Source organism: Shewanella aestuarii, assembly GCF_014647215.1.
In the GTDB taxonomy this organism is placed as follows: Bacteria; Pseudomonadota; Gammaproteobacteria; order Enterobacterales; family Shewanellaceae; genus Shewanella; species Shewanella aestuarii.
The window spans coordinates 1-57,671 of sequence record NZ_BMOT01000013.1 but is presented as its reverse complement, the minus strand read 5'-3'; the positions used below and the strand labels follow the sequence as shown (position 1 = coordinate 57,671).

The following is a 57,671-nucleotide window of genomic DNA, read 5'->3' as shown; positions in this document are numbered from 1 at the left end:
TCTGCTCATGATTATCCATTAGCGGTTCAACACTTATTAGGTGAATTAATGGCAGCCACGTCATTACTGACCGCAACCATCAAATTTACCGGAGATATTAGCGTGCAGCTACAAGGTGATGGCCCGGTATCACTTGCCGTAATCAACGGTAACAACAAGCAAGTTATGCGCGGCGTTTCACGTTGGGATGGTGCAATTGCTGACGATGCCAGTTTGCAACAAATGCTAGGTAAAGGTTACATGGTGATCACGCTAACACCTGATGAAGGTGAACGTTACCAAGGTATTGTGTCATTAGACCACCCAAATCTTGCTGCCTGTTTAGAAGAGTATTTCAATCAATCTGAGCAGTTACCTACGCAAATTCAACTATTTGCTAACGGAAAACAAGCTGCAGGCATGTTATTACAAGTTTTACCGTCGAAATCTGCAAAAAATGAAGATTACGAGCATTTATCTACCCTAACTGCCACGATTAAAGCTGAAGAGTTATATACCTTAGACGCTGAGCAAGTTCTGCATCGCCTGTATCACCAAGAGCAAGTACGGTTATTTGATCCTGTTGACGTCACCTTTAAGTGCAGTTGTTCACGCGAACGCAGTGCCGCGGCTATCCGCACCATTTCACAAGCAGAAGTGGAACAAATTTTGGCGGAAGAAGGTAAAATTGAAATGGGCTGCGAATATTGCTCTGTCATGTACACCTTCGATGGCATCGACATCGCCTCCATTTATGCGATTAGTCCAAGCAACGATACCGCTCAATAATCTTACAACGTTACACAACCCTGTAAGGGTTTCATGAAAAAAGGCGCTTTAAGCGCCTTTTTTGTCTTTGTTCGCAACAAAAAACAGATAAACCCGAAAAACTTTCAAAAAAATTACCAAACTGTTCGTTACCCAGCCCCTAACATAAGTTACAATCGAGTTACTGAACGACATACAGGCTTGGCCAATAATAATAGTCTTTCAGAAAACCTCTTTTTGAAGCTTTAGAGCGAAAACGACCTATAAACTTGGAGATTTACACTATGGCGGATGTATCAAACCGCGTTCACCTTAATCCGACAACAGCTCAACTTGTAGAAATTGCGCTTCTTCGTGGAGAAGGTCAACTTACCGCAAACGGTGCATTAGTGGCAAAAACGGGCGAAAGAACAGGACGTTCCCCGAATGATCGTTTTATTGTTAAAGAATCAGGTTCCGAAAGCGAAATCGAATGGGGTAATGTAAACCGCCCATTTGATGCTGGAAAATTTGATGCATTATGGGGACGTGTAGAAGCTTACTTAGCAGACAAAGAGTTATTTATGTCTGAATTAGAAGTTGGCGCAGATGATGACCATTATTTACCGATTAAAGTCACCACTGAATATGCATGGCACCAAATTTTTGCACGTAACTTATTTATTACTCCAGAAACCTTCAACCGTGGCAACAAAGATGTTTGGCAAATAATTAATGCGCCGGGTTTTGTTTGTGTACCTGAGCGTGATGGTACCAATTCTGAAGCTACGGTAATTCTGAATTTTGCAGAACGTAAAGTATTGTTAGCGGGCCTTAAATACGCAGGCGAAATGAAAAAGTCGATGTTCTCAGTGCAGAACTTCCTTTTACCTGCCAAAGGCGTGTTACCAATGCATTGCTCTGCAAACGTAGGACATGATGGTGATACAACGTTATTCTTCGGTTTATCAGGTACAGGTAAAACAACCTTATCAGCCGATCCAAAGCGTTTCTTAATTGGCGATGACGAACATGGCTGGGCACCAGGCGGTGTATTTAACATCGAAGGCGGCTGCTACGCTAAATGTATCGATCTAAGCCAAAAGAACGAACCTGTAATTTGGGATGCGATTCGTTTCGGTACTGTGCTTGAAAACGTCGTGCTAGATGCTCAACGTTTACCTGATTATACCGACACAAGCCTAACCGAAAACAGCCGCGCAGCTTACCCACTTGAGCATATCGCCCAGCGTAAAGAAGAAAACCGCGGTGCAGAACCAAACTCTGTGGTGTTTTTAACCTGTGACGTTTCAGGTGTATTGCCACCGGTTTCGATACTTAATAAAGAACAGGCTGCATACCATTTCTTATCTGGTTATACCGCTAAAGTAGGTTCGACTGAAATGGGCTCAACTGCCGCAATTCAATCTACCTTCTCAACCTGTTTTGGTGCACCATTCTTCCCTCGCCCAGCTGGCGTGTACGCTGAATTATTAATGAAGCGTATTGAGTCTTTTGGCAGCCGTGTTTACCTAGTTAACACTGGCTGGACTGGCGGCCCTCACGGTGTGGGTAAGCGTTTTGACATTCCCACAACTCGCGCAATCGTTGATGCTATTGTGAGTGGCGAATTAAAAGACGTTGAAACTGTGCATATTGATAAGTTGAACTTAGATGTCCCTGTTGCAGTGACTGGCGTTGACAGCAAATTACTTAACCCAGTAAACACGTGGGCTGATAAAGCTGAATACAACAAGTACGCTCAGCAAATTGCACAAGAATTTGCGGCAAACTTTGTCAAGTATGATGTTTCAGACGCGATTAAAAATGCAGGCCCTAAAGCTTAACTCCCCTTGCTTTAAGGCAACATTTTAACCGTTTATAAGCCCTAACTCTGTTAGGGCTTTTTTTATGCAATCGATCTCTACCAGTTTAATAGGCTGCAACACTTAACACTTTACATTAAAAACATTAACTAAAGCCCTAGTTTGTAACAAGTCTTTAAATCCGCTTCTTTCGATGCAAAACATTGCTATTATGAGTCGTTCATTACCTCTTTCAAATCAACCTAATAATAATAATATTAAGAGAGCCATCATGCGCCTAATTGCTTTATCTACTTGTATTACTTCAATAATACTTTCTTCTGCCAGTTTCGCTCAAACACCAACAAACCATCAATTTATCAACGACGCAATTTTGCCACCCATCCATGTCTGGCAAGGTAAAAGTGAAGCGCTGTTAGTGGGCCATGATCACCCGTGGGTGACGCCATTTGAGCAACAAGAATATGTCACCAGTCCTGATTACACTCAAACCACCCAATGGTTAGATAAACTAGTGAGCAAAAGTGCAAACTTGCAGAAAGTAAGCATTGGCAAGAGCCCGCAAGGTCGAGACATCTGGATGATTATCGCCTCAAAAGAGGGTGCCGCATCAGCGCAACAACTCAGTAAAAATAACAAAGCAACAGTGCTGGTTCAGGCAGGGATCCATTCTGGTGAAATCGACGGTAAAGATGCTGGCATGATGTTATTACGGGATATGGCTTTCGGGGCAAAACAGGCATTACTCGATAACGTAAACTTACTGTTTATCCCAATCTTGTCGGTCGATGCACATGAGCGTAGCAATCAATATAACCGTGTGAATCAACGTGGCCCGGTCAATATGGGGTGGCGCACCACGGCAACCAACCTTAATTTAAACCGTGATTATGCCAAAGCCGATGCTGCAGAAATGCAGCACCTTTTAAAAGCCATCAACCAGTGGCAACCAGACTTATATATTGACGTGCATGTTACTGATGGCATTGATTACCAATACGACGTCACCTTTGGCTATAACGTAAAACAAGGTTACAGCCCAAGCATTTTTAATTGGCTAGAGGAAACCTATCGCCCAGAAGTGGAATCGGCACTAACGGCTCATGATCATATTCCTGGCAAACTGATTTTTGCCAACAACAATGCCGATATGAGCCAAGGTGTCTCGTATTGGAACCCAAGTCCTCGTTTTTCAAACGGTTATGGTGATGCGCGCCATTTACCGACAATTTTGATCGAGAATCACAGTTTGAAACCCTTCAAACAACGTGTTTTAGGGACTTATGTCATGCTAGAACAAACACTAAAAACGGTTGCAAACCATGCCGAATCATTAACAGCAGCGATCAAACAAGATCAGCAACGTCATTCCCCGCAAATAACCTTGACTTGGCAAAACGAGTCTCAACCTGATTGGGATTTTAAAGGCATTGATTATCGTATAGAGAAAAGTGCTATTAGCGGCGCAGATGTGGTTCGTTGGAATGGTCAGCCTAAACTATATGCCGCGCTACCCGTTATCGGTAACACCAAAGCGGATATTCAGGTTAAACGTCCAACGGCTTATTACATTCCCGCTCAATGGAAAGCGGTGATCGATAAATTAGCTTTACATGGTATTGAAGTCAGTACCTTAAACGCACCTGTGAATATTCGTGCCGAGCAATATCGATTTGAACAACCTCAATTTGGTCAAGCCGATTATGAAAGTCGCCAAACCGTGAGCGCTAAACTGATTTCAACTCAAATTGACACCACAATAGCCGCGGGAACCATTAAAGTCAGTACTGCACAACCTTTAGGTGATTTAGCGGTATTGTTACTTGAACCACAAGCTGAAGACTCTTTATTTTATTGGGGATTCTTCAATACTATTTTCACACTTACCGAGTACATAGAAGATTATGCCGTTGAACCATTAGCGGTAAAAATGCTGGCCGAAAATTCCAGCCTAAAAGCGGAATTTGAATTAGCATTACTAGACAAAAATTTTGCACAAGATAGCAAAGCAAGGTTGCGTTGGTTTTATGAACGCAGCCCATACTATGACGCACAATATCAAGTTTATCCTGTACTTAGAGGAATAGATTAACCTTATACTTTCTAATACAGACCGTTCGGAACGGCTGCAAATATTCGGTAAAATGAGTTATTGAGTTTTAGCGTCACTGTCAGCAACAGGAATACGCCACCATAGTTGAGCATTATTGGTTGGCGTAGTTGCTGGCAACTGAGGGTTAACTAAGTCGAATATGCGCGTATGGCTGAAACGCTCAAGTGGAAAAATATCTTTGGTAATCGGATGCTGTTGTAAGAAGAGCGCAAACTGACCACTCGCGATGAATTGAGTTAATCCGCGATGAATTCGTATTTGTAGTTGAGTGTTTTCTTTCTTTACAAAAAAATACATGGGAAGAGGATAACGCAGTAATACCTGTTCAAATGCTATAAACTCAGCATTTGTTGGCGCACCGAGTTCTGCATAAACTTCATTCAAGCCCCGAGGGAAGTAATCACAACGTTCTTGTTTGAGCATTGAATACATCAAGTTAAAACTAATCACGCGCTCCACAGCATAGCCATTAAACTCTAAAATATCTGAATCAGGCCATTGCGAACCTTGGCATGCTTTCAGTTTTTTGAGTTGTTCTTGAGTCGTAATCGCTTCAAATAATGCTAAATTTTTCTTTTTGATCACAGGCACACGAATACCCAATAACCCAGCGGTTAATGGTATGGCTATCGCGCCGTAACTTTGCTCTCTTTCAATACTTGTTCCAGCCCAAAAAACATCAAGAACATTTGAGTTGAGTAACTGCAAGCCTCGCGCTTGCGATACATTCATATCAAGATTAACAATGTTAACACTGCCATCACTCTCTTCGGTTTGCGCCATAATTTCAGCCAGTAAATCCTGATAAAAAGAATGACTAACATTGTCAGCAGACTGTGAAGATTCAATACGAATGACATTCTGTGCTTGGACGCTAAACGTCAAAATTGATAACCAAAATGCAATCATTAGCCTAGAAAATATCATATGTGGCGATGCCTTTAACAAGTATGGGTGTAATGCACTTATTATAATTTATACCTATATTACAGAGTTTTATTGGGATGAGTTGTTTTTGAGACAGGCGTTTGCTCATAAATATCAACAGCCTGTTGCAATCAAACTTATCTTTTTATCCCTTGAAAGTTTTTTTACTGCCATTTCACGTTTGGTTGCTGAGCTACGACAAGGTAGTGACTCCTGATAAACAAGCAACAGTGGCCCCTTACCTTTAAGAAATTTGGCTGCTTTGACACCGCTATTTTGATGTTCAGAAAAGCGTCGAGCAACATCTGTGGTGATCCCTGTATAAAAATGACCATTGGCACATTGAATTATGTACAAAAACCATGGCTTTGCTGATTTATTTTGTGGCATAGGTTATAAAAATCTTAAGTTGGATCATAAAACGCAGTGATTATCATGGCATACTAACCCACAATTTTTACCGTTTCACCTTAAGGTGGAAACCACTGGCTTATAAAGGAATATCTGATGGTATCAACTCAAGACCCTTGTGCTCAACCAACGTTATTGCATCCCGATGACGCCATAATTCAATTACTTGCCCAAGTTGATGCTACAAATGATTCAGAGGTCGTTGATTTACCTCATGCTATTGGTCGTGTACTGGCTGAAGACCTGACTTCGGGTATCGACCTGCCGCCCTTTGATAATTCAGCAATGGATGGTTATGCATTTCGATTTGAAGATTTAGAGACTCAAACACAAGAGACTAGATTAACGTTAGTAGGAAGCTCGTTTGCTGGGCACCCGTTTAGTGGTGAAGCCAAAAAGAATAGCTGCATTCGCATTATGACAGGCGCTCCTTTACTTGCGGGATATGACACAGTGCAAATGCAAGAAAAGTGCACCGCTAATGGCGAGCAGATTAATATTGCCCACCCAGCAAAAAAAGGCGCCAATGTCCGCGGCCGAGGTGAAGAATTAATCGCAGGCACAAAAGTCTTATTCAAAGGCACTCAAATTAGAGCGGCTGAAATGGGCGTTATCGCCACCATAGGTCTCAGTCAAGTCAGAGTGTCACGTATTATAAAGGTTGCTTTTTTCTCTACCGGTGATGAGCTTCGTCCCGTCGGCACCGAGCTGGCGCCAGGTCAAATTTACGATTCAAACCGCTACTCTATTCAAGGTCTAATGGCCAAGGCTAATGTCGAATGGATTGATCTTGGCGTGATCAAGGATGATAAAGAAGCCATCCGCGCAGCATTTAAAGAAGCGGCAGCTCAAGCCGACATGGTGCTCACTTCTGGTGGGGTATCTGTAGGTGATGCTGACTACACTAAACAAATTTTATCTGAAGAAGGCCAAATTACCTTCTGGAAACTGGCAATCAAGCCCGGTAAGCCGTTTGCTTTCGGTAAACTAGGCAAGGCGGTATTTTGTGGCTTACCAGGCAATCCTGTATCGTCAATGGTGACATTCTATAAGTTAGTGTGGCCTATTCTTAACAAGATGCAGGGCTTGCCTAATAAAGCCGCTGTAACCTATCAGGCAAAACTAACAACCGCTATTCGTAAGCAGCCCGGTCGTGTGGAATACCAACGTGGCGTGCTAACACAAAACGCACAAGGTGAACTTGAAGTGGCAGTGACAGGAGGGCAAGGTTCAGGCATGTTAACCTCTATGAGTATCGCTAATTGCTTTATCAATCTTGCGCAATTCCAAGCCGATGTTGAGGTTGGTACCCTAGTGAATGTTGAACCCTTTAACAGCGTTTTAAGCTAGGAGCCTGTATGAGTCAAGTAACTGATGTTCAACCGGACGAGCTACTTACAGATAATGAAATGCTGCGTTATAGCCGTCAGATATCAATTAAAGCCATGGATATTGACGGACAAGAAAAGTTGAAACTGGCCAAAGTATTGATCATCGGTGCTGGAGGATTAGGCTGTGCCGCCAGTCAGTATCTAGCCGTAGCGGGTGTTGGAGAGATGACACTGGTTGATTTTGATACCGTGGAATTGTCCAATTTGCAGCGCCAAGTCTTGCATCAGGATGCCAATATTGGTCAGGCCAAAGTTGACTCAGCGAAACAGACACTCAATCAACTTAATCCTTTAATTACCATCAATACCTGCAATGCGCTGCTTGATGAACAGCAACTTGAAGAGTTGGTCGTGCAACACTCTTTAGTGTTGGATTGCACCGATAATGTGTTAGTTCGTGAGCAGCTAAACCTCAGCTGCTTAAAGCATCACAAACCCTTTATTTCCGCCGCCGCAATTAGAATGGAAGGTACGGTTACGGTATTTGATTACCAAGCCAACAGCCCTTGTTACCATTGTTATAGTCAACTGTTCGGAGAACAACACTTAACCTGTGTTGAGTCAGGCATTCTGGCGCCTGTGGTTGGGCTGATAGGCTGCATTCAAGCCACAGAAGCCATAAAAGTGATTGCGGGGATGGGGCAAAGCCTCTCTGGGCGCATTCTGATGATTGATGCAATGACCATGGAGTTTCGACAAATGAAACTCACAAAACAGCCTAAATGTTCAGTCTGTAGTCCAGCAAATTAATCGGCTTTCGTTGATGGGCTTGGCTCGCTAGATAGACTGCTAGAAACTAAAGCTTCTACCTCTGTGCCAGCAAGTAAGGCACGTTCCGCTTTAGAAATATATTGAGGCTTATTGCCAGTGAGTAACTTTTTATTGGCTTTTTTAGCTTTTGCTTTCAGCGTTTGGTTAATCTTCTTTTTACGATTCATATTCGGTCAGTTCAAAGAGCAGTGACACATTATAGCACTTGAACACTTAATCTTTCATCAAGGTTACTGCTTGAACTATAAACTTAAACAAGTTCAAGCAGTCAAATACACCATTTCTATTCTTGTAGCACAACCCATATTGCATGGATTAACCCTGGAACAAAAAAGAAAATGCACAATAAAATATTGATCAGTAGGTCTTTACCGGCACCTTTTTTCAGAAACACCGCCACAGGGGGGAGTAAGATTGCAATAATGACTAATAATAATTTGTTTGTGTCCATGTTATGTCACATCCTAATTTAACAAATTGATACAAGTCATCAGCTTACACACGAAAATCAGGATTATCCACTACAAAAAGCTATCTTATATCCTCAAAGCCTACTATTCTAAAAAAACTATAATAAAAATAGATACACCTTTATAAGCTGATGCCAAACGAGATTAGTTTTATTTATATACAGTTTTTTGGCGTTATTGCCATTATTGGAGCATTTGCTTGGGGACTAATGACGTCTCCACTGCGCATAGCCCCTAAAGCCAGTCGTCTATTCTCCTTAGCTAATTTATGTATGTTTTTCGGCATGGTTTTATATTTTTACCGCTCTGACACCGTCAGTTATTTGCATTGGTATTTTACCGATATGCTATTCACCTTCGGTTTTTGTTTGTTACGCTGGGGGGGATTACATTTATTCAAGCAAAAGCTGACCTATCAAACTGACCTGACCATTTTCAGTCTGACAATTTTATTAATGTTACTCATTCCCCCTCAGGTAGCTTACGCGTCTTACTTAATGATCATTGCCAGCTTTGGGTCAAGTTTACTGTTTTTCTTTATCTCTAGAGATAATTATCAAGCCATTCGAAAAAGCTTATCCATTTTTTATTCATTGATGCTGACTTTGCCCTTTATTCTGGCCACGCTATTTTTTATAAGTCGATTTGCATTGTTACTTATCTTTACTGAACACCAGCCTATTATTGAAACATTAACCACGTTAAAGTCACCCGTTGTTTTATGGGCTTATATTGGTTTTATTTTAAGTATTAATTGTGTTTTATTTGGCAACGCGCTGACACGTTTAGTATACAAAATCCATAAACTAGCCAAGAAAGATCAACTGACAGGTTTATGGAATCGTCATGCATTAATGACCAGGCTAGATTTAGTCGATGCACTTTGGCACAGAGAACATCAAGCTTACAGTTTATTATTATTAGATTTAGACCATTTTAAACGAATCAACGATACCTATGGTCACTTATGTGGGGATGCTGCATTGCAGCATGTCGCGACTATTTTAAAAAGATCACTTCGAAAAGTGGACTTCATCTGTCGTTTCGGTGGAGAAGAGTTTTTGATCATCTTGCCAGCAACCGATGCAGAAAAAGCCTATTTTGTGGCTGAAAAATTACAGGCACAAATAAACCAAAATAATTGTAAATGGCAACAACATACCATCGAGGTTCAAGTGAGTATCGGCTATGCCACTATTGACCAAAGCCTCTCGGTTGAGCAATTGTTGCAGCTAGCCGATGAAGGGATGTATTGTGCTAAGCAACAAGGAAGAAATACTATCAGTACATTAACGCCACCGCAGAATACGACAACGTAATAACCTCGGCATATGCAATCTAGCTATGTAACGGTAAATCTTATCTATCAAATTAGAGGCGATTGATTATCAAAATTTACGGCTTTTGCGGCCAATCTAATTGAGCTGGCACAGACCAGCTATCTTGAATAAACTGCTGCATGCCCTCGTCTAGAAAATAACTACCTTCATCGGGTAATTGAATAAACTGATATTCTTGTCCTAAGTAACAAAAACTCAATTGATATGCATGTAAATAACAGCGATCACTTGTCTGTTTACCATATAAATTATCGCCTAATATCGGCACCCCAATACTGGCTAGTGCCACTCTTAATTGATGGGTTTTACCGCTAAAGGGTTTCAACAAATAAGCCCTGATCCCCGAGGCTATAGAGTGTGAAAAAAAATGGGTTATTGCAGGGTTTTCCTTACTACGCAGCAATTTATACATGCTGCGACGTGACTTTGCCATATCACCAATAATCCACCCCTGTTTTTTTTTCGGTTTGCCCATGGCAATGGCTAAATAATATTTCTGCACCTGATGGGCGGTAAACAGCTGCGTAAAACGATTAGCAGCAGCGGATGTTTTGGCCAGAATAAGTAGCCCAGATGTCGGTGTATCAAGTCGATGCACAGCAAATAACTTAATCCCGAGATCGGTTTCTACCTGGGCAACCACACCTGCGGTCCCATCTTGGCTATGAAAATGCACATTGGCGGCTTTATTAATAATAATAAAGTCATCCTGGTGACTGACGATTTGGTAGGGACTGATCAATGTAATATTTCGCTTATTTGAAGTGAATGCTCACAAGCAAACCAGGATGATTATCCGTTAATTCTATACTGGCTTGATGACGCGATAAAATGGCTTTCACCATAGAAAGTCCTAATCCAGTACCTTTATAGTGTCGACTTGGATCTAGGCGAACCAAACGCTCAAACACTCTTTCTTTGTCTTCATCGGCAATACCTGGACCATTATCGGCAATATTAATACATTTATTGTTTTGCTCGATATGGATTTTCGCACCTTCTGGCGAATATTTAATGGCGTTATCCACTAAGTTGAACAGTGCTTGAAACAGGAGATATTTATCACCTTGGATAATAGCATCTTGTTTTAAATCAATGGTAAATGTTTGATTTTTAGCTTCAGCAATCACATCAGCCATTTCGTACAAATCCTGGCAAATATCTTGCAAATTAATAGGTTGTAAATCCAGTAACTGCTGACCTTCTTCAATGCGCGTTAATGACAACATGGCATCAAAGGTTGCCAAACAATCATCCAGCTCTTCCAATAACTCAGCACGTGCATTTTCTAGTTCTGCTTGAGGCTTTGCTGATAACTGTTCAATACCAATCCGTAAATGTGACAATGGCGTTCGTAAATCATGGGCAATATTGTCGGTCACGCCTCGAACGGCACGTAAATTTTGCTCCAAGGTATCAAGAACACGGTTAAATTGCTGCGCCAACATATCAAATTCATCTTGCTGACGAGTCACAGGTAACCGAGTGTTGTAATGTCCAGCCTCAATTTGCTCACTTAATTGGTTGTACTGCACTAAACGGCGCAAAATGGCTTTAGAAAAAATGTATCCCAAGGCTAAGGTTAACCCCAGCGTAAATGCTACCGCCCAAAATGCGGCATTGACAAACTTTTCAATTAACAGGGCCAGCTGATCCGTTCGAGTGGCAATCAACACAGGGCCGTAATTGGTCATGGCTAATCCGCCAGTCAAAATATGCAACTTATCTGGACCGCCAGTAAAGATGGGAAACTCTCTTGTTTCAGGCAAAAGCGGCATATTGTCAGGCAAGAAAGTTAATGCCCCAACCATATCGACACTGTTTTTCCAAGCGATTAAGGCGGTTTTAGGATCTGATGCCTGTATTTGTGCGGCAAAACTACGGCGATTAACCGTTAACGCAAGCTGCTGATAGCGTTGCATTTCAGCTGACAAGTGCGCATCTACCTGATTCTCTTGCTCAATAATCAGTTGTCTATACAAGCTAGAAATGAGCATGACAATCAAAATCGTCACTAGAGTAGAGAAGATTAACGTGATGCGCCAAGCACTGCTTTGGTAAGGCTTAATGCCCTTTGCAAAGACGATATCCAGCACCCCTTACGGTTTCAATTAGCTCGCCATGGCCTAGTTCTTCAAACTTACGACGCAACTTTGCAATATGGACATCAATCACATTGGTACGTGGATCGAAATGATAATCCCACACGGCTTCAAACAATAATGTTCTACTAATGACCTGGTTTGGATGCTCCATTAAAAACTTAAGCAACTGAAACTCTTTAGGCTGTAACATCAGTTCTTTACCGTCTAAGGTCACATTACGCGTTAGCAGTTCCATCTTCAGTCCACCCACTTCAATATCTGTGGTGGCTGGTTCTACAACATTTCGTTGAGCCAGTTTCTCTGCCCGTACGAGTAACTCAGCAAACGCAAAAGGTTTGGTCATGTAATCATCACCACCAGCACGTAAGCCTTTCACTCTTTCATCTACATGGCTTAATGCCGATAAAATCAATACTGGCGTTTTATTTCCGCTCGTTCGCAGTGCAGAAAGCAAGGTTAAGCCATCAAGTTTTGGTAACATACGGTCTAATACAATCAAGTCATATTGATTGTGTTTAGCCAGCGTTAGTCCTTCTTGGCCATCGGTTGCACTATCAACACTATACTGCTGCGCGGTAAACCCTTCCGCCACATATTTCAGCGTTGTGGCGTCATCTTCAACAATCAAAATACGCATAGTCATAGTCGCAATTAATCCCATTTAAGTAGTGGTAATGGACGGAGATTCTCAATATCAAAAGCAATCACTTTTTTAGCTTCATTATTGAGTATTTGAAGTTCGAGATAACTTATTGATAAGTCGTGGTCTAAGTCTGCTTGAAGTAAAAATCCATTCTGATTTTGAATCGCAAGACTAACTAAAGATGAAAATGAAATATTTTTCTCACGCATCAGGCTTATGGCATGAAGCTGTTCAATGCTATTGCTTTCATAGGGCTGACTACTCTTGTCGAGTAACGCACCATCTAGCGCGTTGTATTCAAATTGATAAACTCGTTTTGAATCAGGATTAATGGCTGAAAGTAAGTACACTAATTGCTCGTTGTCGATATCGAGGCCAAAACCACACAGGGTACCCTGTTCTTGTTGTTCCCAATTTTCCATAACAGAAATTGGCGTTAATAAGCCTTCCTGGGATACTAATGATTGGATCGATGGAGCAGCCAAAGATACCAATGGAAACAAGCACAGTGCGACAAGCAACCGAACCATTTTAAGCCTCAAATTTAAAAGAATGCGTACTGGTATACTTTACCTAAGTCCCACTCAAGACCCAAGAAATCTAAGATTAATAATTGATCATGCAATCTTATAAACCGCAGATTATTAGGGCACTCATAGGCAATAAACTTGTACTACGAAGTGAAGTGGAGAATTAAGGTTAAGCCTGTAAAATATGAATTTGGTCAGACTTCAATGCCAAGGTTGTTTTTTGGCCTTGTGTTAAAGCTAATTTATGACAAAGATGAAGCGGAATATCGGCATTAATCACCTGTTCAACTCCTGCGATTCGAGCAATCACTCGCACCATTTCCCCCATCACTAACAAAGATTCAATTTCAACATCAAGCTTATTGATGCTTTTGCATAATCGACCACTGGTAATAGCGTTAAAGCGGATCCCCTGATTAGGGATAACCCAGCGGATCTGTTGCCCAACAGACATCTTAGGCGCATTTTCGGTAGCAATTTGATTATGTCCAAATGTCAGCCAAGTCATTTCCCGTCCCTCTTCTTGGGAGACAACCGTGGCATCAAAAATATTACGTAGCCCCATTTGTCTGGCAACAGCCTCATTGCGAGGATGCGACATCACCTCAAATGGTCGACCTTGTTGCAGCATTTGTCCCTGACTGATTAAAATCATCCGGTCAGCTAATAACTGTGCCTCATGAATATCATGGGTGACCATGATCACCGGGATCGCTAACTGCGATTTCAATCTCGCCAACTCAATGTATAACCGTTCGCGGGTTTCTCTGTCTACCGCAGAGAAAGGCTCATCAAGCAATAACACCGAAGGTTCGCGCGCCAATGCCCTGGCTAAAGCCACTCGTTGCCTTTGTCCCCCCGACAGGTTCGCAGGCAGCCTATCAGGCAAGCCATCAAGATTTACTCTTTCAAGCCACGCTAAGGCACGCTGTTTACGCTGCGATTTTGGCACATGATCTAATCCCGCCATCACATTTTGCATCGCGGTTAAATGTGGGAATAAGCCAAAATGTTGCGGCACGTAACCAATATGGCGCTGCTGTGGGGTTTGGTGAATTTGTTGCTGACTATCAAACCAGACATTGTCACCGTAAGTAACGTTTCCTGATTGGGGCTGACTTAACCCGGCAATCATTCTCAGTAATGTGGTTTTACCGCCGCCAGAGGGACCGACAACCGCGAGCATTTCACCGGCTTTACAATGAAAATGTGCTTCTAAAGGTATCGGCGATTGCTGTGATATATCACATTTTAGATCAGCGACTTGAGTGACCAAGGTGGCCTCCTAATCGCCTAGAAAGGCTAGTGGTCAGTGCCAATGCACTGATCGCAAACAATAACAGCACGAATGACATAGTCCCTGCACCGTCAAAATCAAATGCTTGCACGCTGTCGTAAATAGCAATCGAGATTGTTTTAGTTTCGCCTGCAATATTGCCACCTAACATCAACACCACGCCAAACTCACCCAACACATGAGAAAAACACAAAACTAATGCCGTTAATACTCCAGGCCAAACCATAGGCAGTTCAACTTTAAAAAACAGGGTCAGCCGGCTCATGCCACAACATGCCGCGGCATCGCGTACATCTTTAGGAATGGTTTCAAAGGCCCGTTGAATAGGCTGCACCGCAAAAGGAATATTAACCAAAATAGACGCAATAACTAAACCTGAAAAGTGAAACACCAGTTGCTGCCCAGTTAGTCGCTCGACCCATTGCCCTAGCCAGCTTTGATTACCCATACCCACCAACAGGTAATAACCTACCACCGTAGGCGGCAGCACTAGTGGCACCATAATCAGCGCTTCAACCCAAGACTTGCCTTTAAACTGGTGGTAAGCCAATGCCCTACCAACAATCAGTGCCAGCGGGATCAGTAACAACACCGTCACGCTACTGAGTTTTACAGATAACCACATTGCCTGCCAATCCATACTATTTATTCCCCGTTGGCGCAGATAATGTGTGATGTATTACAGAGGTTTTTGTGGCTGCTGGCACATGAAAACCGTACTTAATTAAAATGGTTTGTGCCTCTGGAGTTTGCATGTAGCGATAAAAATCGACCGCCGTTGTCGAGGCCTGTTTCATTAACACCATTCGTTGTTTTATTGGCTGATAAAGCGCGTCATCAATGGCTGCATATTGGCCAATTCGCGCAAAGTTTGGTGTTAACACCAGTGACAAGGGCACGATACCGCCCTGAGTAGAGCCACTTACCGCAAACTGCGCTGCTTGTGAGGCGTTTTCACCCAGAATGATATGAGGCTCAATCGCCTGCCACAAACCTTGTGTAGCTAATACCTGTTGCGCTCGCTCGCCATAGGGCGCATGGGCTGGATTAGCAATAGCAAAGCGTTTTAATTTTCCCAATCCAATTAATTCTTTTACCCCAAGCAACTGACCGTCCAATGCTAGTGGTGAACTTTTCGCAGCCGCAATAGCTAAACGCCCCATCGCATAAATCAGCCCTTCGTCTTGGGTGAATCCTGCTTTAACTAATTGATTAGGGTAAAACTCATCAGCACTCAATAATAACTCAAATGGGGCGCCATGCTGAATTTGCGAAACAAAATTGCCCGATGAACCATAACTCAACCGCACCGACATTCCCGTATCTTGGGTAAACTGGGCGGCAATTTCATCCATAGCAAACTTAACGTTGGCCGCAACGGCAATAGGCGGATTTGAAGAGGAAAAAGCAAAGTTAGGCTGCATCAAACAACCTACCAGCATCAATAATAGGGCAAGTTTTGGATTTACTCGGATTGACCATTTCGCATAGGCTAGTTTTCGTGGCCAAAAACCATAAACCATATCAAATAAGGTCATCATACAAGGTTACGGTTGCCACATTTTGGCGGCTTGTTCATCACTGTCACGGGCATCAACCCAGTGACTACCGCTATCGCCCGCTTCTAACTTCCAAAAAGGCGCTTTGGTTTTCAAAAAATCGATCAAAAACTCACATGCTGCAAATGCGGCTTTGCGATGCGCACTCGTCACACCGATAAACACAATTTGCTCACCTAAAGCCATAGTGCCAACACGGTGAATAATGGTGACATAATTTAATGGCCAGCGAGCATGCGCTTGCTCGGTAATTTGTTGCAATACCGCTTCAGTCATTCCAGGGTAGTGCTCTAAGGTTAAATCGCTGACTGGGTTACCATCATTAAAGTCACGCACTTTACCCACAAAATTCACCACAGCGCCGTCGCTGTTATCACTTGCCAATAAAGCGTATTCTTCAGCGACATTAAAATCTGCCGTTTGGACACGGATGTTTGCTGTTTTCATTACCATTAACCTCCAGTTACCGGAGGGAAAAATGCGACTTCATCACCATCAGCCACTTCAGTATCCCAATGACTCATGGTTTGATTAACCGCCACCAATAACTTGTCAGATGACATAACCTTAGCCCATTTGTCGTCTTGTGCTGCTAATGCGGCTCTTAAGGATTCAGTGGTGGTGATGTCATCGGCACAAAACGCTAAGTTGGCGGTGCCCAATAACTCACGAACCTGAGCAAAAAATAATACTTGGATCATAGGGTTTCTCTTCACTGTATATAACTGATTGAATACAATATGGTCGAGCGTGTAATCACAACCTAACCTTAGCATTACACTTTGAAATGACCAGACTTACCGCCCCGCTTTTCCAGTAATCTAACCTGTGAAATTAGCATATCTTTTTGCACGGCTTTACACATGTCATAAATCGTCAGCGCGGCAACTGAAGCGGCGGTTAACGCCTCCATTTCAACACCGGTTTTACCTGATAACTTACATAAGCTGTTAATGCGGACACGGTTAAACTCAGGTTCAGCCACCAAATCAACTTCTACTTTGGTTAACATTAATGGATGACAAAGAGGAATAAGATCCGAAGTCTTTTTAGCCGCTTGAATACCCGCAATGCGAGCAGTAGCAAAAACATCACCTTTGTGATGGCTGCCACTCATGATCATTTCAAGGGTTGCTGGTGCCATTTCAATAAATGCTTCCGCGCGTGCTTCACGCTCGGTAACCGCTTTTTCAGTGACATCGACCATATGGGCATTGCCATCAGCATTAATGTGGGTAAATACATTGCTCATGAATTAAAGCCTTTATCTTTGAGAGGGAAATAAAACTAACCACCAATAGATGCAAGGTGCTGAGTCACACCTGTGATCCCTTGATGTAAATAATGGGTTTGTTCTTTTTGCGCCAGTTGACCGTGCAAACGTGCAATAAGCTCAGGACGTTGATCAGCATGTTGCAATAAATCACGCAAATCTAAACCGTTTTCAGTAAACAAACATAAATGCAGTTTACCTTTAGCGGAAACACGTAGGCGATTACAGCTGGCGCAAAAGTCTTTTGCGTAAGGCATAATCAGGCCGATACGGCCTTGGTAATCTGGTCGACTAAAATTTTGTGCAGGACCGTCATCAACACTTGGCCTATCATGCAACCAACCTTCAGCTATCAAACGCGCTTTAATATCAGCACCGGCTAAGTGGTGAGCTTTGAAATAATCATGGCCTAAGCCCGTCTCCATTAGCTCAATAAAACGCAAATCAATAGGTGTGTGTTTTATCCAGTGTAGAAAACGCGGTAAATCTTTACTGTTTAGATCTTTCAATAACACCGCATTGACTTTAACCCGCTCAAATCCAGCCTCTAAAGCAGCATCAATACCGCGCATGACTTCATCAAACTTGTTTTCACCTGTGATTTGATAAAACATCCGCGGATCTAAACTATCCACCGACACATTAATACGTCTTAAGCCGGCATCGTACCAAGTTTTGGCATTTTTCTCTAAACGATATCCATTGGTCGTGGTCGCCACTGTGTGGATATTCGGATTATCCGCAACGATGCGCACAATGTCGGTAAAGTCTTTACGCAGAGTAGGCTCGCCACCTGTGATCCGAATTTTTTGGGTACCGACCTCGCCAAAGGCCGCCACCAGATTTTCAATTTCCGGCAAGGTTAAAAAGCTGGGTTTACCCTCAGGGCGATAGCCATCAGGCAAGCAATAGGTACATTTGAAATTACACACATCAGTGACTGACATGCGCAAATAGTGAAATTTTCGACCAAAACTGTCTTGTAGTTGGGACATGTTAACCTTTCCAAGTGTGGGAGGTGAGTGCATTTCTTTACTCACCCCGGTGGCATTATTACCACGGCTAAATACCCATATCTGCTGACGTAGGATAAAAAGCTCGGAGAACCGTCAGCCTTGATTATAGGCTTAAAACTGAACCGACAAGTAGCCCTTTTATTGAATTTGTCACGAATAAAGACAATTTCAGCAACGATTTGTGACTCGGCTCACGATGATCAAATCGATTGAAATACTGGGCTAGCGGATAAATTTGCGGTAAGGTTAGTAAAAAGATAAAACGATCGTTTATTCGTCGTAATAAAAACAATAAACCCGACAAAACGGGCAATTTAAAGGTGATAAGATGGAACGCGAATCAATGGAGTTCGACGTAGTAATCGTCGGCGCTGGTCCTGCTGGATTAGCAACCGCATGTCGTCTAATGCAAATATCAAAAGATGCAGACAAAGAGATCACCGTCTGCGTGGTGGAAAAAGGTTCCGAAGTCGGCGCGCACATTCTCTCGGGTGCGGTATTTCAGGCTGATGTATTAGATGAGCTATTTGATGATTGGCGCGATACTGACTCGCCAGTAAAAACCCAAGTTACCCATGATGAGATTTATTTATTCAATTCTAATACACAATCACGCTTAATTCCCAACAGCTTAGTACCTAAAACCATGCACAATGATGGTAATTATATTATCAGTGTGGGTAATTTAGCGCGCTGGTTAGCGGAACGAGCGGAAGCCATGGGAGTGGAGATTTTCCCCGGTTTTGCCGCCAGCGAATTACTATTTAATGATGACAATAGTGTCAAAGGGATTTTAATTGGCGACATGGGTGTTGGTGAGGACGGTCAACCTAAAGCCGGTTACATGCCTGGCATGGAATTGCACGCTAAATACACCGTATTCTCAGAAGGTTGCCGAGGCCACTTAGGCAAGCAGCTTATCGAAAAATATCATTTAGACAATGGCAAAACCCCACAACATTACGGCCTAGGTTTTAAAGAAATCTGGAAAATCCCCGCCGAACAGCACCAACAAGGTAAAGTTGTTCACACTGGGGGCTGGCCATTAAACAACGGGTCTTCTGGTGGTGGCTTTATGTATCACATGGAAGACAACCAGGTAGCCGTTGGGTTAATTATTGATTTGAACTACAAAAACCCCCATTTAAGCCCATTTGATGAGTTTCAGCGTTACAAAACCCATCCCGTTATCTCGCAATACTTAACCGGTGGCGAGCGCTTATCCTATGGCGCTAGAGCGATTACCAAAGGGGGGTTAAACTCATTACCTAAAATGAGCTTTCCTGGCGGGCTGATCATTGGTTGTAATGCTGGTACATTAAACTTTTCCAAAATCAAAGGCACACATACTGCAATCAAGAGTGGCATAATTGCCGCTAAAACCTTAGGCGAAGGCTTGATAGCAGGTCTAGCTGGCGGTAAAGATTTAGATTGTTTCCAAGCACGCTTTGAAGAAAGCTGGTTACATGAAGAATTATATCAATCGCGCAATTTTGGCCCTGCATTACATAAATTTGGCACCTTAATCGGCGGCGCATTTAACTTTATTGATCAAAACTGGTTTGGTGGTAAGTTCCCTGTCACGTTTAGAGATGAAACTCCTGACTATGCTAATATGGGATTAGCCAGCGATTACAACAAAATTGACTATCCAAAACCGGATGGAAAACTCAGTTTCGATAAGCTTTCATCGGTATACTTATCAAGTACGTACCATGAAGAAAATCAACCTTGTCATTTACGCTTAAAAGACAAGAGTGTGCCGATTGCCATTAACCTGGTTAAATTTGATGAACCAGCTCAGCGCTATTGTCCTGCTGGTGTTTATGAAGTGGTTGAAGAGGCTGGCAATAAAAAGTTTGTTATCAATGGTCAAAACTGTATTCACTGCAAGACCTGTGACATTAAAGATCCAAGTCAAAATATCACTTGGGTAACACCTGAAGGTGGTGGCGGTCCAAACTATCCAAACATGTAATCTTGTTTGATTGCCGGAGTTAGCCAAAATGATAAACGCACAATTATTTGTGCGTTTTTTTCGTCTAATGGACTAAGCTTATTTAAGTTTTTGTCTATCAGACCGATAAAGATTAATTACAGCAACAAGGCGTATTACATGAACTTTTTTAGCCAATTAACCATCAAGCAGAAAATATTGCTTACCGTTACCGTCGCGGTACTGCTTTCAACCATTTTAGTCGGTGTGCTCAGTCAGCGCAGCGCCAAGAATGTGATCGAAGAACGTATGTTAACCTCTGAAATGCCAAGCATATTACTGCAAATCCGTAACAAGATTGATTTGGATATCAGCTCGTTGATGAACGCAGCGGAGCAACTTGCCAGTAGTAGAATGCTGCTTAATTGGTTAGATCAGGGCCGCCCTGCAAGTGACGAAAGCGCTGTGATTGCTCAGTTAAATGACGTCGCCAGTCAATATGATTTGGCACAAGCGTCTTATGCCGATAGACAAACTGCGGCTTACTACACTCAAGACGGATTTTTACGGGTATTAACACCGCAGCAAGACGGCTGGTTTTTTGATTATCGCGACAGCCGCCAAGAAAAAATGCTCAATGTCTTTACTGAAAGTAATGGTGAAGTAAAGCTGTTCATCAATTATCAACAACCCAATGGCCGAGGCTTAGTCGGACTTGCCAAATCACTTGATGACATGGTTAACCTATTGGCGTCTTTCAAAATTGAAGACACAGGTTTTGTTTACCTTGTAGATGCCGAGGGTCAGGTCAAACTGCACCAAGACAAAAGCCTAATGGGCAAAAAAAACTTAAATCAGCTTTATCCTAATGTAAACGTCCAGCAGCTGTTAAATAAAAATGATTTCAACCTGATTAAAGCAGAAGCTGACAACAATCAAACGCTGATCGCCAGTAGCTATTTACCCTCTATGGGCTGGTATTTAGTGGCGCAAGTGCCTGAAGCGGAAGTCTTTGCATTATTAAAAGAGTCGTCTTACCAAATTTTGATTTCAACCATCATTATTGCGGCACTATTTATTGCCATTGCTATAGCCGTTGCGGGGTCGGTAAGCCGCCCTATCGCCCAAGTTGCTGAACTGTTCCGCAATATTGGTGAGGGTGAAGGTGACTTACGTCAGCGCTTACCGGTTAATGGTGAAGATGAAATCGCTCAACTTGCCCGTGGATTTAACAGCTTCATCAGTAAAATCCAAGACTCTGTTATTGAAGTGGCACAAACCAGTGAGCAATTGGGTAAATCAGCAATTGATGTCTCTAACCAAGCTCAGCAAACATTAGAAGACAGCCATTTACAAAAAGACCGTACCATCATGGTGGTAACCGCCATTAATGAAATGGGCGCTACGGTTAATGAAATTGCCAGTAATGCAGCACAAGCAGCAGTAACGGCTCGTGAAGCCGATTCTGAGTCATCAGAAGGCCAACAAGTTGTAACCCGTGCCCGTAATACTATTAATCAACTATCTAAAGATGTGGGCCAAGTAGGCGAAGTGATTGAGTCTCTTGCTACTCATACAAAGTCAATTGGCGGTATTTTAGATGTTATTCGCGCCATTTCAGAACAAACCAACTTACTTGCGTTAAATGCCGCCATTGAAGCAGCACGAGCTGGTGAAGCGGGCCGAGGGTTCGCAGTGGTTGCCGATGAAGTCAGAAACCTGGCCTCACGCACTGCAGCATCAACCAACGAAGTGCAAACTATGATTGATAAATTGCAATCTGAAGCCAGCCGCGCGGTGACAGCAATGGAGCAATCTCGTAATCGTTCACGCGAAGGCGTTCAAGCCGTTGATGAAGCAAGTAATTCACTGAGCGGAATTAGTCAGCAAATTGCCTCAATCAGTGACATGAACATTCAGGTCGCTGCTGCGACGGAAGAGCAATCGACGGTAGTGGAAGATATTAACCGTAACGTCACCGAAATTAATGACATTACCCAACGTACAGCACAAACGGCACAGGCCGCGGCACAGGCAAGTAAAGCATTGAACCAACTGGCTAGTCGCTTAGATACGCTAGTGGCGCGCTTTAAAGTATAACGTCAGCCAGCAAAGACTAAAATGCCGCAACCTCGTATAAGGTTGCGGCATTTTTTTATTTATTTCGGTATAAAATTTAACGTTTATTTAAAAAACTTAATCGTTAACGGATATTGGTACGCCACGCCTTCGGTCGCTTTCATTATCGCGATAATAGTGCAAATGATATCTAATAGCGCCAAGGCTCCGAGTAAAATAAAGCCGATACCTACAAACATGAGCACTGCTGAAATACAAACATAAATAAACAAACTGAGTTTAAAATTAAGGCAGTTTTTGCCGCACTGATTAGCAAATTCAAACTCATCGCGCTTCATCAGCCACACAATTAATGGCCCTAAAATACTGCCCATGGGTATCACATAACCCGCAAAACTGGACGCATGCACCAACACGCCCATATCCCTAGCTTGCTTATCATTAGTTGTTTGATTGACGGATTGTAAATCTTCCATGAAATGTCCTTGTGATGATTATTCTGCTTTACCATACAAGCGCATCTGCCAATCTTCAATCGATTGATGACTGATACGACGAGTTAATGAATTTACCCAAGATTGAGCTAACCCGGAACATTGCAATAAACGTTGGTATTGCTCAGCATCAAATGTGGGTAAAAAATATATTTGCATCGCTTGAGCAACGCTAATATCTGAAACGCGATCAACACGATAAATCGCATCATCGCAACCAATATTACCTTCTGATAATACTCGATAAAACCAACCACACATTTTGCTTTTTTGCATCGCCAAGGCAAATTCAGGATGACCAAATTGTAAGTTCAGCTTAAAACAAGGGGAGCGTGGTTGGGTAACCTGTAAGGTAACATCGCCAATTTGCATAATGTCACCAATATTGACCTGTGATTCATTCAAGCCAACGGTACTGATATTTTCGCCCATTGCGGGAGCATCTTTAAACGATGCCATCATATCCCAGCGACGATACTGGCCATAATGCTCACGCGGAAAATGATGTAACACCCTATCTAATCCCCCGTGATGCTTAGGATCGGCCTCAGCATTACCCACCACATGATCAAATTGCACAGCCAGTTTTTGCACCGCATGCTTTTGATTAATACAACTGGCGACACCACTGTGCATTTGCACCTGATCGCCTAAATAAAGCGCCGATATTTTATTAACTATGCGATTTTTCACTCAGTACATCCTTGAACAAGATCTGCTTTGAAGCATCAAAGTACCTAAAAAAAATACAAAAAAAAAGCCTCACCAATAAATGGTCAGGCAGAATATCGAAAAAGGGGAGTTCAGGCTCAACATGCTGAGAGTCAGAACAAAAACGCTTAAGACTGTAAAGCGCCAACTAACGCTTCAACACAGAACATATTACGCGGATGTTATGACAATAAAATGACAAAATTAAACCGCAAGATAGTCTTTTAATTTATCGCCAGGTACAGAACTTGGCGTAGCAACCGCAAATGCTGCCCAGCGCGCCCCTTCTGTCATCGCATCGGTTATACTTGCGCCGCTGCATAAGCCATGAATTACCCCAGCGGCATAATTGTCCCCAGCTCCCGTTGTATCTATCACATCAGCGGCAATGGCTGGCACATGCTGATAACCAGACTGCTGGTAAACTTTGGCGCCATGCTCACCATCAGTCACGATAAAATATCTTAAGCTATCACCACTGATCGATTGGGCAAACGCCCACAAATCCTGCCCACAACGGCCTTGCATATCGGTAATCGAAGCAATTAACACATGACAAGGTCTTGGGCGCTCATCTTTGGCTAACTGCGCAACAACTAGCGTTTTCGACTGTGTCATGGCCGCAAGAGCCCAAGTATCGGCTCCGAGCGCTGACGTATTGATATAAAAAGCGTCCCAATTGGCCCAGTTGGGTTGTTTTGCTAACGTAAAAATGGGTCTTTGTGGCCGAATAATGGTGCGCTCACCATCTGGGGTCATCACCAGCAACATTTCACAGGTATTGCCCTTAAAACGTTGCACCATTCGGCAATCTAATCCTTGGGTACTGGCCTGCGCGACAATCCAGTCGCCAATTTCATCGGTGCCAACTTGACTCACAAGAGAGACATTATGCTGCGCCCAAACCAAACCTAAACCCGTATTAGCCCCGCCGCCGCCAAGCCGCAAACCACCATCTTGATAATGAAAACGACCACCGGTTTGCAAGGGTTTATCCAGTCGAAGAATGCGGTCACAATTGATATTCGCCAGTAATAAAATATTAGCCATGATAAATACACAATTACTTAATTGAAGTCATTTAAGATTACCCTTTATAAAAAAAACGGCAACCTAAGTTGCCGTTAATTTTGTAGCATCACTACACAAAAACTACATATCTAATTCGGTTAATGGTTTACGCAGTTGGGCTCTGACATTATCCATGCCTGAGTAAAATTCTTTCATCATTAGTAACCCCATCATTTTGCCATTATCGGTGACGATCAGACGGTCTGGATGCACAGGATCGTTTTTAATCGCGCCAATGGCCTTCATCGAGCTCATTTCTTTGAATAATGCGGTATCTAAATTCACCCCAAATTCATCGCGGAAATATTTGCGTGATAATCGACCAGAGAACATGCCCAATAAGAAACGATATTGCATCACTTCTTTCTTGTGATAATACTTTTGTTGCTCTACCGCCATACGCCCTTGGGCGATACGCTCTTGGTACTTTTTTAATGAAAAAGTATTCACATATAAGGTGTCATTTAAAAAGCTAAATGATCCAGAACCAACACCCAAATATTCATCATGATCAATAACGTACTCGTCAAACCCTTCATCATTGGTTTTACCAAAAGCCCAGGCTGACAATTGGGTATATTGCCCCGTCAACTTATTCAAAATTTGGCGATATTGATTAATCATTTCGCCATGGGGTGCGGCCAGTGTACCCTTAACACTTTTACGGGTTTGATGGGTGATCATCAGCGGATAGGTTGTAATTTGCCTTGGGTCTAACTTTGATGCCATCTCAAGATCCGCTTGAATAACGTCATCGGTTTGACCTCTAAAACCAAAGATCAAATCCACATTGATAATGGGAAACAATTCTTTTGCCGCCATAATGCGGTCAAATGTTTGCTGACCCGTACCAAATTTATCTAAACGATCAGTCATTTTTAAAATGCCGTCATCAAAGCTTTGTACGCCAATGGACATTCTGTCCACTAAGCCTTTCAATTGCCTAAACTCAGGGTTCGCCAAATGCTGTGGATCTGACTCGCACGACACTTCTTTAATATCAGGAAACAAGGTTTTGGCATGCTCGATAGTACGTGCTAGCTCATCTTCTAATACCGTCGTTGTGCCACCACCAATGTACATAGAGTCAAACTGATAACCTAAATCCTTGGCCATCTGCATTTCTTTGCGCAATGCGACAAAATATTCACGCGCTTTGTCTTCACGGAATAAAAAACGATGAAAGGTACAAAATGAGCACAAGGTATGGCAAAACGGAATATGCGCGTACAACATGTACTTGCGCCCTTCAACAGGCTTGGGCATACGGTCTGTGGAAATCGTATCTAAGCGCAGGTTTTTATCGACATAAAACTGCATGACCTTTTCCATCGAACTCACCATCCAATTTGGCACAGTAATATTTGACTGATAAGGCGCAATCAACGCGTCCGATGTTGATTGAATAATTGAAGACATAAAAATCCTAGTGAGCAAAGCTTGAATGCAAAATCATTGATTACAAAGCAGTAAAAAAACATATTCCATAAGCGGAACCTGAAAATACCACTTTAGGTATAGATAAAATGTGAGGTAAGCAATGAATACATAAACTAACAGGATTTTTAATGCCTATTTGTTAAGCAGGTCATGTTTTAGTAACGATTAATATATTGAGCGAAGCTTCATCGCTGGATTATCCCTTCACCAGCCAAACTCACGGCCTTTTCGCGATGGTTTCAGGTTAAATAAAGCTGGTCATCTTTAAATACATGTTACCAATGATACTAAATCGAACAGGCTAGATTTTAGCTGCAGATAAGCCTGCAAGATTCAAAGCATGGAGGTTTGGGTTAAGCCCACATGGAGTCGAATAGCCTGCGTCACACTGGATTATCTGCACGTAAGTCCTCTTTAAGCAGCCCAGCATCGGTAACGTGTACTTTGACAGCTAACTATTAACTAACCCTTAGATCTCGATTTTTGCCGCTATTGGCCGGGGTAGTTAGCTAAACGTATGGTGACATTGTCATCTAAGGTGAGCGATAGCATTTGCTGGTATTTGTTCTCAATGGCGAGTCGAGTACCGTCTTGTTTTATTTGTGCTAGGCCAAAATTAAAGTCATCGCGAATATCGGCATGTAAAAATGCAAATCGGTAAGCCGTAGGTGGGAAAACTTTATGACAAATCACCTCTTGCTCTACTTCTTCTTTAGTGAGCTTGCCAGTGAGATAGGACTGTCTGAGGTAATAAATAAAGATATTCTTATCCATCACGGCCACATCCATTCTCTGTTTCATCAGCATTTTCACTTGTATTATTTGCTTCGCCTGCTCGCTATATTGGCGGTTATTTTTGGCCATATTAGTGAAGTCTTTGCCTAAAAGTATAGAGGCCCGTTGAAAGGCAACAATACTTTTGTCTTGTAAATCGGAAACTGTCTCGATGTTGAAATGCTTGTCTTTAAGACTAATTGCACAATTTTGAAAACTGATCACCACATCTGAATAAAACACGCCTTCGAGCATGTTTTGTTTAGTATTAATGATGCCATCTAGTTTGCCTTCTTTGAGTGCATGAAAGGTACGTGCAAGGGGAAGGTGTTGTATGTTGACGCTATGACCTTTAACGGCAAGCGCGCTTTTAAGCAATTCGAGTTCTAGACCACTGTTAGTTTCTTGAATGACATAAGGGGCAATTGAAAAGCTAACACCGACTTCAAGCTCTTTGGCTTGTATGTTGTTCACAAAGCAAAATAGTACAATCAAGCTGATAGCGCTTAAGCACTTAGCCATTAGGTTCGCAAATCTTAACATATGCGGTTGTGGGAAGAGCTGATTGCTCTCATTAATCATTTTATTATTGACCTCTAAATGATGGTGGACATAAGCCATGCTGCAGCGATTATTCAGCCGTTAGCGAACTTATCCAATCATGATCACACTTAACTATAAGAGGTCTTAGTCAATTTGCATAACTTTAAAAGTTTTAACGTTAGGCACAGCGAATAGAGATATAGCCTCGAACCAAACATAGCGCCGCCAGTGTATTAACTAAGCGTTTGAATGCTCAAGTATTCGGTTTGAAAAGGGTCGAACTTTCACATCTTACCCTTAGGAATAGGGGAAATGTCAGTGTGATGTCAATAACATCACTGACCATGTGAAGGGGCAGGCTTATGTGTAAACACTTCTGTGACACGCTGCAAGTACGTCCCTGTAAGCTCAACGATGGCATCCATGCCATCGACGGTCACAGCCGCGCTTACACCTAATAATTTATGTCTTCGATTAGGCTGCATTGGTAATAAAGCCTTGAGGGTTTGGCTGTTACCCATAGAAGTACTTAGAATCAAATCGAAGAGAAAAATGTAAGCTGCAGATGAGCCAGCGGCAGACAATGGGTTAGATTACAGTTAAAGCCTAGTGTGACTTAACTAGCAAAAAAAAACAAAGTAAGACATTGAATTTAAAGTACAAACTAGGTTGGATTGTACAAACTTAAGGACAGAGTTGGGTAATCTCGAACACAATCATCGAGCACGCCATTTAGGGAAGAAGCAATTCAATAGCATGTGCCGAACAGGCTTCCCCATAAAATTTACTCTGCCCCACTGATTTTGAGTTTACGATTCATTATTCATTACTAAATAACTAAAGGATTAGTTTGTGAAGTATATATTTCTAGTTATTTTGAGCTTTTTTATATCCCTACAAGCAGAAGCCAAAAACTGTAAAAAGGGACAGCCATGTGGTAACTCTTGTATTTCATGGAATAAGATCTGTCGAGTAGATTCTAGTATGACTAGTGTCAGTATTCCGAGTGGCAACACTAAAGACTCACAATCAGTTATCCTCACACTAGACAAATCGGATCCTAGGTCTGAAAATTATATTCAGTACCCAACGACAGCTGACATCGCTTTTGGTTGTGATACTTCATGGTTAATTATCATTGATAAATATGTTTTAAATTTTAATGAGGGTGAAGTTATTAGCCGTGGGATCGGTAGAATTAAGTCAAGGTTGAATGAGCAGGGTTTAGAAATGTCATCCGTTTATGAGGCGCGTCTAAAATCTGAGTTTCACAATTCTATAAGTACCCCAAATTTAACTTCGTCGATGATCCACGAAATTAAAACCAATCCTGACAGTGTTAAGAAATTATTTGTACCGCAGTGTATTTTGGAAACACAAAATCAATTATCTAAAGGTTGACCGTTCTTGTTTTATATCGATTTTTCCCACAATCATCAATGAAGCTAAATCGAAGAAACAAAAATTCAGGTGCAGATGAGCCAGCGAGTATCCAAAACAAGGATGTTTTGGTTAAGCTCACAAGGATGTGCTTGCGGCGTCTCGCTGGATTATCTGCACTAAGGCCTGCGGCAGGCAATAAGTACCGATGAAGTATTGGGCTAGTTATACTAATCAGAGTGCTTGCAGTTCAGCATTTTGTGGGTTCAAGGTAAATATGAATATGACCGCACAACATTTGGCTCAGATTGGGCACCAACCCACTCACTTAACCAGCTCAAATGAAATCATAAATAAAGATTGCTGGTTTGGATAAACCTGTTGAATAATCTGTTTCAATTCATCTAAAGGCAGGCTTTCTTGCTCAGCATGAAACTCATTAATGTCATCAAAGGCCAAAGGCTCAACCGATAGAATGGTGATGTCACACACCTTTTGATGGGTTTCAAGGGTAAATACTTCCACTTGAGTACCAGGTACATAGTGATTTTCTGACGCATCACGAATGGTGATGGTTTTGGCGCCGCTGGCCACCAGCGGGGTTAAGTATTCAAAAAAAGTGATGCTGGTTGGGATCATTATTGTAGCCTTATGTCTGTTATTGGCGAGCACAATCGCCGGGGCTTTGGTCAAAGTAACGTTTAAACTCGCGGCTAAATTGCGCACTGCTTTCGTAGCCAACTTGAATGGCAACGTCTTTTACTTTTAATCGTTGGGCCTGAAGCAATTCTTTGGCGCGTGTTAATCTAATTTTCTTCAAATACTGGATCGGCGAAGAGGCTGTCACCTCTTTAAAGCAGCGATGAAATGCGGATGGACTCATGTTCACTAAGCTTGCTAAGGTATCTACCTCAACTGACTCACCATAATGTCGATGAATATAACTTAGGGCTTTTTCAACCCGAGATAACCGCGTATGGCTAAGCGATAACGCGTATAAAGGCGCGGCATTTGGGCTATCAAGTAAACGATATAACAGCTCAAGCACTAATGCTTCGCCCATCACTTTAGCTTCGAGTGGCGATTGTAAAGCTTGCAGCAACCTAAACACACTGCAATCCATCTCTTCTGTGGTCGGTGCCACAAAATATCCCGATTGACGTGACTCATTCAAATCTTTGGGTATTTGATTATGCTCATCCATCAAGCGAATAATATGATTCAACTGCACTAAATCGATATCAACCATTAACACCAAAACCGGCTCTTGCTCACTGGCAAAGGTTTCACACTCTACTGGTAAAGGCACTGTCATCACTAATGCATTTTGGCTGTCGTAATCGAATGTTTGCTCATCCAAATACAGGCGCTTTTTGCCTTGCCCGACAAATAGCATCCCCTGTGAATAGCACATAGGCCCGCGTGCGCCATATTGCGACCCTCTAAATACATGCACACCTGCTAAATGAGTTGGGTTGACACCTTCTTTTGGTGCTAATGCCGCCATTAATGTTGCGATATCTGTCATTGCTATCACTCGTTAAACACTTTGCAACAATGCTACCACTAAAGCAGAAAAGTGCATCAAAAAAGGCAATTAAAACGCCATTTAAAGTAAAAATAGGCAGGAATAGGCACAACTACAAGAGTTATGTGTCTGTTTATTTTGTGGCAGATGTTTATGATCGTTCCATCAAATTTCATTGTGATGGCAAGGCACTTATCGCATCACGAAAAACCGCTTAACTTCATGCACAGCTACCAGTAGCTGGTGCGACAAATAAGGTGACACCTCTATGCTGAACTTTAATTACCGTAACCCTACCCATGTTGTTTTTGGTAAAGACCGTATTGCTGAATTAGATCAACTGGTACCCGCTAATGCCAAAGTGCTGATCACTTATGGCGGCGGTAGCGTTGTCCGTTTTGGCACGCTAGACAAAGTAAAAGCGGCGCTTGGCAAGCGTACTGTGATTGAATTTGGTGGTATTGAGGCTAACCCTAAATACGATACCTTAATGCAAGCCGTTGAGGTTGCGCGTAAACAAAACATCGATTTTATTCTTGCTGTGGGTGGTGGCTCTGTCATGGACGGCAGCAAATTTATAGCCCTAGCCACTCAGTTTGATGGTGATACCACTAGCCTGCTTCATCATGGTTTTGCCCCTGTTCCTGTAGCGGAAGATAAAGTGATCCCGCTTGGCGTCATCGCCACCTTGCCTGCTACGGGTTCAGAAATGAATGCCTTTGCCGTTGTTAGCTATCAGGGCGGTAAGTTCCCCGTAAACCATCCAAATGTATATCCAACATTTGCCATGCTAGACCCAGAGCTCACCTTTAGCCTGCCGCAAATTCAAGTCGCAAATGGGGTTGTTGATGCGTTTGTCCATGTACTTGAGCAATACGCAACGTATCCGGTTGATGCGCGAGTTCAGGACCGCACAGCGGAAGGCATCATGCGTACCTTAATTGAGATTGGCCCCATTACCATTGCCGAACCGACTAACTATGAAGCTCGCGCTAACTTAATGTGGAGCGCAACATCCGCCTTGAACGGTATGATTGGTGTTGGGGTGCCATTTGATTGGACGACCCACATGATTGGCCATGAATTAACAGCCATCTTCAATATTGACCATGCACAAACCTTAGCCGTGGTGTTGCCGTCAGTTTGGCGGGTATTGAAAACACAAAAACAGGCTAAATTACTGCAATATGCAGAGCGTGTATGGGACATTACTGCAGGTGATGACGACAGCCGTGTTGAGCAAGCCATTGTTAAAACTGAAGCTTTCTTCCAACAGGTTGGCTTAAAAACACGCCTACGTGATCATGGTGTTGAAAAGGCACAAATCGAGACGGTTATTAATGCGCTAGAAGCGCACGGTATGACCGCCTTGTCTGAAACAGGCAAAGTGGATTTAGCCATGAGCCGCAAAATTTTAGAGATGGCTTGGTAACGGCATCCATAATTAGCCTATTGATTTAGTCGAAGCCCCCGCTATTTTATAACCCGTAGCGGGTGGCCATAATACCCAGCAACTCGATAAATCGGCCATATCCGCTGATTATTGCCATATAAGCCTTATTTTATATTTACTTAGCTATAAATGGCTCGTCAAACAAACGACTTATAGCGTATTATTCGCGCGTTTTATTCCCCGAATAATCATTAAGGAACAATGATGAAAAAAATATCGCTTATGACATTACCTTTGCTGGGTTTATTTGCCTTACCTGCCATAGCTGAGAATGATCACACGGGTTTTTATGTTGGTGGCGCTGTCAATAAAGTTGAATTTAAAGTTGATGAGTCAGAAAAAGAGACGGGGTTAGGTATTTACGGTGGTTACAACTTCAACCACTGGTTTGGGTTAGAAGCTAATTTATTTGTTTCTGGCAACATGGGCGACGATGAAATTGATGCCATTGCTGGTGCATTGACCATTGCGCCCAAATTTACCTGGCAGTTTAACGACACTTTCTCTGGTTACGCGAAAATTGGCTTAGCATCTATGGCGCTTGCTGTAGAATCATATTACCTAGATACCACGTTTTCAGGTGTTGGCGTCACGTATGGCTTTGGTGTAAATGCCTCTGTCACTGAAAAGTTAAATATTCGCCTAAGTTATGATGTTACCAGTGGCGATTTAGAGTCTGACGACTATAACTGGGTTGAAGATCTAGATAGCGAAATTAAGCAAGTTGCACTGGGTTTACATTACCAATTTTAAGCAGCCGTGATCTGTTGATTAAGTCACGCCTTACATTACTGTGTAAGGCGTTTTTTGTTGAACGACCTAAAACGCTACACCCCCATCTCGACGGCTTTTTTGGGCGTAAAACTACTGCCTAATGATGCGATGATCACTAAGCCGATAGCCGACCACTGCAGCAAGGTTAATTGCTCACTTAAAATCACCAAACCTGCCAATGCGGCTATCGCAGGCTCAAGACTCATTAACACACTAAAGGTTTGTGTGGGCATATTTCTTAAAGCAATCATCTCCAACGAATAAGGCAAGGCGCTGGATAATATGCCAACCAGTAACCCTAAGGGTAAAACCTCCCAACTGATTAATGCTAACCCCTGACTTACAGCACCAACCGGCACTAAAACAATGGCCGCAACTGTCATGCCTAGGGCCACAGTAATACCACCAGAGGCTTGCTTTCCTGTACGCGTACCAAAAAGGATGTAACCCGCCCAACAAGCTCCGGCACCCAATGCCAAAATAACCCCTGTTATATCCAATCCTTGTGCACTGGACATATTCGGCATCAACAGCAAAATACCCACAATCGCACAGGCGACCCAAAACAAATCGGTTTTGCGTTTCGAGCCAAATAAAGCCACGGCTAAAGGCCCAGTAAACTCAAGCGCAACAGCAATCCCCAATGGGATCCTATCGATGGAGAGGTAAAACAGAATATTCATGCCACCTAAACACAAGCCATAAACGATAATACTTCGCCAATCTCGCCCTTGAGGCAACGCGCGCCAAGGACGAAATACCAACCACAGCACAGCTGCGGCAAAGCCCAATCGTAATGCGGTGGTGCCCTCTGGGCCAACCAACGGAAAAAGTTGCTTAGCTAAAGACGCACCGGATTGAATGGTGACCATAGCCAATAAAACACTGCCAATAGCGGTTAGCAGTATGCGGTTAACTTGCATGAAAAATTCGCCTAAAAATGAAAATAGCCAAAGAAGCACAGTTTACCCGAATTTTGCCAAATCTAAGCGTCAAAATAATATAACACCACGAATAAATACGGATCGTTGAATCACTCTCAAGGTTGATTTGCCTAAAACCTCATGGGGCTTAGTTAACCTTAACTCAGAGTTATAAACGGTTATATTGAACTAAATCCCTGTTCATATCGTTATGATTAAATAAAAAAACACCCCAAAGTTGCCTTTGAGGTGTTTAACGGTAAAGCATTCAATTAAATCAATTTTGATATTTGATCGCGTTGTTTGCTTTCAATTCGTCATACCATAGGTTGTGATGCTGAATTGCCCAGTTTTCATCGCAATAGCCTGAAACCATGCACTCCATACCGCCTTCACTCAACACAGTAGCCATCCAAATGTGGACTATGGTGAATGCGATTAATATCACAGCACTGATGCCATGGACTAATAATGCCGCTATAGACGCTTCACGTGGTAAATCAAGATTAGGTAAAACTAACATTAACCCTGTAATGCTGATAAATAGACCAAAAATGACTAAAGTCCAAAACCACATTTTTTCACCCGCGTTAGCAAATCCACTGTCTGGATGCTTGCCTTTAAACGGGCCAAAGTTAATGTAACCACCTACCACTAAAAACCATTTTAAATCATATAATTTAAAGGTTTGTAATGGCATCCACTTGATAACACAAATCAACCAAGAAACGATGAATATTGGGCCTGACCAATCATGGATAAACTTACTTGCGGCAATAATACCAGCCCAAAAGTCTTCACCCACATATGGTGCAATAAAATGACGGCCAAGCATAATAAATACGCCTGTCAGCATTAGCGTTAAACATGCTATTGCCATAATCCAATGCAACCAAAGATCCGCTTTTTTCCATCGTTCCACCATCTTCCCGGAAAAACCATGGGAGAGTTTTGATGGACCATTAACCAAGAAAAAGACTAAAAACGCACCAAATACCCCAAATATCGCGACAACTATCGCGGGTTTTAGGTAGGTGTTACGTATGACTTTTCCTTCATTACCGGTTTTGTTGATCAACACATTTGCGTCTAAGCCAATATCAGTCGAATAGCCCGACTCACCAGCTTTTACTGCTCGCCACAGATCCGCATCACTGGTTTTTGCTGCTTGCTGCTTCGATGACTGGTCATCTGCAGCATAAGCATTGGGCATAACCAAGCTCATACCGACAACCAACATAAGCAAGGTAAACAGCATCTTCAGTGATTTGTTTAACGATGTGTTTAACATTGTCACTCCTCATTGGGCCGTAATCACTTACAGCCCATCCAGTGGGTTTAGATCATCTCGCCTGTTTTTGGGTTGTAGCCCCAAATCACATTTGGATTACCACGCTGTGCCATACGCTGACGATAAATGTCAGATACCACACCAGCATCACCCGCAAGCAGTGCTTTTGTTGCACATAGCTCAGCACACATTGGTAGCTTGCCTTCAGCAATACGGTTTGAACCGTACTTTTGACGCTCTGCATCTGAATGTGTTTCTTCTGGGCCACCCGCACAGAAAGTACATTTATCCATTTTACCGCGGCTACCGAATGCAGTCTTTTTAGGGAACTGCGGCGCACCGAATGGACAAGCGTAGAAGCAGTAGCCACAACCGATACAAGTATCTTTGTCATGTAGCACAATGCCATCTTCTGTACGGTAGAAACAATCTGCCGGACAAACAGCCATACAAGGTGCATCAGTACAGTGCATACATGCCACTGAAATTGACGCTTCACCTGGTTGACCATCGTTAATTGTCACCACGCGGCGACGTTGAATACCCCACTCTAAAGCAGAGTCGTTCTCGTTTTTACATGCTGTGACGCAACCGTTACACTCGATGCAGCGTTTGGTGTCACACAAAAATTTCATGACTGCCATAATGGCTTATCTCCTCAAGTGTAATTAAGCTTTGCTGATCTGACACAAGCTAGACTTAGTCTCTTGCATCTGAGTCACAACGTCATAGCCATAGGTAAGAATCGTGTTTGCAGATTCACCAATCACATAAGGCACTGTGCCTTCTGGATAGTTTTTCTCCAAACTTTCACCCTCGAACACACCTGCGAAGTGATATGGCATGAAACATTCGCCAGCTATCACACGTGGTGTAACCATTGCTTTAACAGTAATTTTTGCACCTTCTGGGCCATGAACAAATACATCATCACCATCGCGTACACCGCGATCTGCTGCATCTGCTGGGTTCATTTCAATGAACATCTCTTGCTGTAACTCAGCAAGCCATGGGTTAGAACGCGTTTCTTCACCACCACCTTCGTACTCGACGAGACGACCAGAAGTCAGAGCTAATGGATAATCCTTAGCAAAGTCTTTGTCTTGAATCGTTTTATAAAGCGTTGGTAGACGTGCAACCATACGGTCATCATAAGTTGGGTATTTAGATACCAAATCACGACGAGGGGTATATAAGGGTTCACGATGTAGCGGGATATCATCAGGGAAGTTCCATACAATACAACGCGCTTTAGCGTTACCATAAGGAATACAACCATGCTTAATCGCCACACGTTGAATACCACCAGAAATGTCAGTTTTCCAGTTTTTACCTTCAGCGTGCTTTTTCTCTTCAGCGGTTAAGTCATCCCACCAGCCAAGCTGTTTAAGCATGTCAGCAGTAAACTCTGGGTAACCATCTTGAATTTCAGCACCTTTAGAGAATGAACCTTCAGCAAGAATATTATTGCCTTCATGTTCAACACCATAACGAGCACGGAAGTTACCACCACCGTCTTTGACTTCACGACCAGTGCGATACAAAATTTGCGTACCTGGATGCTTCTGCTCTGGAGTTCCCCAACAAGGCCAAGGTAAACCATAGGTTTCGCCTTTAGCTGGACCGCCTGGGGCTTCTAATGAGTCAACATCAAACGTGCCCCAGTTTTGTTGGTGCATTTTCAAACGTTCTGGGCTTTGGCCAGTATAACCAATGGTCCACATACCTTTGTTGAACTCACGGGTCATATCTTCAACGTTAGGCTCATCGTTGTTAACTGCAATGTGCTTACAAAGTTGATCGGCAACGCCCCATTTTTTAGCCAGTTTATACATGATCACGTGATCAGGTAATGACTCAAATAATGGCTCGATAACTTGATCACGCCACTGTAATGAACGGTTTGATGCAGATACTGAACCATAGGTCTCAAACTGAGTTGCCGCAGGTAATAAGTAAACGCCATCTTGACGTTGATGCATGACACCCGCCATCGTTGGGAATGGATCAACAACCACAACAGTATCCATCTTGTTCAACGCTTCACGCACTTCACGGCCACGGGTTTCAGTGTTTACTGACTGTCCCCAGAAAAACGCAAGACGAATATTGTCTTTTTGCGCAATTTTGGTTTTGTCTTCTAACACGCCATCGTGCCAACGTGAACATGGAATACCCGCTGATGTTTGTGGATCTTGGCCTAAGTAAGCCGTTTGATCAAAACGTTGTTTAATCCAGCTTGGTTCTAGGTCCCATACATTTGCCCAGTGATCCCAAGCGCCAGAGGTTAAGCCGTAGTAGCCTGGTAAGTTATCGAATAACAAACCAAAGTCAGTTGCGCCCTGTACGTTATCGTGACCACGGAAAATGTTTGTTCCGCCACCTTCAACACCCATGTTGCCAAGGGCTAATTGAAGAATACAATATGCACGAGTATTCGCGTTACCCACGTGATGCTGAGTACCACCCATACACCATACTATGGTGCCAGGCTTAGTTTCAGCCATCATTTTAGCGACGCGGTACATTTGTGCTTTTGGCACACCCACAACATGCTCAACTTCTTCAGGAGGGTACTTCTTCACTTCTTCTTTGATACGTTCCATGCCGTATACACGTTGCGAGATGAAGCTTTCATCTTCCCAGCCGTTTTCGAAGATGTGCCATAACAAACCATAAATAAATGGAATGTCAGTACCTGGACGAATATGGACATATTCATCTGATTTAGCCGCTGTACGGGTAAAACGTGGATCAACAACAATGATTTTTGCGCCGCGCTCTTTACCAATTAATATGTGCTGCATCGCAACAGGATGCGCTTCACATGGGTTGGAGCCGATAAACATCATGCATTTTGAGTTGCGGATATCATTGAACGAGTTAGTTTGCGCACCGTAACCCCAAGTGTTTGCAACACCGGCTACCGTGGTAGAGTGACAAATACGTGCAGAATGGTCGACGTTATTAGTGCCCCACATCGCTGCAAATTTGCGGTATAAATAAGCTTGCTCGTTCGAGAATTTCGCACTACCCATGAAATACACAGAATCAGGACCTGACTCTTCACGGATTTGTAATGCTTTGCTGCCGACTTCTTCGATAGCCTGTTCCCAAGATAAACGTTTCCACTTTCCGCCTTCCAGCTTCATTGGATACTTTAGACGTTTTTCACCATGGCCATGCTCACGTAATGCTGCACCTTTAGCACAGTGACCACCTTGGTTAAATGGATGGTCGAATGCAGGTTCTTGACCCGTCCACACCCCATTTTGAACTTCAGCATAAATACCACAGCCCACTGAACAGTGAGAACAAATGGTACGTTTAATTTCAGTTGGCGCGTTATGCGGTACATCTTTGGCTTCAGCTTTACGCATCATACCTGCACCTAACATTGACGCAGCTGCAATTCCACCGGTCGCCAAACTGGCAGACTTGAGGAACTGACGTCTGTTAAGACCTAGGCCTGGCTTTTCAGCTTTTGCGACCGTGTCAGATTTACGGGTTAATCGCATTTCACCCTCTCCTATTAGTTATTTGCTTAACGAAGCATAGTAGTTACGAATATGCTCTGTTTCACGATAGTTGTTACTTTCAGACGCTTGAGTTGCTTTTGGTGAGGCTGCTAATGCAGGGGCACTCACACTGGCAACCGCGCCTGCGGCGCTGCCTAATGCTAATGCTTTTAGCATTTGACGGCGTCCCATGTCGGAAGCTTGCTTCTTCATAGTTTCTCCTTGTTTAAATCACCCTAATCACTTAGAGCATGAATGGTTTAATACATGGCGTAATGCCATAAACCATTAGTTTACTTGCACGACCTCGTCTGTTACCGATTCAAGTTCTTCACTGCCTGGGCAGTTAACCGGTATATTCAAACTCAGTTGGTCAAATTCATTTACTTCTGCCTCAAAAAACGCTTTGGCTAATTGCGCCACTGGCAGATAGAACTTGGCGCTGGGTGTTTTCGCTAATGCTTCACAAAAGCGATTAATCCACGAGCCAATATGACGTTGATAAAATGCCAGCTGGCGATATCCAGGGGCTTCTAAAATTAAAATGCCCATGACTTCACACAATGCCGCCACATGATCTTCAGGCTCTTTGACATTGTCTTCACGCTCAAAACCCATTTGCATTAGGTCATTACGTAACAATGCTAAGGGTTTATCCATTAATGAGCCGGTCATAAACCAGCTACCGTAAGGAATAATTTCGCCACAACCTACACCTAAGAAAATGCTGAAATACTCGTCTTCAAGTGTAGCGACATCACTGGTTTTGGCCGCTGTTTTTAAAGCAATCCATGCTTGATTCATCGCATTGCCTTCATCGGCTTCTACATCTAAATCCGCTAAAAATTGTAATAACTCTTCGCTTGGATGACGACGTAGCAATGCGGCTAATAGTTGATAAATATCGGCTCTTAGTTGATCGTTTTCGCTGATTTCTCTTTCTATTTGGGTCATAGCGGATCTCTTATCGCAATTGCTTTTCTGGATCTTGAAGAATGTCTTCAAACATATCTTTTACGCGGCAATCACCGCACATTTTTAATCTTTCGATGTTGGCACTAAATGCACTGTGCGCACCGACCATTTCAACCATTTTATGCACCATTGATTGCGTCGCAAAAGCGCTACCGCAGCGAATACATTCAAATGGGGCTTCTTCTTTTAAGGTGGTAACCCCTTGGCGACTTTGTTGGTCAAAGTTAATTTGTGGCACTAAACTAATCACGTTTTCAGGGCACGAACTTTCACACAAACCACATTGCACACAATCTTGCTCAACAAAACGTAATGCTGGCGATTCACCACCGTCTTTTAATGCTTGGGTAGGACAGGTTGATACACACGACATACACAAGGTGCATTTATCGACATTTAACTTTACTTGCCCATAAGGCACATTCGGCAAAGTAAGTTGAGTTTGAATCGCACCCGCTTGGCTGTTTAAATGGTCAATGGCTTGATACAAAATGTCTCGCTTCGCATTGCTTGCTTCGGCATTCGTGTTCAGTGTCATTGGCACAATAACTGGCCAAGTTGTACTAATGGCTAAAGGTTGTTCAAGCGTAGCAAGGTCTGTGGCAGAAATAAGGCGTAAGCGCTGTGGCTGGCCCATTTCATCAAGAATACGATTTGCTAAGGTCAATTCACCTTGAAGCATTTGCGTCAAAGTAGGGGCTGTCGCATCGGTATTTAAGATCAACACTTCCCTTGCACCATGCGCTAAGGCCGCAAGCCAATGATCGATACTGGCAACGGTAATCTCTTCCATTGCGATGGGCAGCACGTCACCCGACAAAGTATCAGTGATAAGCTCACTGCCAAGAATGTTGTCATGGAATAAAATCACCGGTGCGACTTGCGCCTCGGCACGGTAACGGCTAATCAATTTTTCAAGATAGGAGTGCAAAGATTTTGGCGTGGGCAAATCATAGCTAATCGCCCCTGTTGGGCATAAATTAGTGCAACTGCCGGCGCCGTGACATAAATAAGGATCTATTTCGATTTTTTGTTCAATACTGCTGATTGCATCAGCCGGACAGAAGTTCAAACAGCGATTGCAGCCATTAATGCCATTGCGGTGGTGTGCACAAATATCACTGTTGACTTTGACATATCTAGGCTTATCAAACTCACCGACTAAATCAGGGATTTGCTCGATGGCATCGGCTAATTTGCTGGCATCTTGGCCGACATAGAAATAGCCTGCGGGAAGCATTTCAAGGTTAATGCAAGGCGCTGAACTTAAATCTAAAATGATATCGAAGTGAGCTTGACGAATGGCAACAACGCTTAGTTCTGCCACGCCACCCGCATCGGACTCAACACTGACTTGAAATTGGCCTAAAAAGCCTTTAATGCTTTTTAGCTTATTGTAAAAGCTATCTACACCTTGTGCTGCGTTCATCACCTTTTCAAGGTGTGCTTCATCCTGACTGGTAATGGACTCGTTAGCTAAAACAACTCGACTCGCCATCGTTGATAGACCATCTGCTGCCAAACGCGCTAAATCTTCTGGCCCAATAATTAACACATGACCTTGAGTGGTATAACTGACGGTTGGCGGGATCAAATTCTGCAGAATTTGGGTACTCGCCATCACTTGTTGTCGAGCATTTTTAAGCTCAGACTGAGATTGTCTCATACTCATTGCGTTCCTAAATTTTTATTATTAAGTGCGCTATTTGCCCACTAGCAATATCTTGCGATATTGATTCATTGCTATCCGCTAATCACTAACGACCAAAACTCAGCTCGCTTTTACCGCATCACCAGTAAAAGAATGGGATTGCAGCTCATCAGACTGCGCTTCCATAGAGGCTAATGCTTGGTTAGCATCGACATTTTCCAAATCGGTACTGCTTATCTGTTGATTTTCTGCGCTAACCCTTGCAGTTTCTGGCTCAGGGTCACTTGAATCATTCAGTGCATCAGACTGAGTGGTTTCAAGCGTTTCATCTTCAGGCGCTTCTTCTTTCTCAATAACGTGTTTAAATACTTTTTTTGCCAACTCTGCCGATACTTCAGCAGACAGCTTGGGTTGATTGGTATAATCAAGGGCATATTCGAGCAACCCATCAATGTGGCCGTATTGAGGTTGTTTCCAAAGGGCCCGTAACGCTGCAGCTTTTGCTGCTGGGTCGACATTTTTAGCCATAAAGCTAGCAAAACTACCACCGACTTCTATCGAGTCTGGATCTGGCAATTCATCAGCCTGCAGCACTGTATCGGTTGCGGCTTGCTCATCTTGCTGCACGCTGTGATTAACATCGGCTGTTTGGCTCGTTAATGGCGCGGTATCATCCGTTTGCATCTGGCCAATTTGGCTAGATTCAAGTTGTTCAACACCCTGTTGCTCAGCTTCTTTGGCAACATTTTCACGGCGCTGATTCCAACGACTTAATAAACCACTCATTGCATTTTTCCTGAGCGATTCGCGCTTGGGCCATCATTGGTGCGACGATTAACATGCTTACGACGGTGAGCACTGATCTCAACTTCACCATGGCGCGTTATAAAAGCTTCAATCCAGCAGGCAATTGCTTTTGGCATTAGCACATTGAACATTGGGGTGTCAGACTCTAAACACCCAGCACCCACATTTTGATCTGCTGAAATCATCGCAGGCACCCAAGTGCCATCAGATAGTTCATCGCACACGATATACAGCATGGCATTGTCCATATCGAGGTTGATACGGTAGCTACCACGTTGGTCACGATGCAGTTCTAATAAAATTAACCTTGCACCTTCTGGCATAGGCTCGGTAGCGGGAACCAATTGGTCCATTTCCCACGTTGTAGTTGTCCAGCGGCCTACTTGTTTTGTCACTTGTTTTAACGAGACATACATTGGCCAAACGCTTTCGGTATGTTGCATGCGGTACTTCACCTTCATTTCACTTAACAACTCAACACTTGAGGTAACAAGCGTGTCGAATCGTAAATACCCTACAGTTATCCTAGGTAGAGCAATATTAATGCCAACATTTTTTATAGGGATAAATTTGAGGGGGATCGCAAAAGCTTTAAAACATAGGGACAATTTGTCCAAAACTAATTTAACAGTAGGACATAAGTACACGTTTGAATAGCGTCGATAAACAAAACTTGCGCTAGATCACGCAATACCAAACATCTGCATGTCGGCAAGGTAAAAATTGATATTCTTGAAACGTAAAGGTGGTTATTACAGCTGTTCGTGTTTGACGTGTCATTATGGTTTTTAGCCATAATGCCATCCCACAACTCCAAAGGTTAATCTTGCTTATGACTCAATCGACTGTTCGCTTATCTACCCCAAAACCGACGGTGAAATTTGTTAAAACTCAAACTGAAGTACCTCTTACATTGCCTGTTATAGCCTATAACGAAGAGGGTGAAGCCTTAGATAAATTTGTTGCCTGTGAGCGCCCACTTACTGTCTATTTAAATTGGCAACCCATAGTGACGCTTATGACATTGGGGGCAAAACCTGAGTCACTTACTTTAGGGTATTTAAAAAACCAAGGCTTTATCAGCGATATTCACTTACTGGAGTCGGTTATTGTTGATTGGGACGTTAATTCAGCCGCGGTCATTACCAAAGAAAACATCGATGACTTAGCGGAAAAACTGTCTGAAAAAACCGTCACCTCGGGCTGCGGTCAAGGTACCGTTTATGGCAGTTTTTTGCAGGGTTTAGATGAAATTCATTTACCTACACCACAATTAAAACAATCAGTTATATATAGCTTATTAAAAAACATCAGTGCTTATAACGACACCTATAAAAATGCCGGTGCGGTGCACGGTTGTGGCATTTGTGTTGATGATCAAATTCTGGCATTTGTAGAAGATGTGGGCCGCCATAATGCGGTCGATACCTTAGCTGGCGATATGTGGATGGAACAACAAACAGGTGGCGATAAAATATTTTATACCACAGGACGGCTGACCTCTGAGATGATTATCAAGGTAGCAAAAATGGGTATTCCAGTATTATTATCCCGTAGTGGTGTCACTCAAATGGGCTTAGAATTGGCACAACAGTTAGGGATAACCCTTATCGCCCGGGCCAAAGGTCGTCACTTTCTAGTTTATAATGGTGTAGAAAATATCACCTATGATGCCAAGCAAAAATAGTGACACCTCAAGCAAAGATCTAATTATAAGAAAGCATTTAAGACCGAAACTTTGCCCATTGTTCTCGCAGTGTGGGGCTTAAAAAACTCCACGCTAAAATACGCGTTTGCTTACTTCCTTGTTGCATTTCAATGGTTTTAACCGTATCCGCGCCGCAGTGTTCTAACAATTTATAGCAAGGTTTAAGATTTTCAGATTTTGATATCAACGACGTAAACCAAAGTACTTGATGCTTAAACAAGCAACTCTCATTAATCATATTGGTTAAAAACTGCTTTTCCCCACCTTCACACCACAACTCGGCTTTTTGGCCGCCAAAATTGAGTGCCGAGCTTGCCTTAACGGGTTGAGCTTGCGAGTGTTTTTTGGCTCGATTGAGTGCTAAATTGGTCTGTTTTCTTTGGTTTCCCGCCATAGCCTCAGCTAAAGACTGATGAAATGGTGGATTACATAGGGTGATATCCACTCGATCATTTTTGCCAATCACACCCGTAAATATCGCATTGACATCGGTTTGCTGAACTAATTTAAGCTTTGCAGCCACTTGCGGATTTATCGAACAGATCTCGGCCACATTTGCAATGGACAGCGGGTCGATATCAGATGCGATAAATTGCCATCCATAACATTGAATACCCAACAATGGATAAATGCCATTGGCACCGGTTCCTATGTCTAATGCCTGAACTCGTGCGCCTTTGGGCACTTTCCCTTTCACCGCTAACAAATCGGCGATGTAATGCAGATAATCCACCCGCCCTGGAATGGGCGGGCACAAATACCCCTGAGGAATGTCCCAACCTTCAATTTGGTAATCGAGTTTAAGCAGCGCCGCATTGAGGGTTTTAACTGCCTCGGAACACGCAAAATCAATCGACACATTCCCGTAGGGATTAGGACGGACAAATTGGGACAATTTGGGTAATACACGTATTAACTCATCAAAATCATAACCATGGTTATGCACATTACGTGGATGAAGCGACTTGCTGACACGGGCTGTATTTGTCATAGATTGAGCAGGGCTTTTTTTACCCTGCTGAGATAATTTTGCCGGCATTAATCGTACAGGTATTTAGTAAACAGTAAGTTCACGACTAAGCCTCGGCCTGTCTCTTTTTCTAAAAGACGATTGACCATCTCGTAACATTCACGACGCACTTCTTCACGGCCAGATAATGATTTGATTTTATCTTCAGCTTGGTTACCTAAAATCTCAACGATTGCTGCGCGTAATAATGGATCATGGCGTTCGATATAAACCAGATCATTAGGATTTTTTACCATGAGTTCAACACTAATTCGCACAAAGCCTAACTTTTTACGATTTGAAATATAGTTAGTCACGATTTCAGGCTCAAAGCCGTAATAGGCATATTCCTCTGCCGCATCATCTGCACTCTGGGCATTAAATGCCACGAACAGCATTAAAAGGCATGCTGAAGCAAATTTTCTCATAGTGTGATGCTCTCCTGAATTCATTATTAAGATGATAAGCGCTTTTATGTATTTAACCTTATTGAGCATGGTAAACTCATTCGGTCTAGGTATATTGTAACGAGTTTTTGATGAATGTGACCAGTAATAGCTTTCCTTACGGTGAATCAATTCAATGGTTTTCCCCAGAAAAAGCCGCCACACTTCCTCATTCGCCGCTAAAAAGCTGGTTATTAGCTAACGGCAGTTTGACCGAGAAGTTAAAGAAACATTGTAAAAACTTTAGTGTAACGGTTTTAGGTGAACACTTATTATCACCATTGGTCGGCGAACTCCCTTCTCAAACCGAACCCGTTTGGGTTCGAGAAGTACTACTGAGTTTAGATGATATTCCATGGGTTTTCGCGAGAACATTAATTCCACAGGCATTACTAAATAATACTCATCACGACTTTATTCATTTGGGTAACAGGCCCTTAGGTGAATTATTATTTACCAGTGCGGATATTGTCCCGGGTAAAATTGAAGTAGCCGCCTTTGAAACCTGTGGCCGCTTAGCACAACTTGCCACCAGCTTATCTCAACCCGTCAATGATACTCTTTGGGGGCGTCGCCGCTATTTCCATGTTGGACGTTCCGAACTGATTGTTAGCGAAATATTTTTACCCATTGCCGCAGAAACGATAAAAAAATACCGCCTTGATTAAGGCGGTATTGATTACTGATTGTGTAGATTAATATGTATAAAACTACATAAAGGAACTATTTAGCCAAACATGATTTTAGCTTAACAATGTTATGAAATGTCATCATAGACGATGCTCTTGTTAAGCGAAGAAAACGGTGAAACTGTACTTATTGCGCCACTGAATTCATGTAATTTGAAATACCGTCTAAAAACATTTGTACAGAGATCATCACCAAAACCATGCCCATTAAACGCTCTACTGCGGTTAAGCCTTTTTCGCCTAATAAACGGGTGAACACTTTATAAAACATCAGAATAAAGGCGCTCAATCCCCAGGCTGATACCAGTGCAATTGTCCAATCTGTCATTCGACTGCTATCAGTATGAGCCAATAAAATTAAAGCGGCCAAAATTGAAGGGCCAGCCATTAATGGAATGGCCATGGGCACGATAAAAGGCTCTTCTCCTGCCGCTAACCCGACGACACCGCCAGGCTGTGGAAATATCATTTTTATCGCAATAAGAAATAGAATAATCCCACCAGCGATACTGACAGATTCAGAACGCAGATTTAAAAAGTTCAGTATTGCTTCACCTGCATATAAAAATAACAACATGATGGCTAAGGCAATGAGTAATTCACGAATAAGCACTCGACGACGCTTTTTGGGATCGATATGACGCAAAATAGACGCAAAAATAGGTAAATTGCCCAATGGGTCCATAATTAAAAACAACATCACAGCAGCAGAAAAAATATCCATAAGTTACAATCTATCTATTTAGCAATAACAATAACTCATATTGTATACCTAATCTGGTTCTTATGGTTGATAGGTCATACAGTATTATTTCTTACAATATGAATTAGTTTTTCTCACCTATTAAATACAGAGACGACTTTTTTCCCGATAGGGCAATAAAAGCTAATCAAATTTACACATCTTATGTTTGCACGCTAGCTACAAGGGTGTACAAAAATGCTATACTGCACCGTTTTTTGTCGATTTATGCTTGGAATCCATGCTCTATTTAGCCGCTAGCTGTATTGCCTTATTATTTGGTCCTTTATTTTACCGTTACTTCTCTTCGGGTAGCGGACTACAAAAAGGATTAGATGGTTTTATATTCGTCTCTTTAGGCGGGCTAGTGCTTATCCATATTTTACCAGAGCTACTTGAACACGGTGGCTTTGTGACTCTGCTGTTTGTCATATTAGGTCTTTGGGGGCCAACTGCAAGCGAGCGGATCTTTCATCGCTACTCAGAAATCACCCACAATATCACCCTTAGCTTAGGCATTATTGGTTTACTACTGCATACCATCACAGATGGTGGTGCAATGGTATTATCACAACAACAAGGAAATTCTCCTTTACTTGCCTTAGGGGTTATTTTGCATCGCTTACCCGTAGGTTTGGCCATTTGGTGGTTACTTAAACCACAAGTTGGCGCGCGTTGGGCAAGTATTGTTTTAGTTGCCATGATGGCCTTAACCTCAGTTGGATACTTTGCTGGTGAGCAACTATTGCTTCAACTGAGTATTGAAAACACTGTCTATTTACAAGCGTTTGTCACAGGTTCAATTTTGCATGTAGTACTGCATCAGCCTCATGGGGAACACACCACAGATAAACAAGGTAAGTACCAATATCAAGCAGGTATAGGCAGCTTATTAGGTTTAGGCTTGCTGGCCGTTTTATTATTGATGGATACGGGTAGTCAGGCCCATGAGCACCATGAACATTCCCATGGGGTGGAACAGTTTGTCAGCTGGTTGCTCACGATTTCACCAATATTATTGTTAAGTTATTTATTCGCCACACTTAGATTCAAATTAGGCTTACAACCTCAACATAAAAATTTAGCGGTAAGATGGTTACAGCGCCTTGCGGGCCCTGAAGCATTAATCATTACTTTAGCCTTGTTAGGCCCATGGTTTGCCCTGTACCAAATTATCGGCTTGGCGGTTATTGCTGGCTTACTGACATGGAATAAGATTTCATTAACCGACCCTCATTTACAATTACCTGAGTCTGCATGGCGTTTTGGTTTTGCCCATTTAGTCGATCGCAGCGCCCCCTGGATCCTCTTAAGCTTAATTTTGGCAAACTTAATTGGTCATCCTTCAGTTCCTTTAGAAAACCCAGCATTACAGGTATTAATCCTGTTACTGGTATTTATTCCTATGCGTTTTTGTAATTTAGGTGCGGTTATTTTAGCCTTAGCCCTGTTTTACAGTGGCTGGAACCAAGTTGCCGTCGCCTTTAGTTTATTAGCCGCTCCCGTGATAAATATCGCCCAGTTAAAGTTAATGACATGGAAACAAGGCTTAATGTTGGGTGGGGTATTGGTGAGCGCCTTTATTGTGGCGGACTTAGTACCTCTAACCTCTGATTATGTTCTGCGATTGCCTGAATCGATTAATATTTTAGGGTTAGCCATTATCAGCTTGCTGTTCGGTGCCAGTTTATTGCGTTTAGGACCTAGGAAGTTTTTAAGCCGCATGGTAACCAATCTTAAGTCTGAACATCATGATCACAAACAAAGCCATGGACATTCGCACCACCATCATTAATGATTAAACCATTACCCTAGGTTTAACAAAATGATTGGACTCGTTTATGTGCATTTTATTTTTTGCGATTGAAAGCCATCCTCGCTATCCCTTAATCATTTGTGCCAATCGTGATGAATTTCATCACAGAGCGACTCAAGGCGCACACTTTTGGCCACCTGAAAACCAGATACTCGCAGGCAAAGATTTACAGGCTGGCGGAACATGGCTTGGGGTCAATCGAAAGGGGCAATTTGCGGGTATAACCAATTTACGAACTCAAGAAACCCAAGATGGGGTCCGCTCAAGGGGGGAGTTAGTGATCAACGCTTTAGCGAATCCCGCCTCACCGATGCTCACCTCACAATGGCTGCAAACTCACCGCACTAATTACAATTCCTTTAATTTGATTTTTGAAGCTAACAACATACTACATTGCTTCAATAGTCGAAGCGCCGAAACCAAAATCTTAAGCTCAGGTTTTCATGCTGTATGTAATGGCGATATGGATGATGTATGGCCAAAGATGGCTAGAGGACAACAAGCATTACAGTCATATATAACCCAAAATGATGCTATTAATATTGATGAATTACAAAAGTTTATGTGTGATACCACCCAGCCTGAAGACAGCCTACTACCCAATACCGGAGTAGAATTAGAATGGGAGCGACATTTATCATCAATTTTTATCCAGCACCCTCAATACGGAACACGTTCAACCACTATCATATTAAAAGATACGTTAGGCCGAATTGATTTCTATGAAACCCGCTTCGATGGCAAAGGCCGTAATCTTGGTCGACAGCACTTCCAAATAGAATCAAGCAAATAAGTGCAAGAAAACTCATTATTGCAATGCGGGTCACGTTCAAATATCAAATTTACAACCTAGATCAAGGTTATTTCATGCTTTAGCCTGCATAATTCGTCTATTGCTAATTTACCATCGGAGTACACGTCTTGGAGCAGCGCACACAAATTGGTTGGGATCAATCAATGATCGAAAAATATAACTATAGCGGCCCACGTTATACGTCTTATCCGACAGCATTAGAATTTGATGACAGCTTTACCGAGCAAAATTTGTTATCTGCCATCGAAGGCAGCAAAAGTGACCGGCTCTCTTTGTATGTACACATCCCATTTTGTGCAAAGCTCTGTTATTACTGTGGTTGTAATAAAGTCATTACCCGTCACTCTCACAAAGCGGATCAATATATTGAATATTTAGCCGCAGAAATTATCAAACGCGCACCGTTATTCAAGCATTACACCGTGACTCAAATGCACTGGGGTGGAGGCACACCAACCTTCTTAAAACCTGAGCAAATTTTGCATCTCACAGCATTAATTAAAGAACACTTTACCTTTGCTGAAGAAGGTGAATATTCAATTGAAGTCGATCCACGTGAAATTGAACTCAGTATGCTTGATACCTTAAAAGAAGCTGGGTTTAATCGTGTTTCGATTGGTGTACAAGATTTCAACAAAGACGTTCAAGTTGCGGTAAACCGTGAACAAGACGAACAGTTTATTTTCGACTTTATCGCTAGAGCAAAAGCGCTGGGATTTGTGTCTACTAACGTTGACTTAATATACGGGTTACCTTTACAAACTCCTGAAACGTTTGCACAAACTATCGCTCGTATTATTGAACTTTCTCCGGATCGTTTATCCGTCTTTAACTATGCGCACTTGCCCTCTCGTTTTGCCGCGCAGCGTAAAATTAAAGATGCAGATATGCCATCACCACAGCAGAAGCTGGATATGTTGCACCAAACGATTGAATCATTAACTGGTGCAGGATATCAATTTATTGGGATGGATCATTTTGCTAAACCTGATGATGAACTGGCAAAACTACAAAATGCGGGTAAATTACACCGTAACTTCCAGGGCTACACCACACAAGAAGAGTGTGACTTGCTCGGGTTAGGCGTATCTTCAATCAGCCAAATTGGCGATTGTTATGCTCAGAACCAAAAAGACATTCGCCCTTACTATGAAGCGATTGATCAACAAGGTCATGCTTTATGGAAAGGCTGCAGCTTGAATCGTGATGATGAAATTCGTCGTGTGGTGATCAAACAAATCATCTGTCATTTTGATCTTGATATGGCCAAGATTGAACAGAAGTTTGATATTGTGTTTGAAGATTATTTTGCAGAAGACTTAAAGCTACTGCAAACTTTCTTAGACGATAAACTAGTCGATATAACAGATCGCCGCTTAACCGTCAGCCCAACTGGCCATTTGTTAATTCGCAACATTTGTATGTGCTTCGATGTCTATTACCGCCAAAAAGCACGTCAGCAGCAATTCTCTCGCGTGATTTAATCAACACGCAATAAAAAAGCCAGCTTATGCTGGCTTTTTTATTGGCATAAAAGCATTAAGCTTTCGATGCATATAATGCTTTGCGCTCACTATCAGACAAAAATGCCATTTCAACACCATTGCGTTGAACTTGTGACAATTGCTGATCCGTCAAACCCATTTCAGATTTCGCAACACGATATTCATGATTGATATCTATGTTACTGACTCCTGGGTCATCGGTATTCAAACCAATTAACACTCCCGAGTTAAAGAACTGCATAAAGGGATGAGAATCATAATCAGCGATGGTTGAAGTATGTAAGTTACTGGTTGGGCAAGACTCAATACCAATACGATGCTTAGCCAGATATTCCATCAACTTAGGATCTCGGATAGCATTAACACCATGGCCAATACGTGTTGCACCTAATGTTTCTATCGCTTGCCACATGCTTTCAGGACCAGCGGCTTCACCTGCATGGGCAGTGATTTGTAAACCCGAGTCACGAACACGTTTAAAATGATCTGTGAATAAATCGCCAGGGAATCCTAGTTCATCACCAGCTAAGTCAATCGCCACAATTTTGTCTTTATGGGCCAATAAGCCTTCAAGTTCTAAACGGCATTTTTCTTGACCAAATGAGCGCGACATAATACCAATCAGATTGATTTTAATATCATGCTCTTTCGTGCCCGCTGCCACACCATCAATCACAGCTTCGACAACTGCTTCAATCGGAAGTTTATGGTTCATCGCCATATAATATGGGCTAAAACGTAATTCGGCGTAATCTAAGCCAGACACTTTAGCATCAACCACGTTTTCATATGCGACACGCTTAACTGCATCCAAATCAGCTAAAACAGCCACCATCCAATCAAGCTTCTTTAAAAAAGCGACTAAGCTATTTTCTTTACCCTGAATTTGTACAAAAGGCGCCAAGGTTTCTAAGGAATCGGCAGGTAATGCAATACCATGTTGCAAACCTAACTCCCAAATTGTTTGGACGCGAACATTGCCATCCAAATGGCGATGTAAATCAACCAATGGAATAGATTTATTGATCATATATAACCCCTATAGTCTCATCCTGCCACATTTTGTTTTTAACTTGGTCAGGTATGATTAAAGTAAGTTTAACATGAATTTGATTAACTGCTGATGATTAAGCGCACAGTTATAGAAGCATTAAATACTTACATATTCCCATGCCGTTGATGCGATGTTTTCAAGATTAAAATCAGGCATACTGACCACAACACAATATTAAGACAAGGAATGACTATGCGTTTGCTTATTTTACCTTCATTAATCGCCCTGAGTTTAAGTGGTTGTAGCCTGAATACCACAGTTGGCGAAGCCTATAAATATTCTAACAATAATAGCAAATCCACGTCAGCACCTATGTCAACAATGGCAACCAAACCGCAGGCGGCTCAAGTCATCGACCAAGATTTGCAAACTATCATTGATAAAAGTTGGGCGCTGACACTTGCCTACTCACCGGAGCTTGCCGCAAGCCTTGGCGATAGCAGTGCCGCAGGAAAATTAACAGACTTATCTCCCGAAACACTGGCTGAGCAAAATAGACAAACACTGCAATTGCTCGACTCACTTAAACAGCTAGATCGCTCTCAGTTAAGTAAAGACGATGTTATCAATGCCAAAATTTTGCAAGACCAACTGCAAAACCAAGTTGATATGTATCGATATAAAGAGCATTACATTCCTATTTCGGCAGAAAGTGGTTTTCATGCTTACATAGCAAGCATAGCCAAGGCACCATTTAATACCGAAACTGATTACCAACACTATATTGCCCAACTTTCAGCCCTACCGACATACTTTGCCCAGCAAACTTTTTGGTTGCAACAAGGCTTAGCTAGCGGCATCACCCCAGCAAAAGTGACATTAACCGGTTTTGAAGACAGCATCAGTGCCTTTATCGTTCCCACTGAACAAAGTAGCTATTTCAAACCCTTTACCGAATATCCCGCCCACTTTACAGAGTCACAAAAGCAACAACTAACTGCACAAGGCAAACGTTTAGTCGAAAAGACCGTGCTCCCCTTGTATCAAGGGTTTTACGCTTTCATGACTCAAAGTTATATCCCTAATGCTCGACAGCAAATTGCTGCGTCGGCATTACCGGATGGGCCTGATTTCTATCAAAACAGAGTAGAGTATTACACTACCTTGCCAATGAGCGCTGAGGAAGTCCATCAGCTCGGCTTAAAAGAAGTGGCTAGAATAAAGCTGGAAATGGAGCAAGTGATTGCGGATGTAAACTTTAAAGGTACCTTTGCAGAGTTTTTACACTTCCTTCGAACAGATCCACAGTTTTATCCTAAATCCGCAGTAGAATTGCTTAAAGAAGCCGCTTACATCGCTAAAAAAGCCGATGCTATGCTACCTAAGTATTTTGGCAAGCTTCCCAGAACACCATATGGAATTGAGCCTGTTCCAGCCGAAATCGCCCCTAAATACACCACAGGTAGATATTCAGGTTCTAACCGCGACGATCAACCAGGCTATTACTGGGTAAACACTTATGCGTTAGATAAACGTCCATTATATGAGATGGAAGCACTGACATTACACGAAGCTGTACCTGGGCATCACCTACAGATTTCATTAAATAAAGAACTAACGGACTTGCCCAACTTTAGGCGTTATAGCTATATCTCTGCATTTGGTGAAGGCTGGGGGCTATATTCTGAATACTTAGGACTGGAAGCCGGTTTCTATCAAGACCCATACAGTAATTTTGGTCGATTGACCTATGAAATGTGGCGTGCGGCTAGATTAGTTGTCGATACGGGTATGCACGCAAAAGGATGGACTCGCCAGCAAGCTATTGATTTTATGGCACGCAATACCGCGTTATCTATGCATAACGTTAATACCGAAATTGACCGTTATATTTCATGGCCTGGACAAGCACTATCCTACAAAGTGGGTGAATTAACCATTAAACGTTTACGTGCAAAAGCTGAAAATGCTTTAGGTGACAAATTCAATATTAGAGAGTTTCACGATGCAATCCTAGAGAATGGCTCAGTGCCTATGCCTATTTTAGAACAAATGATAGATGCCTATATTGCTAAGCAATTAAGCTAATCTTTAGTATTTCCCCCGCTGTTCTAGCGGGGTAAATAATGTATGATGAAATCAACTTCACTTCCATGAATTAAACTTACGACAGTATGATTTATAAAAAATTTTCTTCAGAGAAGAAGCTCAATACTCCGGAACAACAACGTTTTTGGCAAAATGTGCATCAAAGCGAATTTGAGTCCAGTGATGGCGTTAAAATCGCATTTTGTCAGGTGTTACAAGCCGAGGCTAAACAAGCAGTAGTTATAAGCAATGGTCGAGTTGAATCATACTTAAAATACCAAGAACTCATTTTCGATTTGTATCAGCAGGGTTATAGCGTATTTGCGTTAGACCATAGAGGTCAAGGCCTATCCGATCGGATAACTGATAATCCACATCAAGGATACGTTGGAAAATTTGCAGATTATGTTGACGATTTCTCATACTTTATTGAAAACATAGTCCTACCGACTAAGCACCTGTCATTGTCTATTTTGGCCCACTCCATGGGTGGAGCCATTGCAACTCATTATCTTGATAAACACCCTAATATTTTTGATAGCGCCGTATTATCAGCACCGATGTTTGGTATTGCATTGCCAGTCAACAAAAAAATAATCCTTTGGTTAGCCAATCGGTTAAACAAAACCCGCGAATCGAAACAACAAGGCAAAGTAATAAGTAACTATGTATTAGGCGGTACTGATTATCAGCCAGACCCTTTTATCAGTAACCACTTAACTCACAGCAAACATCGATATGAACATTATCGTGAATTATATAAAAAGCATCCTGAAATACAGCTAGGCTCGCCCACAAATCACTGGTTAATCGAAGCGGTTCATGCCGCAGAGCAAAGCATAGAGTATGCTAAACAATCACAAACGCCCATTCTGATTTTACAAGCCAGTGAAGATTCAGTAGTCACTAATCAGACACAAGATTTAGCATTAAGTAATTTATGTCACAAAGTAGTGATAGAAGGTGCTTTCCATGAAGTATTTATTGAGGGTGATAATCTAAGAAATGCCGCCCTTACGTATGCAATTAATTTTATTAAATTACACTCAAAGTCAGCTTAGATTGAAGTAATTGTATGAGATCATCCTCATTCAAAGGACGACTAAAAAGATAGCCTTGGAAGCCATCGCATTTAGCATGGATTAAGTTATTTAACTGACTTTTCGTTTCCACTTGTTTGGCTATTACATCAAAATCAAGTCGAGATGCTAGCTCTACCAAAGCACAAAGCATAGTTTGTGTTGTGCTACTATTGAGATCCTCTTCAACATAACAAGCAGCAAGCTTAACCTGTGATAAACGAATCCCCTTTAATTGATGTAAAGCACATAGTCCTGAGCCAAAGTTATCTAAAGCAACATTAATATGGCTTGATTGTAACTCTGCAATTTTAGTTGTCACCCACTCCCGATTAATCGAGAAAACATCTTCATTCAATTCAAATTGAATTTTAGCCGAATTCACTTTGCTGCTATGAACTCGATTTAAAACAACACCAGTAAAGTGATCCTGATGGAAATGTCTTGAAGATATATTTTGTGAAAATATTGGCGCCGAAATGCCTTGTACTTGCAGCTTTTTCAATAATGCACAGACATTTTCTAATATCCACAACTCCATTTCAAAAATGAAGTCAGATAACTCAGCTGCTTCGATAAATTTTCGTGGGCTGATAAAACCGTGCTGTGAATGATACCAACGAGGCAAAACCTCTACACTGGTTATATGCCCATCGCCATCAACGACAGGTTGATAAACCAAGCTAAGATGCCCTTGTGCTAAAGCAAGATGTAATTCATGGCTAAGTTTAAAAGGTTGTACCTGATTTTCATCACGTTGCGGATGGTAGATAAAACAACCACTTGATTTCGGCTCTTTTGCATGTTCCAGCGCATTATCGGCCCTCGCTAATAGAGTTTGCGGTTCAAGTGATTCACTACCATCACAGACAACAACACCAACACGTGCAGAGATTGATAAGTTTTGATCGGCAATAGAAAACGGCCGTCCTATTAACTGTCTAACTTCACTTGCTAGTGCCAAGGCACGTTTATTAGCGTGTTCAACATCATTACCAAAGCTTTTTGCTAACAAAATAAACTCATCAGAGCCCAAACGTGCGACAAATCCTGCAGAAGAGAATGTACCTGATAAACGAGCGGCTATTTTAACCAATAATCGATCACCTAACTCTTGTCCTAACGCCTCATTAAATACTTTAAAATTATCAAGATTAATCAATAATATTGCTGAAAACTGCCCGACTTTTCGACTATATACCTGTAAGTCATAAAGTGAGTCGGCAAGTGTTTCACGATTGATGAAATCAGTTAACGCAGTTTGATTTGCAGGATCTTTATCTATTTCAACTGTCTGGTTTTTAATCTCACTCGAAACATCAGTAATAGTACCAATAATACGAATCGGCTTGCCCTGTGGAGACCATTCAACAATCCGCCCTCGGTCAAGTACCCAAACATATTTGCCATCTTTATGTCGCAGGCGGTGAACACTCTCATACTCATTAGAGTGTCCATCAATATACTTTTGCAAAGTATTCAAAACATCAGCTTTTTCTTCTCGATGTAACCTGGATTCCCACACTGAATAATCATTATCAAGCTCGTAAGCTTGATAACCAATCATCTCCTTCCAACGATCAGAAACATAGACATCCCCAGTAGTTAAATTCCAATCCCAAATACCATTACGAGTACTCTCGACCGAAAAAAGCCAGCGCTGTTCAGCATCATTTAAGCGTTTTTGATTACGTTTGAGTTTGCCACTGACCTGTACAAGGTAATCCTTCAGCGTAGTGACTTCTGTGGAATAGCTGGGAATATTATTTGTAAAAGACGCTGAATCAATATTTTTAGCAGCAAAACTTAACCGAGATAAAGGATAAATCCATACCCAATAGAGTAAAAAACAAAATGCGACCAACACTAAACTTCCTATGCCCCAAATATGAATCGTCCTCGCAAAAAGCGCATCGGATGCATCCGATATCAGATCAGAAATATTATATTCGACATAAATTAACTCTACCGATTGCGCATAGCTAAAACGATTATTATCCGTAACAGGGTAATAGGCTTGAATAGATAGCCTGTCAAAATTGACCTCAAGATGAGGTTTATTTGAATGTATGACACTTTGATGGATACTGTGGGAATAACCTTCAAGTACATTGCTTGCATCGCTATCACGCCAGATCATGTGATTAGCAAAATGGATGGTGCTACTGGGATCTAAAATAACGTAAACCATCATGTTCAGATCAGTAGAGGTTAAAGCGACTTCCTGTTCAATCCGTGCGAAGTCCTGATTTTGGATTGAAGACTCAACAACATGGCGCATTCTAAATAAATCTTTCTTCAACTGCTCTGTTGCATTTTGGGCAAGCTGCTGTTTTAGATCCGTAGACTCGTAAAAATACCCTCCAAATACCATTGCTAGGTGTATAGACAAAATACAAAATGGAATGATAAAAACCAGCGACCAATTACGAAAGGTAAACAAGGCTAATCCAAACTAATAAACGTTCCTTATGCTAGCGGTAAAGTTATTAACAAGTAAAGGAATAGTTGCTTATACAAAGGTAAAGACGAAACAGAAAGTGAATGTTTTTAAACAAGTTATTTCTAATATTATTTATAGAATAACCAGTAGGTGACAAATGAATACAGCGCAATCGAGCCCGTATTACCAGGTAAAGAAGCATTTTAAAATATCATATTTACGACCAAACAAAGAAAATACACCAACAAAAGGGATTAAGTTTGATTAATTTAGGCATAAATGCAGTCTGACCTCAATTCGAGTTAAGAGATGAATACATGAAATTTGAAGAGATAATATGCAATCATTTAGTGTCAAACTTGAATGCAGCTCTGGTATCAAGGTTAACTTAAGCTTCAATAGTCAGCCTATTGCCAGTTTATTAAACACAGTCTGCAGTGTAGAGGGTAATTTGCTTGCTATTTATTATCCTTATCAGGGATTATCTATTCAGAATGTTTTAAACATTAGCCAATAATCATTTAAAAAAAAGAGAACATAAGCAGGTAAATGCAGAGAGCATTAATCAAAGTAGATATGGGCGCAAAAGGTA

The 57,671-nt window shown here is 42.2% G+C and carries 56 protein-coding genes and 1 riboswitch (1 of these 57 running past the window's edge); of the genes, 19 read left to right on the top strand and 37 right to left on the bottom strand.

What is annotated here, in order from left to right:
* The 3 genes from hslO to IEY03_RS15660 all read left to right on the top strand — a co-directional run.
* Nucleotides 1-768, top strand: the 3' portion of a protein-coding gene (hslO, locus tag IEY03_RS15670; RefSeq protein ID WP_188843420.1) for an Hsp33 family molecular chaperone HslO. 93 nt of this gene lie to the left of the window's left edge; only the last 768 of its 861 coding nucleotides appear in the window; its start codon lies beyond the left edge, outside the window; its stop codon occupies nucleotides 766-768.
* A 242-nt stretch (nucleotides 769-1,010) separates the two neighbouring features.
* A complete protein-coding gene (locus IEY03_RS15665; protein ID WP_268239004.1) occupies nucleotides 1,011-2,573 on the top strand; it encodes a phosphoenolpyruvate carboxykinase in 1,563 nt (520 codons plus the stop codon).
* Between the two features lie 172 nt (nucleotides 2,574-2,745).
* Nucleotides 2,746-4,644, top strand: a complete 1,899-nt coding sequence (locus IEY03_RS15660) for a M14 family metallopeptidase (RefSeq protein WP_373290878.1) — start codon at nucleotides 2,746-2,748, stop codon at nucleotides 4,642-4,644.
* 57 nt (nucleotides 4,645-4,701) lie between these two features.
* On the opposite strand, the gene IEY03_RS15655 is transcribed toward IEY03_RS15660, so the two are convergent.
* A complete protein-coding gene (locus IEY03_RS15655) occupies nucleotides 4,702-5,550 on the bottom strand; it encodes a transporter substrate-binding domain-containing protein (RefSeq protein ID WP_188843415.1) in 849 nt (282 codons plus the stop codon).
* A 156-nt stretch (nucleotides 5,551-5,706) separates the two neighbouring features.
* Complete coding sequence (locus IEY03_RS15650) at nucleotides 5,707-5,982, bottom strand: GIY-YIG nuclease family protein (protein ID WP_188843413.1); 276 nt, start codon at nucleotides 5,980-5,982, stop codon at nucleotides 5,707-5,709.
* 117 nt (nucleotides 5,983-6,099) lie between these two features.
* Here IEY03_RS15650 and moeA point away from each other — a divergent pair, with 117 nt between their 5' ends.
* Complete coding sequence (gene moeA / locus IEY03_RS15645; protein ID WP_188843411.1) at nucleotides 6,100-7,353, top strand: molybdopterin molybdotransferase MoeA; 1,254 nt, start codon at nucleotides 6,100-6,102, stop codon at nucleotides 7,351-7,353.
* 8 nt (nucleotides 7,354-7,361) lie between these two features.
* Entirely contained in the window at nucleotides 7,362-8,144 is a 783-nt protein-coding gene (gene moeB, locus IEY03_RS15640; protein ID WP_188843409.1) for a molybdopterin-synthase adenylyltransferase MoeB, read from the top strand.
* On the opposite strand, the gene IEY03_RS15635 is transcribed toward moeB, so the two are convergent.
* On the bottom strand, nucleotides 8,141-8,332 hold the full coding sequence (locus IEY03_RS15635) for a DUF2986 domain-containing protein (RefSeq protein ID WP_188843407.1): 192 nt from the start codon (nucleotides 8,330-8,332) through the stop codon (nucleotides 8,141-8,143). The genes moeB and IEY03_RS15635 overlap by 4 nt on opposite strands.
* 116 nt (nucleotides 8,333-8,448) lie before the next feature.
* Complete coding sequence (locus tag IEY03_RS15630) at nucleotides 8,449-8,616, bottom strand: YqaE/Pmp3 family membrane protein (protein ID WP_188843405.1); 168 nt, start codon at nucleotides 8,614-8,616, stop codon at nucleotides 8,449-8,451.
* A gap of 228 nt (nucleotides 8,617-8,844) precedes the next feature.
* On the opposite strand from IEY03_RS15630, the gene IEY03_RS15625 reads away from it, so the two are divergent.
* The gene (locus IEY03_RS15625; RefSeq protein WP_188843403.1) at nucleotides 8,845-9,954 is read left to right on the top strand and encodes a GGDEF domain-containing protein; all 1,110 of its coding nucleotides are present in this window, start codon (nucleotides 8,845-8,847) and stop codon (nucleotides 9,952-9,954) included.
* 76 nt (nucleotides 9,955-10,030) lie between these two features.
* Here IEY03_RS15625 and IEY03_RS15620 read toward each other — a convergent pair whose 3' ends face one another.
* The 11 genes from IEY03_RS15620 to moaA all read right to left on the bottom strand — a co-directional run bounded on the left by IEY03_RS15620 (nucleotide 10,031) and on the right by moaA (nucleotide 18,377).
* A complete protein-coding gene (locus IEY03_RS15620) occupies nucleotides 10,031-10,714 on the bottom strand; it encodes a TIGR01621 family pseudouridine synthase (protein WP_188843480.1) in 684 nt (227 codons plus the stop codon).
* Between the two features lie 16 nt (nucleotides 10,715-10,730).
* Nucleotides 10,731-11,990 (bottom strand): sensor histidine kinase, encoded by a 1,260-nt coding sequence (locus tag IEY03_RS15615; protein WP_188843478.1) that lies wholly within the window; start codon nucleotides 11,988-11,990, stop codon nucleotides 10,731-10,733.
* 49 nt (nucleotides 11,991-12,039) lie between these two features.
* The gene (locus IEY03_RS15610) at nucleotides 12,040-12,717 is read right to left on the bottom strand and encodes a response regulator transcription factor (protein WP_188843476.1); all 678 of its coding nucleotides are present in this window, start codon (nucleotides 12,715-12,717) and stop codon (nucleotides 12,040-12,042) included.
* Nucleotides 12,718-12,731: 14 nt separating this feature from the next.
* Nucleotides 12,732-13,253: a hypothetical protein gene (locus tag IEY03_RS15605; RefSeq protein ID WP_188843401.1), complete on the bottom strand. Its 522-nt coding sequence runs from the start codon at nucleotides 13,251-13,253 to the stop codon at nucleotides 12,732-12,734.
* A gap of 169 nt (nucleotides 13,254-13,422) precedes the next feature.
* Entirely contained in the window at nucleotides 13,423-14,529 is a 1,107-nt protein-coding gene (locus tag IEY03_RS15600; protein ID WP_188843399.1) for an ABC transporter ATP-binding protein, read from the bottom strand.
* Entirely contained in the window at nucleotides 14,510-15,190 is a 681-nt protein-coding gene (gene modB / locus IEY03_RS15595; protein WP_188843397.1) for a molybdate ABC transporter permease subunit, read from the bottom strand. Before modB ends, IEY03_RS15600 begins: the two co-directional genes overlap by 20 nt.
* Nucleotide 15,191: 1 nt before the next feature.
* On the bottom strand, nucleotides 15,192-15,992 hold the full coding sequence (gene modA, locus IEY03_RS15590) for a molybdate ABC transporter substrate-binding protein (protein ID WP_188843474.1): 801 nt from the start codon (nucleotides 15,990-15,992) through the stop codon (nucleotides 15,192-15,194).
* Between the two features lie 105 nt (nucleotides 15,993-16,097).
* The gene (gene moaE, locus IEY03_RS15585; RefSeq protein WP_188843395.1) at nucleotides 16,098-16,556 is read right to left on the bottom strand and encodes a molybdopterin synthase catalytic subunit MoaE; all 459 of its coding nucleotides are present in this window, start codon (nucleotides 16,554-16,556) and stop codon (nucleotides 16,098-16,100) included.
* Nucleotides 16,557-16,561: 5 nt separating this feature from the next.
* A complete protein-coding gene (gene moaD, locus IEY03_RS15580) occupies nucleotides 16,562-16,810 on the bottom strand; it encodes a molybdopterin synthase sulfur carrier subunit (protein ID WP_188843393.1) in 249 nt (82 codons plus the stop codon).
* A gap of 74 nt (nucleotides 16,811-16,884) precedes the next feature.
* On the bottom strand, nucleotides 16,885-17,361 hold the full coding sequence (gene moaC / locus IEY03_RS15575; protein WP_188843391.1) for a cyclic pyranopterin monophosphate synthase MoaC: 477 nt from the start codon (nucleotides 17,359-17,361) through the stop codon (nucleotides 16,885-16,887).
* A gap of 35 nt (nucleotides 17,362-17,396) precedes the next feature.
* The gene (moaA, locus tag IEY03_RS15570) at nucleotides 17,397-18,377 is read right to left on the bottom strand and encodes a GTP 3',8-cyclase MoaA (protein WP_188843389.1); all 981 of its coding nucleotides are present in this window, start codon (nucleotides 18,375-18,377) and stop codon (nucleotides 17,397-17,399) included.
* A riboswitch (molybdenum cofactor riboswitch) is annotated at nucleotides 18,365-18,498 on the bottom strand. Its footprint overlaps the gene before it by 13 nt.
* A gap of 228 nt (nucleotides 18,499-18,726) precedes the next feature.
* Between moaA and IEY03_RS15565 the strand changes: the two genes are divergently transcribed.
* A complete protein-coding gene (locus tag IEY03_RS15565) occupies nucleotides 18,727-20,376 on the top strand; it encodes an electron transfer flavoprotein-ubiquinone oxidoreductase (RefSeq protein WP_188843387.1) in 1,650 nt (549 codons plus the stop codon).
* A 138-nt stretch (nucleotides 20,377-20,514) separates the two neighbouring features.
* Nucleotides 20,515-22,434 carry a methyl-accepting chemotaxis protein gene (locus IEY03_RS15560; RefSeq protein ID WP_188843385.1) on the top strand — a complete coding sequence of 640 codons (1,920 nt, stop codon included), beginning with the start codon at nucleotides 20,515-20,517 and terminating at the stop codon, nucleotides 22,432-22,434.
* An 83-nt stretch (nucleotides 22,435-22,517) separates the two neighbouring features.
* Here the strand turns inward: IEY03_RS15560 and IEY03_RS15555 are convergent, their stop codons facing one another.
* The 6 genes from IEY03_RS15555 to IEY03_RS15530 all read right to left on the bottom strand — a co-directional run bounded on the left by IEY03_RS15555 (nucleotide 22,518) and on the right by IEY03_RS15530 (nucleotide 27,967).
* The gene (locus IEY03_RS15555) at nucleotides 22,518-22,889 is read right to left on the bottom strand and encodes a DUF4870 domain-containing protein (RefSeq protein WP_229778360.1); all 372 of its coding nucleotides are present in this window, start codon (nucleotides 22,887-22,889) and stop codon (nucleotides 22,518-22,520) included.
* A gap of 18 nt (nucleotides 22,890-22,907) precedes the next feature.
* Nucleotides 22,908-23,600, bottom strand: coding sequence for an MOSC domain-containing protein (locus tag IEY03_RS15550; protein ID WP_188843383.1), 693 nt, complete (start codon nucleotides 23,598-23,600; stop codon nucleotides 22,908-22,910).
* 222 nt (nucleotides 23,601-23,822) lie between these two features.
* Nucleotides 23,823-24,668 (bottom strand): PfkB family carbohydrate kinase, encoded by an 846-nt coding sequence (locus IEY03_RS15545; RefSeq protein WP_188843381.1) that lies wholly within the window; start codon nucleotides 24,666-24,668, stop codon nucleotides 23,823-23,825.
* A 102-nt stretch (nucleotides 24,669-24,770) separates the two neighbouring features.
* Nucleotides 24,771-26,108 (bottom strand): coproporphyrinogen III oxidase family protein, encoded by a 1,338-nt coding sequence (locus IEY03_RS15540; RefSeq protein ID WP_188843379.1) that lies wholly within the window; start codon nucleotides 26,106-26,108, stop codon nucleotides 24,771-24,773.
* Between the two features lie 510 nt (nucleotides 26,109-26,618).
* A complete protein-coding gene (locus tag IEY03_RS15535; protein ID WP_346056227.1) occupies nucleotides 26,619-27,377 on the bottom strand; it encodes a substrate-binding periplasmic protein in 759 nt (252 codons plus the stop codon).
* A gap of 404 nt (nucleotides 27,378-27,781) precedes the next feature.
* Complete coding sequence (locus tag IEY03_RS15530) at nucleotides 27,782-27,967, bottom strand: hypothetical protein (protein ID WP_188843483.1); 186 nt, start codon at nucleotides 27,965-27,967, stop codon at nucleotides 27,782-27,784.
* A 331-nt stretch (nucleotides 27,968-28,298) separates the two neighbouring features.
* On the opposite strand from IEY03_RS15530, the gene IEY03_RS15525 reads away from it, so the two are divergent.
* Nucleotides 28,299-28,847, top strand: coding sequence for a hypothetical protein (locus IEY03_RS15525; RefSeq protein WP_188843377.1), 549 nt, complete (start codon nucleotides 28,299-28,301; stop codon nucleotides 28,845-28,847).
* 303 nt (nucleotides 28,848-29,150) lie between these two features.
* Here IEY03_RS15525 and yqfB read toward each other — a convergent pair whose 3' ends face one another.
* Nucleotides 29,151-29,465 (bottom strand): N(4)-acetylcytidine aminohydrolase, encoded by a 315-nt coding sequence (gene yqfB, locus IEY03_RS15520; protein ID WP_188843375.1) that lies wholly within the window; start codon nucleotides 29,463-29,465, stop codon nucleotides 29,151-29,153.
* A 19-nt stretch (nucleotides 29,466-29,484) separates the two neighbouring features.
* Complete coding sequence (locus tag IEY03_RS15515) at nucleotides 29,485-30,354, bottom strand: AraC family transcriptional regulator (RefSeq protein ID WP_188843373.1); 870 nt, start codon at nucleotides 30,352-30,354, stop codon at nucleotides 29,485-29,487.
* A 268-nt stretch (nucleotides 30,355-30,622) separates the two neighbouring features.
* Between IEY03_RS15515 and IEY03_RS15510 the strand changes: the two genes are divergently transcribed.
* Both IEY03_RS15510 and IEY03_RS15505 read left to right on the top strand, forming a co-directional pair.
* Nucleotides 30,623-31,786 (top strand): iron-containing alcohol dehydrogenase, encoded by a 1,164-nt coding sequence (locus tag IEY03_RS15510; RefSeq protein ID WP_188843371.1) that lies wholly within the window; start codon nucleotides 30,623-30,625, stop codon nucleotides 31,784-31,786.
* A 225-nt stretch (nucleotides 31,787-32,011) separates the two neighbouring features.
* Entirely contained in the window at nucleotides 32,012-32,560 is a 549-nt protein-coding gene (locus IEY03_RS15505) for a porin family protein (RefSeq protein WP_188843369.1), read from the top strand.
* Between the two features lie 74 nt (nucleotides 32,561-32,634).
* Here the strand turns inward: IEY03_RS15505 and IEY03_RS15500 are convergent, their stop codons facing one another.
* From IEY03_RS15500 to IEY03_RS15460, 9 genes are all read right to left on the bottom strand, one after another.
* Nucleotides 32,635-33,504 (bottom strand): EamA family transporter, encoded by an 870-nt coding sequence (locus IEY03_RS15500; protein WP_188843368.1) that lies wholly within the window; start codon nucleotides 33,502-33,504, stop codon nucleotides 32,635-32,637.
* A gap of 277 nt (nucleotides 33,505-33,781) precedes the next feature.
* Entirely contained in the window at nucleotides 33,782-34,795 is a 1,014-nt protein-coding gene (locus tag IEY03_RS15495; protein ID WP_188843366.1) for a formate dehydrogenase subunit gamma, read from the bottom strand.
* A 47-nt stretch (nucleotides 34,796-34,842) separates the two neighbouring features.
* On the bottom strand, nucleotides 34,843-35,439 hold the full coding sequence (gene fdh3B / locus IEY03_RS15490) for a formate dehydrogenase FDH3 subunit beta (RefSeq protein WP_188843364.1): 597 nt from the start codon (nucleotides 35,437-35,439) through the stop codon (nucleotides 34,843-34,845).
* A gap of 24 nt (nucleotides 35,440-35,463) precedes the next feature.
* Nucleotides 35,464-38,313, bottom strand: coding sequence for a formate dehydrogenase subunit alpha (locus IEY03_RS15485; RefSeq protein WP_188843362.1), 2,850 nt, complete (start codon nucleotides 38,311-38,313; stop codon nucleotides 35,464-35,466).
* An 18-nt stretch (nucleotides 38,314-38,331) separates the two neighbouring features.
* Entirely contained in the window at nucleotides 38,332-38,526 is a 195-nt protein-coding gene (locus IEY03_RS15480) for a formate dehydrogenase (protein ID WP_188843360.1), read from the bottom strand.
* A gap of 75 nt (nucleotides 38,527-38,601) precedes the next feature.
* Nucleotides 38,602-39,267 carry a TorD/DmsD family molecular chaperone gene (locus IEY03_RS15475; protein WP_188843358.1) on the bottom strand — a complete coding sequence of 222 codons (666 nt, stop codon included), beginning with the start codon at nucleotides 39,265-39,267 and terminating at the stop codon, nucleotides 38,602-38,604.
* Between the two features lie 10 nt (nucleotides 39,268-39,277).
* A complete protein-coding gene (locus IEY03_RS15470; protein ID WP_188843356.1) occupies nucleotides 39,278-40,960 on the bottom strand; it encodes a 4Fe-4S binding protein in 1,683 nt (560 codons plus the stop codon).
* Between the two features lie 99 nt (nucleotides 40,961-41,059).
* Nucleotides 41,060-41,725 (bottom strand): DUF3306 domain-containing protein, encoded by a 666-nt coding sequence (locus IEY03_RS15465; protein WP_188843354.1) that lies wholly within the window; start codon nucleotides 41,723-41,725, stop codon nucleotides 41,060-41,062.
* Nucleotides 41,722-42,189, bottom strand: a complete 468-nt coding sequence (locus tag IEY03_RS15460) for a DUF3305 domain-containing protein (protein ID WP_188843352.1) — start codon at nucleotides 42,187-42,189, stop codon at nucleotides 41,722-41,724. The genes IEY03_RS15465 and IEY03_RS15460 overlap by 4 nt, the downstream gene beginning before the upstream one ends.
* A gap of 389 nt (nucleotides 42,190-42,578) precedes the next feature.
* Here IEY03_RS15460 and IEY03_RS15455 point away from each other — a divergent pair, with 389 nt between their 5' ends.
* The gene (locus IEY03_RS15455; RefSeq protein WP_188843350.1) at nucleotides 42,579-43,433 is read left to right on the top strand and encodes a formate dehydrogenase accessory sulfurtransferase FdhD; all 855 of its coding nucleotides are present in this window, start codon (nucleotides 42,579-42,581) and stop codon (nucleotides 43,431-43,433) included.
* 37 nt (nucleotides 43,434-43,470) lie between these two features.
* On the opposite strand, the gene rlmF is transcribed toward IEY03_RS15455, so the two are convergent.
* On the bottom strand, nucleotides 43,471-44,445 hold the full coding sequence (gene rlmF / locus IEY03_RS15450) for a 23S rRNA (adenine(1618)-N(6))-methyltransferase RlmF (protein WP_229778362.1): 975 nt from the start codon (nucleotides 44,443-44,445) through the stop codon (nucleotides 43,471-43,473).
* Between the two features lie 47 nt (nucleotides 44,446-44,492).
* Nucleotides 44,493-44,891 carry a flagellar basal body-associated protein FliL gene (locus IEY03_RS15445; RefSeq protein ID WP_188843346.1) on the bottom strand — a complete coding sequence of 133 codons (399 nt, stop codon included), beginning with the start codon at nucleotides 44,889-44,891 and terminating at the stop codon, nucleotides 44,493-44,495.
* A gap of 110 nt (nucleotides 44,892-45,001) precedes the next feature.
* Between IEY03_RS15445 and IEY03_RS15440 the strand changes: the two genes are divergently transcribed.
* Nucleotides 45,002-45,577: a chorismate--pyruvate lyase family protein gene (locus IEY03_RS15440; protein ID WP_188843344.1), complete on the top strand. Its 576-nt coding sequence runs from the start codon at nucleotides 45,002-45,004 to the stop codon at nucleotides 45,575-45,577.
* 148 nt (nucleotides 45,578-45,725) lie between these two features.
* On the opposite strand, the gene IEY03_RS15435 is transcribed toward IEY03_RS15440, so the two are convergent.
* On the bottom strand, nucleotides 45,726-46,322 hold the full coding sequence (locus IEY03_RS15435; RefSeq protein ID WP_188843342.1) for a YhgN family NAAT transporter: 597 nt from the start codon (nucleotides 46,320-46,322) through the stop codon (nucleotides 45,726-45,728).
* 259 nt (nucleotides 46,323-46,581) lie between these two features.
* Here IEY03_RS15435 and IEY03_RS15430 point away from each other — a divergent pair, with 259 nt between their 5' ends.
* From IEY03_RS15430 to hemN, 3 genes are all read left to right on the top strand, one after another.
* Nucleotides 46,582-48,135: a metal transporter gene (locus IEY03_RS15430; protein ID WP_188843468.1), complete on the top strand. Its 1,554-nt coding sequence runs from the start codon at nucleotides 46,582-46,584 to the stop codon at nucleotides 48,133-48,135.
* 46 nt (nucleotides 48,136-48,181) lie between these two features.
* The gene (locus tag IEY03_RS15425; RefSeq protein ID WP_188843340.1) at nucleotides 48,182-48,949 is read left to right on the top strand and encodes an NRDE family protein; all 768 of its coding nucleotides are present in this window, start codon (nucleotides 48,182-48,184) and stop codon (nucleotides 48,947-48,949) included.
* Nucleotides 48,950-49,077: 128 nt separating this feature from the next.
* Nucleotides 49,078-50,454 carry an oxygen-independent coproporphyrinogen III oxidase gene (gene hemN / locus IEY03_RS15420; RefSeq protein ID WP_188843338.1) on the top strand — a complete coding sequence of 459 codons (1,377 nt, stop codon included), beginning with the start codon at nucleotides 49,078-49,080 and terminating at the stop codon, nucleotides 50,452-50,454.
* A gap of 55 nt (nucleotides 50,455-50,509) precedes the next feature.
* Here hemN and add read toward each other — a convergent pair whose 3' ends face one another.
* Nucleotides 50,510-51,505 (bottom strand): adenosine deaminase, encoded by a 996-nt coding sequence (gene add, locus IEY03_RS15415; RefSeq protein ID WP_188843336.1) that lies wholly within the window; start codon nucleotides 51,503-51,505, stop codon nucleotides 50,510-50,512.
* Nucleotides 51,506-51,721: 216 nt separating this feature from the next.
* On the opposite strand from add, the gene IEY03_RS15410 reads away from it, so the two are divergent.
* Together IEY03_RS15410 and IEY03_RS15405 are read left to right on the top strand one after the other, a co-directional pair.
* Complete coding sequence (locus IEY03_RS15410) at nucleotides 51,722-53,557, top strand: DUF885 domain-containing protein (RefSeq protein WP_188843334.1); 1,836 nt, start codon at nucleotides 51,722-51,724, stop codon at nucleotides 53,555-53,557.
* A gap of 86 nt (nucleotides 53,558-53,643) precedes the next feature.
* Nucleotides 53,644-54,618, top strand: a complete 975-nt coding sequence (locus IEY03_RS15405) for an alpha/beta fold hydrolase (RefSeq protein ID WP_188843331.1) — start codon at nucleotides 53,644-53,646, stop codon at nucleotides 54,616-54,618.
* Here the strand turns inward: IEY03_RS15405 and IEY03_RS15400 are convergent.
* Nucleotides 54,593-57,079, bottom strand: coding sequence for a putative bifunctional diguanylate cyclase/phosphodiesterase (locus tag IEY03_RS15400; RefSeq protein WP_229778357.1), 2,487 nt, complete (start codon nucleotides 57,077-57,079; stop codon nucleotides 54,593-54,595). The genes IEY03_RS15405 and IEY03_RS15400 overlap by 26 nt on opposite strands.
* Nucleotides 57,080-57,416: 337 nt before the next feature.
* On the opposite strand from IEY03_RS15400, the gene IEY03_RS15395 reads away from it, so the two are divergent.
* Nucleotides 57,417-57,596 (top strand): hypothetical protein, encoded by a 180-nt coding sequence (locus IEY03_RS15395; RefSeq protein ID WP_188843329.1) that lies wholly within the window; start codon nucleotides 57,417-57,419, stop codon nucleotides 57,594-57,596.
* Nucleotides 57,597-57,671 lie beyond the last annotated feature (75 nt).

Excerpts from the sequence above, each read along its gene's own strand:
- IEY03_RS15435 (WP_188843342.1), bottom strand. The coding sequence starts at position 46,322 with ATGGATATTTTTTCTGCTGCTGTGATGTTGTTTTTAATTATGGACCCA.
- moeA (WP_188843411.1), top strand. The coding sequence starts at position 6,100 with ATGGTATCAACTCAAGACCCTTGTGCTCAACCAACGTTATTGCATCCC.
- IEY03_RS15660 (WP_373290878.1), top strand. The coding sequence starts at position 2,746 with ATGCAAAACATTGCTATTATGAGTCGTTCATTACCTCTTTCAAATCAA.
- yqfB (WP_188843375.1), bottom strand. The coding sequence starts at position 29,465 with ATGATCCCAACCAGCATCACTTTTTTTGAATACTTAACCCCGCTGGTG.
- IEY03_RS15555 (WP_229778360.1), bottom strand. The coding sequence starts at position 22,889 with ATGGAAGATTTACAATCCGTCAATCAAACAACTAATGATAAGCAAGCT.
- rlmF (WP_229778362.1), bottom strand. The coding sequence starts at position 44,445 with ATGACAAATACAGCCCGTGTCAGCAAGTCGCTTCATCCACGTAATGTG.
- moaC (WP_188843391.1), bottom strand. The coding sequence starts at position 17,361 with ATGAGCAATGTATTTACCCACATTAATGCTGATGGCAATGCCCATATG.
- IEY03_RS15515 (WP_188843373.1), bottom strand. The coding sequence starts at position 30,354 with ATGACAGATATCGCAACATTAATGGCGGCATTAGCACCAAAAGAAGGT.
- IEY03_RS15560 (WP_188843385.1), top strand. The coding sequence starts at position 20,515 with ATGAACTTTTTTAGCCAATTAACCATCAAGCAGAAAATATTGCTTACC.
- IEY03_RS15395 (WP_188843329.1), top strand. The coding sequence starts at position 57,417 with ATGCAATCATTTAGTGTCAAACTTGAATGCAGCTCTGGTATCAAGGTT.
- IEY03_RS15510 (WP_188843371.1), top strand. The coding sequence starts at position 30,623 with ATGCTGAACTTTAATTACCGTAACCCTACCCATGTTGTTTTTGGTAAA.
- moaA (WP_188843389.1), bottom strand. The coding sequence starts at position 18,377 with ATGTCCCAACTACAAGACAGTTTTGGTCGAAAATTTCACTATTTGCGC.
- modB (WP_188843397.1), bottom strand. The coding sequence starts at position 15,190 with ATGGATTGGCAGGCAATGTGGTTATCTGTAAAACTCAGTAGCGTGACG.
- IEY03_RS15455 (WP_188843350.1), top strand. The coding sequence starts at position 42,579 with ATGACTCAATCGACTGTTCGCTTATCTACCCCAAAACCGACGGTGAAA.
- IEY03_RS15565 (WP_188843387.1), top strand. The coding sequence starts at position 18,727 with ATGGAACGCGAATCAATGGAGTTCGACGTAGTAATCGTCGGCGCTGGT.
- IEY03_RS15470 (WP_188843356.1), bottom strand. The coding sequence starts at position 40,960 with ATGAGTATGAGACAATCTCAGTCTGAGCTTAAAAATGCTCGACAACAA.
- IEY03_RS15500 (WP_188843368.1), bottom strand. The coding sequence starts at position 33,504 with ATGCAAGTTAACCGCATACTGCTAACCGCTATTGGCAGTGTTTTATTG.
- IEY03_RS15475 (WP_188843358.1), bottom strand. The coding sequence starts at position 39,267 with ATGACCCAAATAGAAAGAGAAATCAGCGAAAACGATCAACTAAGAGCC.
- add (WP_188843336.1), bottom strand. The coding sequence starts at position 51,505 with ATGATCAATAAATCTATTCCATTGGTTGATTTACATCGCCATTTGGAT.
- fdh3B (WP_188843364.1), bottom strand. The coding sequence starts at position 35,439 with ATGGCAGTCATGAAATTTTTGTGTGACACCAAACGCTGCATCGAGTGT.
- IEY03_RS15605 (WP_188843401.1), bottom strand. The coding sequence starts at position 13,253 with ATGGTTCGGTTGCTTGTCGCACTGTGCTTGTTTCCATTGGTATCTTTG.
- IEY03_RS15485 (WP_188843362.1), bottom strand. The coding sequence starts at position 38,313 with ATGCGATTAACCCGTAAATCTGACACGGTCGCAAAAGCTGAAAAGCCA.
- IEY03_RS15530 (WP_188843483.1), bottom strand. The coding sequence starts at position 27,967 with ATGGGTAACAGCCAAACCCTCAAGGCTTTATTACCAATGCAGCCTAAT.
- IEY03_RS15650 (WP_188843413.1), bottom strand. The coding sequence starts at position 5,982 with ATGCCACAAAATAAATCAGCAAAGCCATGGTTTTTGTACATAATTCAA.
- moaE (WP_188843395.1), bottom strand. The coding sequence starts at position 16,556 with ATGAAAACAGCAAACATCCGTGTCCAAACGGCAGATTTTAATGTCGCT.
- IEY03_RS15430 (WP_188843468.1), top strand. The coding sequence starts at position 46,582 with ATGCTCTATTTAGCCGCTAGCTGTATTGCCTTATTATTTGGTCCTTTA.
- IEY03_RS15410 (WP_188843334.1), top strand. The coding sequence starts at position 51,722 with ATGCGTTTGCTTATTTTACCTTCATTAATCGCCCTGAGTTTAAGTGGT.
- IEY03_RS15405 (WP_188843331.1), top strand. The coding sequence starts at position 53,644 with ATGATTTATAAAAAATTTTCTTCAGAGAAGAAGCTCAATACTCCGGAA.
- IEY03_RS15465 (WP_188843354.1), bottom strand. The coding sequence starts at position 41,725 with ATGAGTGGTTTATTAAGTCGTTGGAATCAGCGCCGTGAAAATGTTGCC.
- IEY03_RS15630 (WP_188843405.1), bottom strand. The coding sequence starts at position 8,616 with ATGGACACAAACAAATTATTATTAGTCATTATTGCAATCTTACTCCCC.
- IEY03_RS15545 (WP_188843381.1), bottom strand. The coding sequence starts at position 24,668 with ATGGCTAATATTTTATTACTGGCGAATATCAATTGTGACCGCATTCTT.
- IEY03_RS15440 (WP_188843344.1), top strand. The coding sequence starts at position 45,002 with ATGAATGTGACCAGTAATAGCTTTCCTTACGGTGAATCAATTCAATGG.
- IEY03_RS15425 (WP_188843340.1), top strand. The coding sequence starts at position 48,182 with ATGTGCATTTTATTTTTTGCGATTGAAAGCCATCCTCGCTATCCCTTA.
- moaD (WP_188843393.1), bottom strand. The coding sequence starts at position 16,810 with ATGATCCAAGTATTATTTTTTGCTCAGGTTCGTGAGTTATTGGGCACC.
- modA (WP_188843474.1), bottom strand. The coding sequence starts at position 15,992 with ATGCTGGTAGGTTGTTTGATGCAGCCTAACTTTGCTTTTTCCTCTTCA.
- moeB (WP_188843409.1), top strand. The coding sequence starts at position 7,362 with ATGAGTCAAGTAACTGATGTTCAACCGGACGAGCTACTTACAGATAAT.
- IEY03_RS15610 (WP_188843476.1), bottom strand. The coding sequence starts at position 12,717 with ATGCGTATTTTGATTGTTGAAGATGACGCCACAACGCTGAAATATGTG.
- IEY03_RS15635 (WP_188843407.1), bottom strand. The coding sequence starts at position 8,332 with ATGAATCGTAAAAAGAAGATTAACCAAACGCTGAAAGCAAAAGCTAAA.
- IEY03_RS15495 (WP_188843366.1), bottom strand. The coding sequence starts at position 34,795 with ATGTTAAACACATCGTTAAACAAATCACTGAAGATGCTGTTTACCTTG.
- IEY03_RS15445 (WP_188843346.1), bottom strand. The coding sequence starts at position 44,891 with ATGAGAAAATTTGCTTCAGCATGCCTTTTAATGCTGTTCGTGGCATTT.
- IEY03_RS15625 (WP_188843403.1), top strand. The coding sequence starts at position 8,845 with ATGACGTCTCCACTGCGCATAGCCCCTAAAGCCAGTCGTCTATTCTCC.
- IEY03_RS15460 (WP_188843352.1), bottom strand. The coding sequence starts at position 42,189 with ATGCAACATACCGAAAGCGTTTGGCCAATGTATGTCTCGTTAAAACAA.
- IEY03_RS15480 (WP_188843360.1), bottom strand. The coding sequence starts at position 38,526 with ATGAAGAAGCAAGCTTCCGACATGGGACGCCGTCAAATGCTAAAAGCA.
- IEY03_RS15505 (WP_188843369.1), top strand. The coding sequence starts at position 32,012 with ATGAAAAAAATATCGCTTATGACATTACCTTTGCTGGGTTTATTTGCC.
- IEY03_RS15540 (WP_188843379.1), bottom strand. The coding sequence starts at position 26,108 with ATGTCTTCAATTATTCAATCAACATCGGACGCGTTGATTGCGCCTTAT.